The 57,671-nt window shown below is 30.5% G+C and carries 65 protein-coding genes, 1 pseudogene and 3 riboswitches (1 of these 69 running past the window's edge); of the genes and pseudogenes, 12 read left to right on the top strand and 54 right to left on the bottom strand.

The window, feature by feature from the left end; translation table 11 throughout:
- Positions 1–201 precede the first annotated feature (201 nt).
- The 14 genes from BQ9840_RS03805 to BQ9840_RS03870 form a co-directional block, all read right to left on the bottom strand.
- Complete coding sequence (locus tag BQ9840_RS03805; RefSeq protein WP_077368249.1) at positions 202–1,347, bottom strand: adenosylcobinamide amidohydrolase; 1,146 nt, start codon at positions 1,345–1,347, stop codon at positions 202–204.
- Positions 1,348–1,421: 74 nt separating this feature from the next.
- Complete coding sequence (locus BQ9840_RS03810) at positions 1,422–2,366, bottom strand: SPFH domain-containing protein (RefSeq protein ID WP_077368251.1); 945 nt, start codon at positions 2,364–2,366, stop codon at positions 1,422–1,424.
- Between the two features lie 19 nt (positions 2,367–2,385).
- A complete protein-coding gene (locus BQ9840_RS03815) occupies positions 2,386–3,189 on the bottom strand; it encodes a TPM domain-containing protein (RefSeq protein WP_077368254.1) in 804 nt (267 codons plus the stop codon).
- Positions 3,186–4,214: a hypothetical protein gene (locus tag BQ9840_RS03820; protein WP_097677461.1), complete on the bottom strand. Its 1,029-nt coding sequence runs from the start codon at positions 4,212–4,214 to the stop codon at positions 3,186–3,188. Before BQ9840_RS03820 ends, BQ9840_RS03815 begins: the two co-directional genes overlap by 4 nt.
- A 67-nt stretch (positions 4,215–4,281) precedes the next feature.
- On the bottom strand, positions 4,282–4,956 hold the full coding sequence (locus tag BQ9840_RS03825) for a PspA/IM30 family protein (protein ID WP_077368256.1): 675 nt from the start codon (positions 4,954–4,956) through the stop codon (positions 4,282–4,284).
- A gap of 122 nt (positions 4,957–5,078) precedes the next feature.
- The gene (locus BQ9840_RS03830) at positions 5,079–5,891 is read right to left on the bottom strand and encodes a MetQ/NlpA family ABC transporter substrate-binding protein (protein WP_077368259.1); all 813 of its coding nucleotides are present in this window, start codon (positions 5,889–5,891) and stop codon (positions 5,079–5,081) included.
- A gap of 13 nt (positions 5,892–5,904) precedes the next feature.
- Positions 5,905–6,546 carry a methionine ABC transporter permease gene (locus BQ9840_RS03835; protein WP_077368262.1) on the bottom strand — a complete coding sequence of 214 codons (642 nt, stop codon included), beginning with the start codon at positions 6,544–6,546 and terminating at the stop codon, positions 5,905–5,907.
- The gene (locus BQ9840_RS03840; RefSeq protein WP_077368265.1) at positions 6,547–7,290 is read right to left on the bottom strand and encodes a methionine ABC transporter ATP-binding protein; all 744 of its coding nucleotides are present in this window, start codon (positions 7,288–7,290) and stop codon (positions 6,547–6,549) included.
- A 118-nt stretch (positions 7,291–7,408) separates the two neighbouring features.
- A riboswitch (SAM riboswitch) is annotated at positions 7,409–7,507 on the bottom strand.
- 47 nt (positions 7,508–7,554) lie between these two features.
- Positions 7,555–8,343: a hydroxyethylthiazole kinase gene (gene thiM, locus BQ9840_RS03845; protein WP_077368267.1), complete on the bottom strand. Its 789-nt coding sequence runs from the start codon at positions 8,341–8,343 to the stop codon at positions 7,555–7,557.
- Positions 8,333–8,848 carry an energy coupling factor transporter S component ThiW gene (gene thiW / locus BQ9840_RS03850; protein WP_077368269.1) on the bottom strand — a complete coding sequence of 172 codons (516 nt, stop codon included), beginning with the start codon at positions 8,846–8,848 and terminating at the stop codon, positions 8,333–8,335. The genes thiM and thiW overlap by 11 nt, the downstream gene beginning before the upstream one ends.
- Positions 8,849–8,874: 26 nt before the next feature.
- Positions 8,875–10,188, bottom strand: coding sequence for a phosphomethylpyrimidine synthase ThiC (gene thiC, locus BQ9840_RS03855; protein WP_077368271.1), 1,314 nt, complete (start codon positions 10,186–10,188; stop codon positions 8,875–8,877).
- Complete coding sequence (thiE, locus tag BQ9840_RS03860) at positions 10,185–11,207, bottom strand: thiamine phosphate synthase (RefSeq protein ID WP_077368273.1); 1,023 nt, start codon at positions 11,205–11,207, stop codon at positions 10,185–10,187. Before thiE ends, thiC begins: the two co-directional genes overlap by 4 nt.
- A 65-nt stretch (positions 11,208–11,272) precedes the next feature.
- Positions 11,273–11,382: riboswitch (TPP riboswitch) on the bottom strand.
- A gap of 86 nt (positions 11,383–11,468) precedes the next feature.
- Positions 11,469–12,161 carry an LrgB family protein gene (locus BQ9840_RS03865; protein ID WP_077368275.1) on the bottom strand — a complete coding sequence of 231 codons (693 nt, stop codon included), beginning with the start codon at positions 12,159–12,161 and terminating at the stop codon, positions 11,469–11,471.
- Positions 12,158–12,514: a CidA/LrgA family protein gene (locus tag BQ9840_RS03870; protein WP_077368277.1), complete on the bottom strand. Its 357-nt coding sequence runs from the start codon at positions 12,512–12,514 to the stop codon at positions 12,158–12,160. The genes BQ9840_RS03865 and BQ9840_RS03870 overlap by 4 nt, the downstream gene beginning before the upstream one ends.
- A 143-nt stretch (positions 12,515–12,657) precedes the next feature.
- On the opposite strand from BQ9840_RS03870, the gene BQ9840_RS03875 reads away from it, so the two are divergent.
- A complete protein-coding gene (locus BQ9840_RS03875) occupies positions 12,658–13,245 on the top strand; it encodes a metallophosphoesterase (protein WP_077368279.1) in 588 nt (195 codons plus the stop codon).
- Positions 13,246–13,276: 31 nt separating this feature from the next.
- Here BQ9840_RS03875 and BQ9840_RS03880 read toward each other — a convergent pair whose 3' ends face one another.
- The gene (locus BQ9840_RS03880; protein WP_077368281.1) at positions 13,277–13,597 is read right to left on the bottom strand and encodes a putative heavy metal-binding protein; all 321 of its coding nucleotides are present in this window, start codon (positions 13,595–13,597) and stop codon (positions 13,277–13,279) included.
- A gap of 166 nt (positions 13,598–13,763) precedes the next feature.
- Between BQ9840_RS03880 and BQ9840_RS03885 the strand changes: the two are divergent.
- A pseudogene (locus BQ9840_RS03885) lies at positions 13,764–15,126 on the top strand (transposase).
- A gap of 317 nt (positions 15,127–15,443) precedes the next feature.
- Here BQ9840_RS03885 and BQ9840_RS03890 read toward each other — a convergent pair.
- A complete protein-coding gene (locus BQ9840_RS03890; RefSeq protein WP_077368285.1) occupies positions 15,444–15,680 on the bottom strand; it encodes a hypothetical protein in 237 nt (78 codons plus the stop codon).
- Between the two features lie 135 nt (positions 15,681–15,815).
- On the opposite strand from BQ9840_RS03890, the gene BQ9840_RS03895 reads away from it, so the two are divergent.
- Positions 15,816–16,679 carry a DUF4438 domain-containing protein gene (locus BQ9840_RS03895; RefSeq protein ID WP_077368287.1) on the top strand — a complete coding sequence of 288 codons (864 nt, stop codon included), beginning with the start codon at positions 15,816–15,818 and terminating at the stop codon, positions 16,677–16,679.
- 23 nt (positions 16,680–16,702) lie between these two features.
- Here the strand turns inward: BQ9840_RS03895 and BQ9840_RS03900 are convergent, their stop codons facing one another.
- The 3 genes from BQ9840_RS03900 to BQ9840_RS03910 all read right to left on the bottom strand — a co-directional run bounded on the left by BQ9840_RS03900 (position 16,703) and on the right by BQ9840_RS03910 (position 21,083).
- Positions 16,703–18,541, bottom strand: coding sequence for a M28 family peptidase (locus tag BQ9840_RS03900; protein ID WP_077368289.1), 1,839 nt, complete (start codon positions 18,539–18,541; stop codon positions 16,703–16,705).
- Positions 18,542–18,718: 177 nt separating this feature from the next.
- A complete protein-coding gene (locus tag BQ9840_RS03905) occupies positions 18,719–19,618 on the bottom strand; it encodes a polysaccharide deacetylase family protein (RefSeq protein WP_159436071.1) in 900 nt (299 codons plus the stop codon).
- Between the two features lie 91 nt (positions 19,619–19,709).
- Entirely contained in the window at positions 19,710–21,083 is a 1,374-nt protein-coding gene (locus tag BQ9840_RS03910; protein WP_077368292.1) for an MATE family efflux transporter, read from the bottom strand.
- Between the two features lie 157 nt (positions 21,084–21,240).
- Between BQ9840_RS03910 and BQ9840_RS03915 the strand changes: the two genes are divergently transcribed.
- Positions 21,241–21,690, top strand: coding sequence for a DUF441 family protein (locus BQ9840_RS03915; protein WP_077368294.1), 450 nt, complete (start codon positions 21,241–21,243; stop codon positions 21,688–21,690).
- A gap of 20 nt (positions 21,691–21,710) precedes the next feature.
- Here BQ9840_RS03915 and BQ9840_RS03920 read toward each other — a convergent pair whose 3' ends face one another.
- Entirely contained in the window at positions 21,711–21,926 is a 216-nt protein-coding gene (locus BQ9840_RS03920; protein WP_077368296.1) for a hypothetical protein, read from the bottom strand.
- 80 nt (positions 21,927–22,006) lie between these two features.
- Positions 22,007–23,443 carry a sigma-54 interaction domain-containing protein gene (locus BQ9840_RS03925; RefSeq protein ID WP_077368298.1) on the bottom strand — a complete coding sequence of 479 codons (1,437 nt, stop codon included), beginning with the start codon at positions 23,441–23,443 and terminating at the stop codon, positions 22,007–22,009.
- A gap of 282 nt (positions 23,444–23,725) precedes the next feature.
- Between BQ9840_RS03925 and rbr the strand changes: the two genes are divergently transcribed.
- Positions 23,726–24,316: a rubrerythrin gene (rbr, locus tag BQ9840_RS03930; RefSeq protein WP_077368300.1), complete on the top strand. Its 591-nt coding sequence runs from the start codon at positions 23,726–23,728 to the stop codon at positions 24,314–24,316.
- A gap of 39 nt (positions 24,317–24,355) precedes the next feature.
- Here the strand turns inward: rbr and BQ9840_RS03935 are convergent, their stop codons facing one another.
- The 9 genes from BQ9840_RS03935 to BQ9840_RS03975 all read right to left on the bottom strand — a co-directional run bounded on the left by BQ9840_RS03935 (position 24,356) and on the right by BQ9840_RS03975 (position 33,647).
- The gene (locus tag BQ9840_RS03935) at positions 24,356–24,988 is read right to left on the bottom strand and encodes a HutD/Ves family protein (RefSeq protein WP_077368302.1); all 633 of its coding nucleotides are present in this window, start codon (positions 24,986–24,988) and stop codon (positions 24,356–24,358) included.
- A 10-nt stretch (positions 24,989–24,998) separates the two neighbouring features.
- On the bottom strand, positions 24,999–25,808 hold the full coding sequence (locus tag BQ9840_RS03940) for a L,D-transpeptidase family protein (RefSeq protein WP_077368304.1): 810 nt from the start codon (positions 25,806–25,808) through the stop codon (positions 24,999–25,001).
- 110 nt (positions 25,809–25,918) lie between these two features.
- Positions 25,919–26,677 (bottom strand): acyl-CoA dehydratase activase, encoded by a 759-nt coding sequence (locus BQ9840_RS03945; RefSeq protein WP_077368306.1) that lies wholly within the window; start codon positions 26,675–26,677, stop codon positions 25,919–25,921.
- A gap of 27 nt (positions 26,678–26,704) precedes the next feature.
- Positions 26,705–27,853, bottom strand: a complete 1,149-nt coding sequence (locus tag BQ9840_RS03950) for a double-cubane-cluster-containing anaerobic reductase (RefSeq protein WP_077368308.1) — start codon at positions 27,851–27,853, stop codon at positions 26,705–26,707.
- Between the two features lie 150 nt (positions 27,854–28,003).
- Positions 28,004–29,011 (bottom strand): calcium/sodium antiporter, encoded by a 1,008-nt coding sequence (locus BQ9840_RS03955; RefSeq protein WP_077368310.1) that lies wholly within the window; start codon positions 29,009–29,011, stop codon positions 28,004–28,006.
- 199 nt (positions 29,012–29,210) lie between these two features.
- Complete coding sequence (locus BQ9840_RS03960; RefSeq protein ID WP_077368312.1) at positions 29,211–30,092, bottom strand: uroporphyrinogen decarboxylase family protein; 882 nt, start codon at positions 30,090–30,092, stop codon at positions 29,211–29,213.
- A gap of 27 nt (positions 30,093–30,119) precedes the next feature.
- Positions 30,120–31,931 carry an ASKHA domain-containing protein gene (locus BQ9840_RS03965; protein ID WP_077368314.1) on the bottom strand — a complete coding sequence of 604 codons (1,812 nt, stop codon included), beginning with the start codon at positions 31,929–31,931 and terminating at the stop codon, positions 30,120–30,122.
- A 25-nt stretch (positions 31,932–31,956) separates the two neighbouring features.
- Positions 31,957–32,991 carry a methylcobamide:CoM methyltransferase MtbA gene (locus tag BQ9840_RS03970; RefSeq protein WP_077368316.1) on the bottom strand — a complete coding sequence of 345 codons (1,035 nt, stop codon included), beginning with the start codon at positions 32,989–32,991 and terminating at the stop codon, positions 31,957–31,959.
- A complete protein-coding gene (locus BQ9840_RS03975; protein WP_077368318.1) occupies positions 32,982–33,647 on the bottom strand; it encodes a corrinoid protein in 666 nt (221 codons plus the stop codon). Before BQ9840_RS03975 ends, BQ9840_RS03970 begins: the two co-directional genes overlap by 10 nt.
- 264 nt (positions 33,648–33,911) lie before the next feature.
- Here BQ9840_RS03975 and BQ9840_RS03980 point away from each other — a divergent pair, with 264 nt between their 5' ends.
- The gene (locus BQ9840_RS03980) at positions 33,912–35,222 is read left to right on the top strand and encodes an alpha-L-fucosidase (RefSeq protein ID WP_077368320.1); all 1,311 of its coding nucleotides are present in this window, start codon (positions 33,912–33,914) and stop codon (positions 35,220–35,222) included.
- A gap of 33 nt (positions 35,223–35,255) precedes the next feature.
- Here BQ9840_RS03980 and BQ9840_RS03985 read toward each other — a convergent pair whose 3' ends face one another.
- From BQ9840_RS03985 to pepT, 6 genes are all read right to left on the bottom strand, one after another.
- Positions 35,256–35,717 (bottom strand): spore coat protein, encoded by a 462-nt coding sequence (locus tag BQ9840_RS03985; RefSeq protein ID WP_077368322.1) that lies wholly within the window; start codon positions 35,715–35,717, stop codon positions 35,256–35,258.
- A 63-nt stretch (positions 35,718–35,780) separates the two neighbouring features.
- Positions 35,781–36,518: an elongation factor P 5-aminopentanone reductase gene (ymfI, locus tag BQ9840_RS03990; RefSeq protein ID WP_077370090.1), complete on the bottom strand. Its 738-nt coding sequence runs from the start codon at positions 36,516–36,518 to the stop codon at positions 35,781–35,783.
- 38 nt (positions 36,519–36,556) lie between these two features.
- On the bottom strand, positions 36,557–36,868 hold the full coding sequence (locus tag BQ9840_RS03995; RefSeq protein ID WP_077368324.1) for an AzlD domain-containing protein: 312 nt from the start codon (positions 36,866–36,868) through the stop codon (positions 36,557–36,559).
- Positions 36,861–37,610 carry an AzlC family ABC transporter permease gene (locus BQ9840_RS04000; RefSeq protein WP_234978612.1) on the bottom strand — a complete coding sequence of 250 codons (750 nt, stop codon included), beginning with the start codon at positions 37,608–37,610 and terminating at the stop codon, positions 36,861–36,863. Before BQ9840_RS04000 ends, BQ9840_RS03995 begins: the two co-directional genes overlap by 8 nt.
- A 173-nt stretch (positions 37,611–37,783) precedes the next feature.
- On the bottom strand, positions 37,784–38,293 hold the full coding sequence (locus BQ9840_RS04005) for an FUSC family protein (protein WP_200804865.1): 510 nt from the start codon (positions 38,291–38,293) through the stop codon (positions 37,784–37,786).
- Positions 38,294–38,317: 24 nt separating this feature from the next.
- Positions 38,318–38,506: riboswitch (cobalamin riboswitch) on the bottom strand.
- 6 nt (positions 38,507–38,512) lie between these two features.
- A complete protein-coding gene (gene pepT, locus BQ9840_RS04010) occupies positions 38,513–39,724 on the bottom strand; it encodes a peptidase T (RefSeq protein WP_077368326.1) in 1,212 nt (403 codons plus the stop codon).
- A gap of 231 nt (positions 39,725–39,955) precedes the next feature.
- On the opposite strand from pepT, the gene BQ9840_RS04015 reads away from it, so the two are divergent.
- Complete coding sequence (locus BQ9840_RS04015; RefSeq protein WP_077368328.1) at positions 39,956–40,720, top strand: SDR family NAD(P)-dependent oxidoreductase; 765 nt, start codon at positions 39,956–39,958, stop codon at positions 40,718–40,720.
- 75 nt (positions 40,721–40,795) lie between these two features.
- On the opposite strand, the gene BQ9840_RS04020 is transcribed toward BQ9840_RS04015, so the two are convergent.
- The 5 genes from BQ9840_RS04020 to BQ9840_RS04040 all read right to left on the bottom strand — a co-directional run bounded on the left by BQ9840_RS04020 (position 40,796) and on the right by BQ9840_RS04040 (position 43,729).
- Complete coding sequence (locus BQ9840_RS04020) at positions 40,796–41,467, bottom strand: hypothetical protein (protein ID WP_077368330.1); 672 nt, start codon at positions 41,465–41,467, stop codon at positions 40,796–40,798.
- Positions 41,468–41,501: 34 nt separating this feature from the next.
- Entirely contained in the window at positions 41,502–42,071 is a 570-nt protein-coding gene (locus BQ9840_RS04025) for a TetR/AcrR family transcriptional regulator (protein WP_077368332.1), read from the bottom strand.
- 87 nt (positions 42,072–42,158) lie between these two features.
- Positions 42,159–42,899, bottom strand: a complete 741-nt coding sequence (locus BQ9840_RS04030) for an ABC transporter permease (RefSeq protein WP_077368334.1) — start codon at positions 42,897–42,899, stop codon at positions 42,159–42,161.
- A gap of 4 nt (positions 42,900–42,903) precedes the next feature.
- Positions 42,904–43,188, bottom strand: a complete 285-nt coding sequence (locus BQ9840_RS04035) for an LPXTG cell wall anchor domain-containing protein (protein ID WP_159436072.1) — start codon at positions 43,186–43,188, stop codon at positions 42,904–42,906.
- Complete coding sequence (locus tag BQ9840_RS04040) at positions 43,178–43,729, bottom strand: ABC transporter ATP-binding protein (RefSeq protein ID WP_077370093.1); 552 nt, start codon at positions 43,727–43,729, stop codon at positions 43,178–43,180. Before BQ9840_RS04040 ends, BQ9840_RS04035 begins: the two co-directional genes overlap by 11 nt.
- Positions 43,730–43,948: 219 nt before the next feature.
- Here BQ9840_RS04040 and BQ9840_RS04045 point away from each other — a divergent pair, with 219 nt between their 5' ends.
- The 3 genes from BQ9840_RS04045 to BQ9840_RS04055 are packed head-to-tail and all read left to right on the top strand — an operon-like array spanning position 43,949 to position 45,967.
- A complete protein-coding gene (locus tag BQ9840_RS04045; RefSeq protein WP_143254311.1) occupies positions 43,949–44,590 on the top strand; it encodes a response regulator transcription factor in 642 nt (213 codons plus the stop codon).
- A 1-nt stretch (position 44,591) separates the two neighbouring features.
- On the top strand, positions 44,592–45,080 hold the full coding sequence (locus BQ9840_RS04050; protein WP_077368338.1) for a hypothetical protein: 489 nt from the start codon (positions 44,592–44,594) through the stop codon (positions 45,078–45,080).
- A gap of 29 nt (positions 45,081–45,109) precedes the next feature.
- The gene (locus BQ9840_RS04055) at positions 45,110–45,967 is read left to right on the top strand and encodes a sensor histidine kinase (RefSeq protein WP_077368340.1); all 858 of its coding nucleotides are present in this window, start codon (positions 45,110–45,112) and stop codon (positions 45,965–45,967) included.
- 46 nt (positions 45,968–46,013) lie between these two features.
- Here BQ9840_RS04055 and BQ9840_RS04060 read toward each other — a convergent pair whose 3' ends face one another.
- Positions 46,014–46,166 (bottom strand): ABC transporter permease, encoded by a 153-nt coding sequence (locus BQ9840_RS04060; protein WP_077368342.1) that lies wholly within the window; start codon positions 46,164–46,166, stop codon positions 46,014–46,016.
- Positions 46,167–46,323: 157 nt separating this feature from the next.
- On the opposite strand from BQ9840_RS04060, the gene BQ9840_RS04065 reads away from it, so the two are divergent.
- Together BQ9840_RS04065 and BQ9840_RS04070 are read left to right on the top strand one after the other, a co-directional pair.
- Entirely contained in the window at positions 46,324–47,196 is an 873-nt protein-coding gene (locus BQ9840_RS04065) for an alpha/beta fold hydrolase (protein WP_077368344.1), read from the top strand.
- A 15-nt stretch (positions 47,197–47,211) separates the two neighbouring features.
- Entirely contained in the window at positions 47,212–47,967 is a 756-nt protein-coding gene (locus tag BQ9840_RS04070; RefSeq protein WP_077368346.1) for a creatininase, read from the top strand.
- 119 nt (positions 47,968–48,086) lie between these two features.
- Here BQ9840_RS04070 and BQ9840_RS04075 read toward each other — a convergent pair whose 3' ends face one another.
- The 12 genes from BQ9840_RS04075 to BQ9840_RS04120 form a co-directional block, all read right to left on the bottom strand.
- Positions 48,087–48,479, bottom strand: a complete 393-nt coding sequence (locus tag BQ9840_RS04075) for a hypothetical protein (protein ID WP_077368348.1) — start codon at positions 48,477–48,479, stop codon at positions 48,087–48,089.
- 16 nt (positions 48,480–48,495) lie between these two features.
- Positions 48,496–49,296: a J domain-containing protein gene (locus BQ9840_RS04080; RefSeq protein WP_077368350.1), complete on the bottom strand. Its 801-nt coding sequence runs from the start codon at positions 49,294–49,296 to the stop codon at positions 48,496–48,498.
- A 145-nt stretch (positions 49,297–49,441) separates the two neighbouring features.
- Positions 49,442–50,347: a DMT family transporter gene (locus BQ9840_RS04085; protein WP_077368352.1), complete on the bottom strand. Its 906-nt coding sequence runs from the start codon at positions 50,345–50,347 to the stop codon at positions 49,442–49,444.
- A gap of 354 nt (positions 50,348–50,701) precedes the next feature.
- Complete coding sequence (locus BQ9840_RS04090; RefSeq protein WP_077368354.1) at positions 50,702–51,532, bottom strand: TIGR03943 family putative permease subunit; 831 nt, start codon at positions 51,530–51,532, stop codon at positions 50,702–50,704.
- A gap of 239 nt (positions 51,533–51,771) precedes the next feature.
- Positions 51,772–52,146, bottom strand: coding sequence for a zinc ribbon domain-containing protein (locus BQ9840_RS12680; protein WP_200804866.1), 375 nt, complete (start codon positions 52,144–52,146; stop codon positions 51,772–51,774).
- Positions 52,147–52,171: 25 nt separating this feature from the next.
- Positions 52,172–53,089: an RNA-guided endonuclease InsQ/TnpB family protein gene (locus BQ9840_RS04095; RefSeq protein WP_200804867.1), complete on the bottom strand. Its 918-nt coding sequence runs from the start codon at positions 53,087–53,089 to the stop codon at positions 52,172–52,174.
- Positions 53,090–53,102: 13 nt separating this feature from the next.
- Entirely contained in the window at positions 53,103–53,198 is a 96-nt protein-coding gene (locus tag BQ9840_RS04100; protein ID WP_077368356.1) for a MerR family DNA-binding transcriptional regulator, read from the bottom strand.
- Between the two features lie 46 nt (positions 53,199–53,244).
- The gene (locus tag BQ9840_RS04105; RefSeq protein WP_077368358.1) at positions 53,245–54,492 is read right to left on the bottom strand and encodes a permease; all 1,248 of its coding nucleotides are present in this window, start codon (positions 54,490–54,492) and stop codon (positions 53,245–53,247) included.
- 17 nt (positions 54,493–54,509) lie between these two features.
- Positions 54,510–54,641 (bottom strand): hypothetical protein, encoded by a 132-nt coding sequence (locus tag BQ9840_RS12930; RefSeq protein WP_255371022.1) that lies wholly within the window; start codon positions 54,639–54,641, stop codon positions 54,510–54,512.
- A 358-nt stretch (positions 54,642–54,999) separates the two neighbouring features.
- Complete coding sequence (locus BQ9840_RS04110) at positions 55,000–55,428, bottom strand: CPBP family intramembrane glutamic endopeptidase (protein ID WP_077368360.1); 429 nt, start codon at positions 55,426–55,428, stop codon at positions 55,000–55,002.
- A gap of 268 nt (positions 55,429–55,696) precedes the next feature.
- A complete protein-coding gene (locus BQ9840_RS04115; protein WP_077368362.1) occupies positions 55,697–56,353 on the bottom strand; it encodes a hypothetical protein in 657 nt (218 codons plus the stop codon).
- Between the two features lie 208 nt (positions 56,354–56,561).
- A protein-coding gene (locus BQ9840_RS04120) for a sensor histidine kinase (RefSeq protein ID WP_077368364.1) crosses the window boundary here: on the bottom strand, positions 56,562–57,671 show its 3' portion. The gene runs 342 nt beyond the window's last position; 1,110 of the gene's 1,452 nt are visible here — the last part of the coding sequence; the start codon falls outside the window, past its right edge; the stop codon is at positions 56,562–56,564.

Raw genomic sequence — 57,671 nt, forward strand, 5'->3', positions numbered from 1 at the left:
GCCTTTCTAAGAGAACAATCTTGTGATGAAAAACCACTATCGCTATTATTCATGAGCACTCTAGCAGGACAACCCTTAGGACAATATTTTTCATACTTACATCCTTTCCAGTATTCATCTTTGCTATTTTTTCTGCTTTCTCCAAGAAAATTACCTCCAAAAGTAAATCATTCATTAAATAGTTCATCAATTTCTTTGAGTTTATCCTTCCAAGTACTTGTCTTTAATACAAAATTTCCCTGAAATTACTGCTAAAACTTCTATAAGCTTGTCTATCATCACCTCAACTACATCATCAATTGACTTTTTTTTAATATTATCTAATAATGGTTCTTTCATATCTATATTAAAAATATCTATTATTCTTTTTAAGATTATTTCTCCTTCTTTTGTTACTTCTCTTGTAGATAAGAGTTCCCAGTCTAATTGATCTAATAGATGAACATAAAGAGAAGTCAAAGTAACCAACTCATCTATTGTATCTATTGTATGAAGATTATGTATGAATTGAGGTTTCATTAAGATTTCTTCATACTCTGTTACAATATCAATATACTTATCCCAAATAATATCTTCATTTACTCTAAATCGCTTTGTTCTTCTTAACACACTGTGTTGAAGTTTAGGAGATAATCCAGTTTGAAAAAAGAGAGCTTCTTTTACAGCTGCTTTCACTGCAAGACCTATTAGTTCACCTAGTTTTGTATGTTTTCCTGCCTCTGTTAATTTCACTTTAGATTTACTATTAGAAACAATAATAGTACCATCTGTTCCAGAACCAGTGGCAATTCCTCTTGAATATTTGCTTCCTTCTAACAATTCTTGAATAGCTGCAGTTTTTGCTTCAGTACATGTAACAACTGCTCTTGTTATAGCACCAGGTGTTAAATCAGCATCTATTACTAATATAATATTTATAGTTCCTGCTTTTATTGTTTCAAACTTTCCTTGGTTCTCATATAAAGTTGTTGGATCTCCTACTCTACCAGCATTTACTTCAATTCCTCCAGTAACTATTGCTGTTACTGTAATATCCCTATAACGTTCTGTTTTTATAGATACATTGTCCATTGAGGCAGCAGTTGAAATACCAGCGGTTTTTTTAGGATTTAGTCCCAATTCCTCTGCTACTAAATACATATGCTCTTCGTATGTTGGTGCTTTTAGTTTGCATTCCATTCCTGCTCCAGGATTAATATCGTGATTGAAAACGGAATTCAAATCTTCTCTATATCCACCATTGAATGGTGATGTACTTATGACTTTCCTTTTACCTTCAAATGTCACAACAATACTTTTTTTATATCTATGGACCTCATCACCTGTCGACAATCTATATAACATCATTGTTTTTTCCCCCATCTGCAAATAGAAAAACCCTCGTTTTCACGAAGGGTCTTCCTCTTCCATTATTTCTAGAGTTATACTAACTTTTGCCCACAATTAGGGCAGAAATTCGCTTCCCCTGTTTTTTGCCCACAGTTTGGGCAGAAATTAGGCTTTGCATTATTCTCTTTATTAGGTTTATTCATATTTTCCATCATCTCTTTAGCTATATTCATTCCCATCATCATTCCAGCCATATCAGAGGCAGCTCCTCCACCTTTTACTTTGCCAGATGATATTCCATCTACCATTGATACCTGTTGATATCTATTGAGATCTCCAATCATACTGTGGGAAGCATTTTTGTTGATCATTTCTTGGATTTCTTCTGGATAATTAAAGCTCATAACATTAAATCCTGTTATTGTCATTCCACTGTCTATAATCTGCATATCTAGATCTTCCTTTATGCCTTTTGAGATTTCAAAAGCATTTGCTTGAAGATTAAACATATCCTTTCCTTCTTTAGAAATCCACTTCATAAGAAGTTGATCTAGAATAGAAGTGATCCTTAGTTTGACATCTTCAACAAGATAAATATTTTTTACTCCTGCAATTTTGTCTATTAAGGCAATATAGTCATTAACTTTAAAATTGAAAGTACCATTTGCACGGATTGGCATTCCACCAGGAAGTTGTGGAGTTGGGATATTAATAGCATTCTTAGTACCCCATTTAACTGTGAATTCCTTTGTATTTACAAATAATACTTCTGCTCTCATGCCTGTATTGAAACCAAATTTAAATCCCTTTAGTGTTGATAAGAAAGGTATTATCTGAGATTCTATGTCGTATTCACCTTCGTCTTTGAATATACCTTCAATCTTACCTCCATTTAAAAATATTGCATCTTGACCAGGACGTATTATTAATTTACTTCCTTTTTTTATCTCCTTATTTGACCATTTCCAAAAAATCATATCATCTCTAAACTCTTCCCATTCAACTACATTTGCAAATTGTTTATTAAATAGACCCATATTTTATCATTCCTTTCTATTAGAAACTACCTCTACTACCACTATGTGAGTGGCCACCACTTGTAACTCCACCTCCACCACCGCTACTACCTCCACTATTGTGGTTGTCATCTGATGGTTTTCTGTGTTTTGTGACTGAAGTTCTTATGTAGTTATCTCTTCTATCAATTACTCTGGAATTACTAAAATCTCTATAAGTTCCTTCATTAACTGTTATTCTGCCACCTGAGTTAAAAGCCATTATACCAACAGATATTCCCGCTACTATTAGGGAAACTATTATTTGAAACCATGAATTAAATATTATATTATTTGGATTCACTCCTGGCCTTATGCCCATATATTTATAGGAAGTCTTAATAAATGTATAAAATGCATCATGATAATTACCACTTGATAAATCCGGGGTTATCTTTTCACGTACAAGTGAACATCTATCATTATCTAAATATTCTTCGCCACGATAGAATCCCGCAACATACACTTCTCTATGTTGCATATCTATTGTTAAAATAGCACAATTCCCATGGGGTTTGTCATATCCTAAAGCTTTTTCATCATAAAAGTCTTCCATATATTTTACTACATCTTTTCCACCTGTATCATCTGTAGTCAGTATTATAATGTCTGTATTTCTTTTTGAGCTGTATTTTTCAGACATTTCTTCAAGATTAACTATTTCTTCATCTGTTAATAATCCTGCAAAATCGTAAATTCTCTGCTTTGTTTTAGAAGCAGCTATAGCTACATTGATTACAAGAGGAAATAATAAAAATACTATTATAAATAATGGAATTAATTTTATTTTTATTTTGTTTTTCAATAAAATCCACCCCCCATAATCAAAGCAATCAACTTAAGTGTTATAAATGTTATACCAGCAATTCCACTAAACCAAGTAGCAACTTTAGCATAACTTATAGGAGGCTTACCAACAACCTTACCAGTTTGGCCATTCATTGCAAAGGTATGTTCTTGTTTGTCATAGTCATAATATACCATCCAAACAGGAAGCAAAGTATAATAAGCATGTTTTTTACTAGTGTCTATATGTTTGCTATTATATCTAACTGAAGAATAGCCAACAATAGTTGAATTTATATAGGACTCAATATAATTCTGTATTTTGTTTTTAGCTCTAGGTAAAAGTTCTCCTTCATCATAATTATATTTCTCTGCAATGTATCCTGCAAGATATGGAGTTTTGAACTCTTTTAGACCGTTGTACTGATATGGTTCTAATTTATCCATGAGAATATCATTCATTTTTTCAGAGGCATCAACTGGTACCTTTATGTAGTTTAAATTGATATCACGATATATATCATAGTATCTAGTTTCTGTATATATATAGTCGCCTCTAGTATATGTTCTAACTTTGGTTCCAACTGCACTTACTTGAACATTACTATTTAAATCATATAGCCAAAATGGAACATATATCCCAGTTATATTCTTTATTCTATCTGCGGTCATAAATCCCTTTGGTGTAAGACGGCCATTTTTACACCATGACTTAAAGGCTTGCATAGCCTGATCTTTGCTTATGGTGAAAGGAATAATTTTTGCTGGAGCCATCTTGACAGATAATCTATCTCCAAGCACAACTCCTGCTCCACAAAAGCTACAAGTCGTAGCAGTTGTATCACTATCTGTCATGATTACTGCTCCACAATTTTTACAATGGTATTCCTTTGCTTCATCTTCTGAAAATGTAGTTGTTATGTATTCGTCAGGAAAATCTTCTATATTATCGTATCGTCCACAACTATGGCAATGTAATTTCCCCGTTTCACTATCAAAAGCCATATCACCACCACAGTTTGGGCATTTATAATGTATTACCACTATTTCACCCCTTTCACAAACTAGTATAAGGGCTGTAGAAAATACTACAACCCTTATTAAAATCAACTTATTTGTTTAACTTTTCCTTAAGTTTAGCTAGTTCATCATCTACATCTGTATTATTACTATCATATTTTTTAGTCAAATCTTTTATGTCATCTTTTGGACCTTGATTTAGCTCTGCCATTGCATTGGCTTCATCTAAAACTCTATTTGCCTTTTCTTCCATTCTATCAAAAGCTAGTATAGAATTATTAGCACTATTTACAGATGAACCAATTTTATTTATTCTCTCTTGGGTCTTTGCTACGGACATTTTGCCTTTAATCATAGCCTTACGTGCATCCAATTCACCGATGTCTGCTACAAGTTTATCATGCATTTCTCTCATTCTTGCTGAATTGGAAGAAGCTAAATTATATGCTTCTTGTAGTTCAGTTTCTTTTGTTGTTAAATTTACCTTTCTCTCTAAAAATTTTCTAGCATCATCTTCATTGCCAGCTTCTAATGCTTTAACAGCATAGTTCTCCATCTTTTGAATTTCTGCCGTACATTCATCTAATGCCCTTTTTGATCTTTGTTCTTCTGCCATAATAGATGCAGTTTCAGCTTTTACATTACCTAAATCACTATTTAGATTTCTTAAACATTGATCAATCATCTTCTCTGGATCCTCAGCCTTATCTAACAATGCATTAATATTACTTGACATTATATCCTTAAATCTTGTCAAAATGCCCATATATATACCCCCTCTTGTATTTAAACTCACTCTTGTTTTAATAATATCATCAACTATCTATTATATACCACTTTTATATATATAATATCTAATTTTTTTATGAGTTTCAATTAAATTATTTTCTAGAAAGCAGGTATTACTCCTCCATTATATTTTTGATCAATAAAATCTTTAACCTTATCACTTTGAAGGGCTTTTAATAATTTTTGTAATTTTTCTTCTTTTTCTTCTCCTTTTCTAACTGCTATAATATTTGCATAAGGAGAATCTTTGTCTTCAAGAATCAATGCATCTTTTGTAGGAACAAGTCCTGCTTCAATGGCAAAGTTTCCGTTTATTACCGCAGCATCTACATCTTTTAATATTCTAGGTAGTTGAGCTGCCTCAAGAGGTTTGAAAACTAAGTTCTTAGGATTTTCCACTATATCTTTTTCTGTTGCTGATAATCCAACCCCTTCTTTTAACTTTACAAGATTATGCTTTTCAAGTAATATTAAAGCTCTTCCTCCATTAGTGGGATCATTAGGTATCGCTACAACACTACCTTCACCTAATTCCTCAATTGATTTGTATTTAAAAGAATATAATCCCAATGGCTCTATGTGAATCTTCCCAAGTGATACAATATCTATTTTGTGCTCAGTTGAAAATTCATTCATATATGGTTCATGCTGAAAAAAGTTTGCATCAATTTCTCCTTCAGCTAAAGATAAATTTGGTTTTACATAATCAGTAAATTCTACTATTTCAATATCTATTCCTTCCTCTTTCAAATCCTTTTCTATACATTCAATTATTTCTTTATGTGGAACTGGAGAAACACCTATTGTTAATATATTTAAATCCTCTGTAGTACTTTCTTTTTTTTCACAAGCTGTAAATACTGAGATGCTTAAAACTATTATTAATATTGATAATATAATATTCTTTTTCACTTTTATTTCCCCCTTATTTTTTGTTTATAGTTGCTGATATCTTGTTGCCAATTAGTTGTATTCCCTGTACTAAAATGATTATTATTACTACAGAGACAATCATAATATCAGTTTGAAATCTATATAGTCCAAATCTAATAGCTAAATCCCCTAGGCCACCGCCTCCTATTGCTCCTGCCATTGCTGAATAGCCAATCAAATTTATTATTGTCAGTGTAATTCCCATGACTAATGAAGGCATAGCTTCAGGAATGAGTACTTTAAAAATTATCTGAGGTACTGTTGCCCCCATAGACACGCTAGCTTCAATCACTCCATTATCTACTTCCTTTAGTGAGCTTTCAATGATCCTTGCTACAAATGGAGCAGCTGCAATTGATAATGGTACAATTGTAGCTTTAGTTCCAATGGTAGTTCCCACTATTAACCTAGATATTGGAAATACTAGTATCATTAGAATAATAAAAGGAAATGATCTAAGTATATTGGTTATACCATTAAGTATTTGGTTTAACAGTGGCTTGTCCCATATACTATCTTTTTCAGTTATTGTTAAAAGAATACCTATAGGAAATCCTAGCAATAAGGAAAATATGGTAGAGAAAAAAACCATATATAGAGTTTCAAATAGTGATGGAATGATTAAATCTAACATTTATATCACCTCCAATCGGATAAATTCTTGTAAAGTCTTTGTTTTTGGATTTGCGAATATCTCTTTAACTGTGTTTTCTTCTATGATCTTCCCATCTTCAATGATTGCAACCCTATCACAAATATCTTTTATTACCTCCATTTGATGTGTTATAAGTACAATAGTTAGTCCAAATTCATCACGTATTTTACATAGAAGTTCTAGAATTGATTTCGTAGTCTTTGGATCTAATGCTGATGTCCCCTCATCACTTAAAAGTATCTTAGGATTGTTAGCAAGGGCCCTTGCAATAGCTACTCTTTGTTTTTGGCCTCCACTAAGCTGAGAAGGATAAGCATGTTTTTTATCTTCTAGTTCCACATATTTTAAAAGAGTATTAACTCTTTTATCTATTTCATCTTTGCTTAGCTTTTCTAATTCTAGGGGAAAAGCTATGTTTTCATATACGGTTTTAGAAGAAAGTAGATTGAAATGTTGAAAAATCATCCCTATTTCTTTTCTCTTTTTTCTTAAATCATTTTTATTTAATTTAGTTACCTCTATATTGTCCATTATTACTTTTCCAGTAGTAGGTTCCTCAAGTCTATTTAAACAGCGAATCAAAGTGGATTTCCCGGCTCCACTTAGACCAATTATGCCAAATATCTCTCCTTTATTAATTTCAAGGTTGATGCTATTTAAGGCATATATTTTTTCATTGTTATTGTTTTTGTATACTTTTGATAGATTTTCTACATGTATCAATGTACTTCACTCCTTTAATTAAATATCTAGTTAAATTGTCATATATACAAAAAACCTCTTTCGTGAGGTTTTTAAACAATAAAAAAACCTCTTCAAGAAGAAAGAGGCTATATATCCTCTCTCATCTCTCGGTAAACACCGCAGGAATTAGCACCTTGTACAAAGTACAGGCTGCTGGGTTTCATCGGGCCAGTCCCTCCACCACTCTAGATAAGAGTTTTCGTATTCATTTTTTAACTTATTTGATATTGTATAACGCAAATCTTATTTTGTCAAGTAGGAGCTTGCACCTATAGCATCAAATAGATTTACTTTAAAGCTACCACATCCTCCACCAATATCTGTAGTTTTTTTATAAGCTATGTCTCCAGCTGTGTTTAATGATGAAATACCTGCTACTGCTGCTTCTAACATGTTATTGGTAATTGTTGAAAACACTCCTACTAAAGCTGTTCCCATACATCCAGTTCCCGTAATTTTCTTTAACATTTTATTGCCATTTGATAGATATACGGTTTTGTCAAATTGACTTATTACATCTATTTTTCCTGTTACTGCTACTACTGAATTTGTTTTCTTTGAAAGAATCTGTGATATTCTTGTTATTTCATCTACGCTATCATTATCTCCTGAGTCTACTCCTTTGGAATTTGCCTCAAGTCCGCATATGGTTTTAATCTCTGATTGATTTCCCTTTATAATGGATACATGAATATTTTCAAATATTTTTCCTACTATGTTTTTTCTGAACTCTGACACTCCAACTCCTACTGGATCTAATATTACTGGAATATTTAAGCTGTTTGCTTTCTTTCCAGCTAATATCATTGATTCAACTATATTTTCTTCTATTGTACCAATATTTAATACAAGTGCTTTAGAAACAGAAACCACTTCTTCCACTTCTCTAGAATCTATAGCCATAATAGGAGAAGCACCAATGGCAATAACCACATTGGCGCAATCATTTCTTGTAACACTATTGGTGACAAGGTGAACTAAGGGCTTTTCTTCCCTTATCCTATTTGATAGCTTGTAAATATCAGCATTCATTACTTTTCTCCTTATTTATTTGAGGTCTACCATATTTTTCTATAACCTTTGATAATACAACAGCTATTATACTTCCACCAATACTACTTAAAATAAATGGATATACAAAAAATAACGCTACTACATCTTTTCCCATTACAAACTTTGCTATAGGAAAGGCAAGCAATCCTCCAAGTATTCCTGTTCCAAACACTTCTCCTATAGCCGTTAGATAACAATTCTTAGTTTGTCTAAAAATAAGTCCTGCTAATAGCGCTCCTATCATGCTCCCTGGAAAAGCTAAAAGACTTCCTGTACCTAATATATTTCTAATTAGAGATATGCAAAAAGCTACAGCTACACCATAAAAAGGCCCTAGTATTGTTGCAGATAGAACATTTATAGTATGTTGAATTGGGAAACACTTTGAAACTCCCACTGGAATAAATATAACATTTCCAAGAACCACTCCAATAGCAACAAACATAGCTGCTATTGCTAATTTTTTGGTTTTATTATTATCCATTATAATCCCTACCTTTTTACAAAATTTTAGTCATCATTTCTCAAGATATTTATATCTTTACCGTCCAAAATTCTATTCATGTTTCTAACAGAACACATTTTTCCACACATAGTACAACTGTCTTCATGTTCAGGTGTTGATTCCTTTCTATATCTTCTAGCTTTTTCATCATCTATAGCTAGCTCAAACATTTCTTCCCAACACAATCTTTGCCTTGCCTTACTCATTTTTAAATCCCATTCTTTGGCTGAAGGAATTCCCTTAGCTATATCTCCTGCATGAGCTGCAATCTTAGTTGCTATGATACCTTCTTTCATATCATCTAAATCTGGAAGTCTTAAATGTTCTGCTGGAGTTACATAGCATAGAAAATCTGCCCCACTGCTTGCTGCAATTGCGCCGCCTATGGCACTTGTAATGTGGTCATACCCTGGAGCAATATCAGTAACTATCGGTCCTAATACATAGAATGGTGCTCCATAACATAGTTTCTTTTCAAGTAACATATTTGCCTCTATTTCATTTATGGCTAAATGACCAGGGCCTTCAATTATAATTTGAACATTTCTTTCCCACGCTCTTTTGGTAAGCTCTCCTAATACTATAAGCTCTTGTATTTGAGGTCCATCAGTTCCATCTTCTATACTTCCTGGTCTTAGTGCATCACCTAGACTAATAGTTACATCATACTCTTCACAGATATCAAGAAGTTCATCAAAATATTCATAAAATGGATTTTCCCTATTATTTAATTCCATCCAAGCATAAAGTAAGGATCCACCCCTTGATACAATATTTGTCACTCTTTTAGTATTTTTAAAAGCTTGAGCTGTTCTTCTATTCATACCTGCATGTATTGTTAAAAAATCTACTCCATCTTCAGCATGTTTTCTTGCTACATCTAAAAATTCCTTTGCTGTTATTTCCTTTAATTCTTTGTCATAAAAACCAACTGCATCATATATAGGTACAGTTCCAATCATAGCTGGAGAAATCTCAACTAATCTTCTTCTAAATTCTTCAGTCTTTCCAAAATTACTTAAATCCATAATGGCTTCTGCTTTCATATCAATTGCTACTTTTACCTTATCTAATTCTTTTTCTATATCATTACAATCTTTTGATATTCCTAGGTTTACATTGATCTTAGTTTTAAGACCTTCTCCCACACCTTCTGGATCTAGAGATTTATGGTTTTTGTTTGCTGGTATTACTATTTTCCCTTCAGCAATACCATTTCTCAAAACTTCTACATCCATATGTTCTTTTTTTGCTACTATTTCCATTTCTCTTGTAACAATGCCTTTCTTTGCTGCATCCATTTGCGTTGTATAATTCATTCTTCTTCCTCCTTTAATATTTCTCTTATTGATTTAACCTTTTCACTCATACTGTCTGCACTTGTCAATTCACTGATCATGGCATAATATTGTCCACCATGTTCTTTAACACTTGCTATGTTTTCTTCTTTAATTCCACCTATTGCTACATAAGGAATACCTATATTTTCTGAAACCCATTTTAAATAATTAAGACCTTGGCTGTGTTCTGTATCTTCTTTTGTAGTTGTTTTAAATATTGGCCCTACACCTATATAATTAGCACCTGCTTTTACAGCATGAATAGCTTGTTCACTGTTGTGAGTTGAAAGTCCAATGATCATATTTGGAGCAATCTGTTTTACTTCTTCAATTGGTATATCATCTTGTCCAATATGTATACCATCAGCCCCTACTAATATGGCAATATCAATATCATCATTTACTATAAAAGTTATTTCTTCTTTTTTTGTCAATTCTCGAATAGCTACACAATCTTCATATTTTTCTCTTTTGGATTTATCTTTTTCTCTATATTGGATGATCTTAATCCCTGCATTAATCATATCTTTAACTACTTCAATATTTGTTCTTCCCTTTGAAAATCTTTCACCTGTAATTCCATAGATATCTGTTCTTGGTAATGCCTTTATAAAAACTTTCTTTTCTAAGCTATATACACTAAATCTTAACTTTTCATAAATCTTTGACTCTTGATAATACTCTAAAATTTTTAAACATTCTTCAATACTTCTTAATCCCTCTTCTACCCTCTTGAAATTTGATATGAGTAATGAGTCTATATCTTCTTTTTTATCTAATGTAGTATTTTGTGATATTTTAAGTCCTATATCTGTGTTTGAATTTCTATTTTGTAATAATTGAGGACTTTTAAAACACTTCCTTACTAAATGCCTTATTTCTCTTATTTCCTTGGCAATTTTTTCTTTTTCAAATATAAATCTTTCTATATCTTCTATGACTCTTAAACCTTCTGAGACTCTGTTAATATTTGCATCTATTATCCTATAAGTGTTCATTTTAACCTCCCTTCAAAAAAATAAGCTGTATACTTCAACGGAAGCATACAGCTTTTATTCAAAAATAAACATAAAAAAATAAATCCCTCCGTTGGAATTACCCAAATCAGGTTCATAGGGTCAGGAATAACATTCCTATCTCAGCCTATTAATATAAGCACCCCTTGATTTGCTATTTAATTTTTTCTTACGTCTACATCATAACACTTTTATTACAAAGTGTAAACCATTTTAGCTATGGGATGGTTTGGGGGCAAATATTTAAAATAGCATCCTAACTAATAATGGTGCTAGAAGTACGGTTATAAGGCCTGCAACACCAATTGCTAGTGAACTCATGCCCCCTTCTACTTCTCCAAGTTCCATTGCTTTAGCTGTTCCTACTGCATGGGCTCCTGTACCTAAACTAATACCAGTAGCTACATCATCTTTTATATGAAATATTTTGCTTATATAAGGCCATAGAACATTTCCTGTTATGCCAGTTACTACAGTAGCAGCAACAGTCAAAGCTGGAATTCCATTTATTTGTTTTGAAACCTCCATTGATATAGCTGCAGTTACAGACTTTGGCATTAGTGAAAGTGTCAATATCTCATCTAGACCAAATAACTTACTTAAAAAATACACACTAAGTAGCCCTGTTAATGAACCAACAGTAATACCTATTAATATAGGAGTTTTTTCTTTTTTTAGCTTTTCAATTTGTTTATATAGTGGTACTGCTAAAACTACTGTTGCTGGTCCTAAAAGAAAAGATATCATACTTCCGCCTTTGTTGTATACTTCATAGTCAATATGGGAAATGGATAAAAATGCTATTATCAAACCTACTGCAATAATAAGGGGGTTTAGTATAGATAGCTTTGTTTTCCTATTAATTATAATCCCTATTTCAAAAGCAACAATTGATATTACAATTCCAAATATAGGTGTATCAAAAATTTCAATCATCTATTACTCTCCTTTACTCTTTTTAAAGCTTGTACTGTTAAACCTGTTACAACTAAAACTATTACTGTAGTTAATATCGTTACTATCAACAGTGGTAGCCATTTATCTTTTATAATATCTATTGATGTCATAATTCCAACACCTGCAGGCAGAAAAAAGAAAACTAAATGATCTAATAAAAATTGGCTTACCTCAGATATCATTTCAATTTTTATTAAACCAGTTATAAGACCAATCAACAATATTATCATTCCTAAAACAGTCCCTGGTATAGGCAACCCTGTAACCTTTTGCAATAGGTGGCTTCCAAATAAAATACCAAGTATAATTCCTAATTGTCTTAATAATTTCAAATAAGTCACCTCTTTCATGTGTTTTGTATAATTTATTATACACGAAAAATTATATAAAAAATAATATATTTTATTGTTTGAAAATATAGTTAAAATAGTTTATAATTATAACGAAATGAAAAACAAGGAGGAAATTATTTTAAATGAAAAATATATATTTAATTTCTGACACTCATTTTGGGCAAAAATTTGCTGTGAAATTTTCTAATAGACCATTTAAAAATATCATAGAAATGCATAGAGCACTGATAACAAATTGGAATGACAATGTTGATAAAGATGATATAGTTATAATATTAGGAGACTTCTTTGCTGGAAGCAAACTTTTCTCTAATTTTCTTTTGAGAAAATTAAATGGTGAGAAAATACTGATAAAAGGTAATCACGACTTTAAATTTAGATACAAAAAACTATTAGAAACTAGAAGAATTAAGATATATAACAAGATGGAATTCTCATTATTAGGTCATAATTTTTTATTAACTCATAAGCCAATGAAAAACATATCAAATGAAACTTTTAATATTCACGGTCATCATCATAGAAAGTTATTGCCTAAAAAATTAGAACAGAATAAGTATTTCAATGTAGCCGTGGATCATATTGATTATAAGCCAATTTCTATTAAAGAGATAATCGAAGATAAGTTAGGTGAAATAAATATTGATTTAATGGAAATTGTTGAACAAATTAAATATTCAAATATAAATAGACAATATATTCTAGGTTAAAAATAAGGAGTCAAAGAATGACCCCTTATTTTTATTCAACAATTACTGCTGTTCCTGAAGCAGTAACCATGAGCATATCTCCACCTTGTCCTAATACTTCATAGTCTATATCAACTCCAACTACTGCATTAGCTCCTAGTTTTGCTGCTCTACTTTCCATTTCTCTTATAGCTGCTTCTCTAGCCTCAATTAGTTCTCCTTCATAAGAACTAGAACGACCTCCAAAGAAATTACTAAGCCCTGCTGCAAAGTCCTTTAGAAAATTAACACCAGATACTACTTCTCCAAAAACAATACCCTTATATTCTACTATCTTTTTACCTTCAACACTTGGTGTGGTTGTTGTTATCATAAAATCACCTCATATATTTTTAATTTAATAGGCGTTTGCGAAACGCCATAACCCGCATGAATACGGGACATTTTTTCTTTAAAAAGATATAACTCCTCACTGATTTATGGTAAAATTGAAGTGTCAAGCAACAAATCCACCAAAACCTGAAAGGAGTTATAAAAATATGATACCACAAAAACAGCTTTCTTTGGCAGATATTTATTCAGATTGTAAAACTTTTTTTGAAGACGATAAACCTAAGTTTCTTTCATTACTTGAAAATACCATTAATCTTAATGAGTTTATCCCTATTTCTTTTTATCACCACTTTTATGCTTCTACTGGAAGACCCCGTGAATACAAGCTTCATTCCATGTTATGGGCTTTGATTATTCAAAGAATCTTCTCTATTCCTACAGATACTCTCTTAATTACTTTTCTTAAGTATTCAAGTGAATTAAGAGATTTTTGTGGGTTTAATAAAGTTCCTGATGGTTCTAAATTTACTCGTTTCAAACAAGATTTCTTAGAAGATTTACAAACTGTATTTGATAATCTTGTTGATGTTACTGAGCCCATATGCCAAGATATTGATGGAGCTAAAGCTTCTATGACGATTTTTGATACTTCAGGAATTGAAGCTTTTGTCGCTGAAAATAATCCTAAATATGCTAATAAAATAATTAAACAATTAAAAGCTTTTAAAAAATCTCAAGGTCTTGATGATTCTTATGATCCATACAAAGTTGCATATGGCTCCATGCCTTCGAATGCTGCGTCTAACCCTGAAATAAAGCAACTTTACATCAATGGGCACTTTTGCTATGTCTATAAATTTGGTATGGTCACAAATGGTTTAGGAATCGTAAGGGATATTTCTTTTTACAATAAAGATTTTTTAAATTCTCATCCTGAAATCATTGTTGATAAAAAATCAGATTCACCAAATGAAGATAAATCACTTCATGATGCCAAAGCTGTCATCCCTGTTCTAAAAGACTACTTTGAAAAACATCCTAGTATTAAACCAAATATTTTCATTGGTGATGCCGCTTTTGATGCTACTAATATTTACAGAGATTTACTTACTGATTTAAAATTTAGTAAAGCGTATATTCCTTTAAATCAACGTTCTTCTCTAAAGCATCCAGACTATACAGTAAATGAAGCTGGGATACCCTACTGCCCACATGACTCAACTCTTTTAATGAAGTCAGAGGGATCTTCATGTTTGAAATCTGGTATTAAAAGGTTTAAGTTTGTATGCCCAAAAATGAAATGGATTAAAGACGATAATGGTAAACGCAAAAGGAGACACTTTTGCGAAGACCCTTGTACTTCATCACCTTGTGGAAGAATGCTCTACATATATCCTGAAAAAGATCTTCGTGCTTATCCAGGTACTCTTCGAGACACAGAAGAATGGGATAAAGTTTACAAAATTCGTTCAGTAGTAGAACAGTCCATAAATCACTTTAAAGAAAGCTTTTGCATTGCTGGACGCAAAACTCAAAACGAGAAAACTATTCATGCTGATTTACTTCTAGCAGGTATCACTCAGTTAATTACTGTTGTTCTTGCTGATAAAATACATAAACATGAATACATCAGAAGCTTAAAACCATTAATTGCTTAGATATTTGTTTAGATATTAATTTTCTCATAAATTCAATAGCTTTATTTTGTGTACCCATTTTTGAGAATAACTTATTGATTTCATTAAATTTCCACTTTCAACTCCCAAACTTTATTTTTAAAAGATTTATATTTCTATTATTCATTTTTCAAAAATAGTTTCGCAATTACTTATTTTAATTTAATTATACATTATTGTATTAATTATTTCACTATATTTATGAATGTTTTATTCATTAAACCAACTCAATATAGTAAAAATTAGAATTAATGTAATAATAATTGTAGTTATTATAGATGATATTTTTATGTATTTTATATAGTCCTCTGTTGGATAAATATTTTCTCTATACTTCCATCTTTCTCCAAATGTTGCCATGTCTTCTGGATCTTTAATACCATATATAAGTAATGCATACACTGGTATCATAAATATTATTAATAAAAACATTTTAATCCCAATCACTATTTTCTCCTCCAATAATTTTCTTATTAATGATAAATATTCTTCATAATTTATTAAATACCTTTAAAATTTTAAAGGATTTTATAATTTTAAGTAGAAGTTTAATATATACTAAATTTATTGGAGGTAATAATCATGGTAAAGACAAATAGTGATAGACTTGTTATTCAATCAGTACAAGGTAAAGTCCATAGCCCTATAGTAGGTGGAAAACCCTATAGAGTCAATAGAGAAGGTATTGGAGAAATACTCCCATCTACTGGAGGTATTTGTTACAATGTAAAAATTGGAGACTCTTGTATGAAATGGGTAGGGGATCATATTGAGCCAGGGGTTAGTATTAAAAATAGTGACAATATGGAAAACAACGCACTTATGCTATTGGCTTGTATTGGTAATGAAGCAAAGGTAATAACTGGAGATGCTAAAGGTGCAAAAGGCTATGTAACTGGTATGCATGGTGGTATAGAACATGTTCTTATATACTTTAAGGAAGAAGATTTGGAAAAAATGGCTATTGATGATACTATTTTGATTAAGGCTCATGGTCAAGGTTTGGCTATTGAAGACTTTGAAGATGTAAAATGTATGAATATTGACCCAAATCTCTTTGATAAACTGTCAATAATAGATAAAAATGGAGTTCTTGAAGTGCCTGTTGTTACTGAAATACCAGCATATTTAATGGGTTCAGGAGTTGGTAGTAGTACAGCTTTTTCTGGAGATTATGACATAATGACTGGCGATAAAGGTGCAAACAAGGAATTTGGAATAGATAAGCTTAAGTTTGGAGATTTAGTTTTGTTAAGAGATTGTGACAATACAAATGGAAGACAATATTTAGGTGAGTCAGTATCCATTGGAGTTATTGTGCACAGTGATTGTATATTATCAGGTCATGGCCCTGGAGTTACAGTTATTATGAGTTGTAAAACTCCTAAGATTGTAGGTAAGATTGATGAAAACGCAAATATTGCTAATTATTTGGAAGTTAAATAGGTAGGGAAATCCCTACCTATTTTTTAATTATTAGCTTTTAGTCCTCTATCATGCCAATTGCTTATCCATGCATAATCTACAGCAAAATCTAATACTAATTGTGATTGTTCTTTTAATTTTTCTTTGTTAATATTGCTTAAATCATTTTGACTTTTACCATCATATTGTTTAACAATATTTTGTGTATCTACACTTGAAATTACAACTCCTGATACATCTTTTTCCATAAAATTTTGAATATCACAAAATGCAGGATATAGATATTCTTGCTTAATTGGGATGCCCAATTCTTTACCTCTTAGTTTTATGCCTTTGATGTTTTTATAAAAAATATCAAAGGCACTATTTACTGTAGAAGTATCCATGTAGAGCTTATTACTTTGACCTAATCCCAAGTAGTTCATATACACATAAAAACTGTATACATCTACATTTTTATTTCCTATAGCTTCAACTACTCCTTGTCCATTTTCTTCACTACCATCAGTAAATAAAAATACTATGGTTCTTGAGTTCATATTTTCTTTGCTCTTAGCTATTAGATTTCTAGCAAGTTCTAATGTTGCTGCAACACTCGTTCCATTTTTATATAAACCCTTGTTATCCTTTCCTAAACAATCATAGCTAGTAACTAATACTAATGGATTGTTACTGTTTTTCCCCCATATATATCCTCCGATGTTTTTCCCTTTAACTTTGCCATCTACATCAAATTCTTGAATGTATTCATCTTCAAAAAGAGGACTTATATCGTATTTTTTTAATTCTTCGGCTATATAGTTAGCAACCTTATCTCTCTCTAAAGTTCCTGTTTTTCTTCCTTCATATTTAGATAGTTCTTCTATATGTTTGTATGCAATATCTAAATCAAACTGATATCTATTCTTATATTTGTTTATATGGAATTGTCCTACTATTATAAAGATAATTAAGGCAACTACAAATGATTTAAAAACTACATTTCCCCAATATCTGTATAAGTTATTACATTGATTAATAAATTCCTTTGGTGAAAAGAATAATGCTATTTTCTTGAGTTTTTTATAATTATCTACTTCAACATCATATAAAATTCCTTTGCCTAATAGTAAAAAACTAATAATAGCTATAATAAAACATATACTTGGTCCTATAATCAGCCAGAAACTTCTTGTACTTAAAGCTTTTCCAGCTGTAGCTAACATACCTGCCCATTCAGGATTATAGTTAGGCATATATCCCCATTTAGTTTCTATATTTGCAAACTTATTAACACCTACTGTTATTCCCCCGATACCCAAAACAAATTGAATAAATAGCACTCTACTTAATTCAATAAAACCGTTTCCTATCATACTTGCTATGCTATCGTTAGATTCATCTATTTTTCTTGCTAATCTTCCCCATCCTATTATTCCTAAAACTAACCCATAGACCATAATAGCGTATTTTAGGTCTAATTCTTTATACCAAGGTAATCTTAAAATTAAAAATGCAATTATAATTTCCACTACTATATTGAAAACAATTGAATAAGTCTTAATAATTTTCTTCCTTACCCTCTCATTAATAGTAAACACTACTAAAATAGCGATGATAAATTTTATTGTTGTAGCTAAAAACCCAATCCCTAAAGTTGTTTTAGTTCCTGATACTAACATACTTATTACATTTCTACCTAATGGATCTGTCCCCAATTTATCATAATCATTTGGGGGAAGAGGATGTTCTAATTTGAAATATTCATCATAAATATATCCCTCTGAACCTTCATCAATAGAATATGAATCTACTGGAATAATAATTTCTTCATATATTACTACTGATAGTAATAATATAGTTAAGATAATACCTAGAATTAATTTTGCATTTCTTTTCTTCATATAAGCACCTCATCTCTATGTCTTTTAGATATTATATTACATAATATAATTGCTGACTAAAGATTTTTTTGGAACAATGTTATTAATTAATGTTAACAATATTCTCTTTTTTTAGTTTATTGAGAAAAAAGAAACCTAACAATAGGTTTCTTTCAATTTTATTTTTTTATTAACATCTTATTCTATAACTTTAAATTCATATCCTTGACTTATTAAATATTCAATGATTTCGGGTAATGCTTCTACAGTGGTTTTCTTTGCCCCTGCATCGTGCATTAGTATTATCAATTTGTCTTTTCCCTTTGAGGTTTCTTTTAGTCTTTTAACAAGTTTTGCCTTTGGTATATTGTGACCTTCTGCATCTCCATTTAATGCATTCCAATCGACATAAGTAATATCTTTATCTTTCAACGCATTTCTATAAGGTTTTCTCTTATCTCCAAAGGAACCACCAGGAAATCTTACAGTACTTGTATGGAAATCATTTCCTAAAATATTTTTTAAAGCTTTTTCGTTTTTATCTAATTCAGCTAAAAAACTTTTTACATTTTTATATACATATTTATAATTATGAGAATATGTGTGATTTCCAATACTATGACCGCTTTCATATTCTCTTATAATTAATTCTGGGTTTCTTTCTGCTAAATATCCTATTACATAAAAAGTTGCTTTAATATCATATTCATCTAATATATCAAGTATTTTTGGTGTAACAGTAGTAGATGGACCATCATCAAAAGTCAAATAAGCAATCTTATTGTTTTCAATTGTCTCTGCAACTTTTGGTTTTTCTGTTTCCTTTGCAACTTTGATTTCTTTTTCTATTAGCGCTTTGTGTATTTCATTTTTATTTCCATCTAGTTCTATTTCTTTAAATGGTTCTGATATATTATCATCATTTTGATGCTTTCTTTCTATAATACCTACATTTCCAGCTATTACTCCTTTTGAACTCAGTTTATCTAAAATAAAAACTCCCGTTCCAATAATAACAAATAGTAAAAAAATACTTAATGTAAATACAAGTCTTCTTCTTCGTCTAATTTTTCTTCTCTTCGTTCTAGTTTTTTCCACTTCTGTCACCTCATAAAAAATAAATTATCTCTTACTTATAGCTTAATACATTTGTTTATTTTATAGGTTACAAAAGTATTACATTTCTAAACTAAGCTGTTTTTTCTACGCCTATTACTTTCTTTTGCCAATTTTTGTTTTTATATACTAGGAATCCATATACACATATTAGAAAATTACTAAAACTCATAGAAAACCATATTCCAGTTGGCCCTAAATTTGTGAAATGCTTAAATATTAATATCAAAGGTATCCTTATTACCCAAAGCCTTCCTATAGCCATTGCCATAGAATATTTAGTATGGCCTGAACCCTGAAATACACCTTGCAATATGCTAAATATACTCATAAAAGGCATTGAAAATGAAATGTATCTTAAGTAAGTAATTCCTTGAGATATAACTTCTGCATCATCTTTTGAACGCATAAATAAGTTTATTATTTCTTCATCCTTCCAAAATAACAGAACAAATCCAACTACAGAAATACACAAACTTATTAACAATGACTTTTTAAAAGCATCTGTTACTCTTTCCATTTGGTCAGCACCAATATTTTGGCCAATTATAGAAGTTAACGCAGCACCAATACCCATAGGTGGTTGCATAATCAAAGAAGTAATCCTATTTACCATTCCAAAAGCTGCTAAAGTCGCATTTCCATAAGAGGCAATAAAACTATTTAATACTACGAAACCTAATGCAGCACCAGATTGACCTACAGAAGCTGGAAAACCTACTTGCAATATTTTTTTTATAATATTTTTGTCAAATTTAAATCCTTTAAAACTAGGTTTTATAATAGTAGAAGAATGTTTTAATATATATACCCCTATGACTACTAATAGTCCTTGAGACAATACAGTAGCAATAGCTGCTCCAGCTATCCCTAGATTTAAATTAAATATAAAAATAGGATCTAATACTACATTAACTACAGCACTGATACCACTAAGAATTGTTGGAGTTAATGTATTTCCTTGAGCATTCATTATTGCATTGAATACAAAAAAGGAAAACACAAAAGGAAAACCCAAAAATGAAATTCTTAAATATATATTACTATACTCAGCTAAACTATTTGTTCCACCCATTAATTTTATTATATATGGACTCAATATAAATCCTAAAATTGCAAAACTTATTGAAAATACCATTGACATAACAATCAACTGATTTGCATATTTGTTTGCTTCCTCATACTCTGAGGCTCCCATGAACTGAGACAATATAGAAGTTCCCGCAACTGATATACCTATTCCTATAGATATAAACAAGAATAGTACTGGCCATACAAAAGATGTTGCTGCAAAATGAACTGAACCTAATTTACTCACCCAAATTCCATCTACTAGATTATAAAGTGTCTGTATTAAGTTGTTTAGCATAATTGGTAGTGATAATGTTAATATGACTTTATACATATTTCCACTTAGTATTAATTCTTTTCTTTCTTGCTCTTTCAATTCTCATCACCCTATCATATAAATTTTGCGAATTATCTATATTATAACATTATTTTTAAATTTTCTAAAGTCCTTAGAGACTCTAATTATTTTTTTATCATTTTTTTGTTTGTTTTGAATAGTTTAGTATAAAGTATATAAGATTGGAGATGTAAAATTGGCTAGTAAAATAATGCTTTTAGGTATTATATTCATTTCTTTTATTGCAAAAAACAAGCCTATGGTATTAGGAGGAATAATAGTATTTATCCTCTCCTTTATTAACAATCAAGGTTTAAATAGGTACATAAAAAACAATTCATTGAATATAGGACTTGTATTCTTGATAATATGGCTTCTACTACCTATACTAGAAATTCCCAGGGAAATATCTATATCAAGTACTAAGTCTTATCTAAATTTAAATGGACTAATTTCTTTCATAAGTGGATTATTTGTAGTAATTATTGCTGGAAAAGGCCTTAATTACTTAAATGGAAACACCTCAGCCATAGGAGGAATCATACTAGGTTCAATAGTTGGAGTTACCTTCTTTGAAGGTATCCCTGTTGGAATGCTTACTGCTTCAGGTATTGCTTATTTAATAATTAAATGTATAAAAAGATAAACCTACAATATATTGTAGGTTTATCTTTTTTGTAAATCATTAAACACTAAATATTCATTAATCCATACCTTATCATCTAAAATATCATTTTCATTATCATTAATTTTGTTGTATATAGTCTTTATCTTTTTATTCATATCTTGATGGTAATTATTCATCTCAGCTTCTATAAGTAGAACTTCATCTTTTAATTCGGCCACTGTTGAAGCTATGTCAACAAGTAGAGTTTCTTTCATTTTATGGCCTCCTTTCATAAGTCCTACTTATAGTATATCACTAATTTCTTAAAATGTTAAATTTTATTAATATTTTTCTTTTAAACCCTTAATCTTAATTTGTTAATTTTATATTGTAATCCTTGCCTTGTTAGTTTTAATACCTTTGCAGCTTGAGATATGTTTTCATCTTCGTCTTGAAGAGCTCTTTTAATAATATCCTTTTCTATTCTTTCTAAGTACTGACTTAAGGATATAGCCTCTTCTTTTATGAACTTATAGTGGTCTATAGAATCTATATTAGTATTGCTATACTCAGAAAAATCTAGTGTCTGTTTGATTTGATTATTTTTTCTAAGATAGTAGGGAAACAAATCAAGGGTTATTTCTTGTTCATTACCTAAAAGGTTAATAGCACCTTCTATTACATTAGCTAATTCTCTTACATTTCCAGGCCAATGGTATTCATATATAAATTCTTTGGCTTTTTCCGACAATCTAATTCCTGTTTTGCCCATTTCCTTAGATATTTTTTCTATAAAATAATCTGTTAATAATTTTATTTCATCTTTTCCTCTATCCCTTAATGGAGGAACAAATAGATTAACTACACTCAACCTAAAAAATAAGTCTTCTCTTAGTTTTTCTTCTTCTATAAGTTTCAGAGGATCTTCATTAGTTATTGCAATAAGTCTTACATCTACTTTTGTTTCTTTTTCACCACCTACAGGTCTAAACCTTTTTTCTTGAATAGCTCTTAGAAATTTTGCCTGAAGACTTAAAGGCATAGAGTTTATCTCATCCAGTACAAGAGTACCTCCATCTGCCTGTTGAAAAAGACCAGGTCTGTCTATTGCACCTGTAAAAGCTCCTTTAGTAGTTCCAAAGAGCAAGCTTTCCAATAAAGTAGCAGGAAGTGCTGCACAGTTTTCTACAATGTATGGTTTATTCTCTCTATCACTATATTTGTGAATGCTCTGTGCAAACATCTCCTTTCCTGTACCTGATTCACCTATAATAAATACATTTGAATCAGTTTGACTTACCATTTTAGCTAATTCTTTTGCATTTAATATCTGAGGTGACTTACCAATGATGTCATCAAAAACAAACATTTCAAACTCACGATTTTCTTCATATTTACCATTTGTATTAGCTCCATAACTAAGTATTTCTTCTATCATCTTTTTTATCTTAGTTATATCTCTTGCTACTTCAACTGCTCCAATTATTTCTCCATTACTTTTTATTGGCCATGTAGAATTAATAGTATTTATTCCTTTTCCGTATTCATTAAAATATATTTGAGGATTCCTGAGAATTGGTGCATCTGTTTCAATTACTTTCATAAGGGTACTCTCACCCTCTAGTGAAGGTAATACTTCAAATAGATTTTTGTCCATGACCTCTTCAACTTCTAAACCTTCCAAATTTGCCATAGTTTCATTGTAAAGAAGAGTTTTTCCCTCCTTATCTACAACATGAATCCCCTCATCAATAGATTTGTTAATAAGTTCAAGTAACTCCTTTTTCTTCATCAAATACCTCCGCCTAATCTGTTTTTACAAAATTCATGAGTTTATTACCTTTTAGTATGCCTATTTTTGTTTAATATTTATTAATCTATTTATTTAAAAGTTAAAAACTTTATATCTATGCACTACTTTCATAATAATACATTTCTATTTTATCATTATAACTAATAAAAGTGAAATTAAAATTTGTTATTTCCTAAAATACTAGTTTCAAACTTGAAACTTCCCTTGGAAATATGATATAATTTTTTAAACATTTAACAAATTAAAAATGGAGGTATTAATATGAATTTAAAAGGTACTAAAACTGCTGAGAATTTATTGAAAGCTTTTGCTGGTGAGTCTCAAGCTAGAAACAGATACACTTATTATGCTTCTGTAGCAGATAAAGAAGGTTATAAACAAATAAGAAATATTTTTATTGAAACTGCTGACAATGAAAAAGAACATGCTAAAAGATTCTATAAATTTTTACTTGAAGGTTTTAAAGATGAACTACCTGCAACTATAGAAATAAATGCAACATATCCAGTTGCTCAAGGAACAACATTAGAAAATCTAAAAGCTGCAGCAAGTGGTGAAAATGAAGAATGGTCTGATTTATATCCAGAATTTGCTAAAGTTGCTGAAGAAGAAGGTTTTAAAGAAATTGCAGTAGCTTTTAAAATGATAGCTTCTGCTGAAAAAAGACATGAAACTAGATTTAATAAATTAGCTGCAAATGTTGAAAATAACAGCGTGTTTAAAAAAGAAGAAAAAATATTATGGAAATGCGGAAACTGCGGATATGTTCACGAGGGAACTACTGCACCTGAAGTATGTCCAGCCTGTATCCACCCACAATCACATTTTGAAGTATTTGTAGAAAACTACTAGATAAAAAACTGGCTATTATAGCCAGTTTTTTATTATTCTTTAACACATAATATTTGCTTTTATTATACTTGCCTTTTCATCTTTATCATTAACTATATTGTAATTAATACATGATGACTTATCCAAAGTTATAATTAAAATATCTCCTTGATTTACAGTAAAAATTTCATCTTTAGAAATCTCTACTTGTATTTCTCCCCTTGTACAATATAATGCTTGTGTATAATTATTAAAATCTTTACCTGACTTAAATATCAAATTAATTTTATCGTCTTTTTCTAAAAATAATGGTTCTAAATTTCCATTACATTTTTCATTCATCATCAGATTAAAATCAGTGACCTTTCCATAACTTTTAGTGTGCCAGTTGCCACTAAAACTATCTTGATCGTAGGGATTTAATGTACAACTATATTGCCCTTCATGTTCAAGTAGAAGTTCTCCTTCAATTATCATAATGATTCTTTTAATGTTAGGAAGAGAGGTAAAAGTTGACTCCTCTAATTCTACTTTCGCAGAACTTAAACGCCAAGTAAAATTTCTATCCTCATATTTTGCATCACTTGGAAATATCGCCAATTGGGTTGTAGTGCCACCAGACCATTGACTAGTTTGCAAATCTTCTCTTCTAATTAACTTAATATCATATGTCATATCAATCAAGCCTTTCATTTGAAATTTGCTACTCTATTATCACTATTGAACCATCAGGCACATTGTCGAATATAAACTTAGACACTTCAACTGGTAATCTAATACATCCATGACTTGAAGGTTTGCCTAGTTTTTTAGCTTCTTCTTCTATAATCTCTCCATCTATTGTACATGGTATAGAATGAAATAAATATGTCCCTTTAAATCCTACCCAATATTTCATTCCTTGTTCAAACCTAGGTACATATGACCATTCTCCCCTTCTACCTTCCTCTATCTGAAACACTCCCTTTGGAGTAAAACTATCCCTTATGCCACTAGAACCTATGCTTTTTAATACTAATTCCCCTTTGTTAAAAATTCTTATAGTTTGATTGTTTTCGCTAAATTTGATTACCCATTCTGAAGAATTTTCATCGTATTTATGCGGTGGAATTCTATCAGTTCTTATGTATCTAGCATCTACATATCCTACCTGTCCACTTTTTAGTTTCACTTTAAACCACCCATTTGGAATAGTTTCTAGTAATTCTATTTTTTCATAATCTTTAAGTGTTACAATTACATCACTTTGTTCATCTTTATCAATATATATTATTGTATTACCATTTTTCTCAATAGTGTTTAATGCTTCGCCTTCATAAATATGATTTGATACTTTATCACTTCTTTCTTCCAATAAATTTAGTGATCTACTAACTAATGGAATTCTTTCTTTTGATTCTGTTTTTTCTATATAATTAGCCTGTACAACTTTTTTAGAATAATAATTCATCAGACCAATACTAAAAATAAAAACTACTAAGATTATAAGAAGTATATTTTTATCTTTTTTCATAATTAATCACCCAATTTATATATTTAACCTAATTATACCATATATCTTAAAAAAAACTCAATAAAAAATAAATTAAGGGTTAAAAAGTCCCCTTTTCAACCCTTAATTTTTTACTTAATATTTTTAGCTAAAATACCAGCGCCTATGGCACCAGCAAAACGAGCCATTGGACTAGTCTTAACAGGATTCTCAAGTTTATCTGATAAACTTCTAACTATATAATCACATTCACATAGTCCACCGGTTAAGAAATAATTTGTCCCATCAGAATGCTTTTTGCACAGAGATGCAACCTTGTTTACTATTGAATCTACTATAGCAAAGGCTATATCCTCTTTTTTTTCTCCTCTCCCAATAAGACTTATTACCTCAGATTCAGCAAATACAGTACACATCGAACTTATAGTGACACCACTGCCCCTCTCGGCCAAATCACATAATGTGTTTATATCTACTCCTAATGTATTTGCCATAATCTCTAAAAATCTTCCTGTACCTGCAGAACATTTATCATTCATAATAAAATCTACTATCATGCCATTTTCTACAGTTATAATCTTTGTATCTTGTCCTCCTATATCTACTACAGTACAATCTTCTCCTGTAAGATAGGCTGCTCCTTTTCCGTGACAAGTGATTTCAGTAACTGTCTTATGTGCATAAGGAACGGATACTCTTCCATATCCTGTAGCTACTACTTTCATGTCGTCTTCACATATTCCATCTGATATGATTCTATCCTTTATGACATTAGCAGTTTCTATACTACTCCATCCCGTAGGTACAACAAATGTATTAATCAATTTGTCATTTTCAAATATCGCAGTCTTAGCTGCTGTAGACCCTATATCGACTCCAATAAAATACATTTACCACCCTCCTTACAGTTTTTTAAATTATATCATCTCGATAAATGCTGCTATTCTAGTCTTTAATTGTCCCTCATCTGATGCTGAATAATCAGTTTCTATACTCATATATGGTATATCCTTTTCTTCATTAACAAAATCTTTAATTCTACGAGTTTCTACATTGTAAGTGTGGCAAGCTTGTAAAATTACATCTATTACACCGTCAACTTTATATTCATCTATCAGCTCAGATATTAAATCAATTCTATTATCATTTGGTGCCATAACTGAACATCCAACATTTAAATACTTTTCAGTTAATGCATCTATTGGATCTTTTGTTTCATCAACTAAACGTATTTTCTCTTTTATACCACTACAATTTTCATAACATACAACTACTGCTCCACTTTCTTCAATTAACTTAATTACCTTATTAGCAACTCCGCCAATAGGACATCCTGTAATTAATATTCTAGGAGCATCTTCACTAACTTTTCTTACTCCCTTTTCATATTCTTCTTTGAGCTCTTTAACCATGTTTCTTATATTTTTGTTTTGTTCATCTTTATCAAATGTAAAAGAAGCACCATGTAAAACAGTATGAGTCTCCATACCTGTTATAGGTGGAGGACACATTTTACCTAATGAGTATAGTTCTTTTAAAACTCTTCTCTCCTCATTACATTTCTCTATAGCGTTTTTCAAGTCTTCATCTGTTATTTCGACATTGAATTCCTTCTCTAATCTTTCCTTCAATATTATCAATTCATTTTTCCAAACTCTAGCTGCATGTTTTCTATCTAAGGCTTGAGGAAGTTGCATAACATGCATTGGTTTTATTTGTCCTAGATATTCATACATCTTTTTCTTTCCATCACAAGTAGTTTCACCTACTATAATGTCAGAAAAATATGTGAAAGGACACTTGTTTGTAATTGCAAAGCCATAGCTAGATTTTATAAGTGGACATAAATTCTTAGGCAAATCTCTTTCTGCATCTTGTATGGTCTCTTCGCTCATTCCACATAGTGAAATAGGATGTGCGCCTGCTGCATAAATAATCTCCATTGGAGTAAATGTGCAAAAGGTTCCAACAATATTTTCTCCTGCATCTTTGTATTCTTTTACCTTAATAAAAGAATTTCTTCTTGCTTCACTAAATTCATCGAAAATTTTTGGTAGATCGTTCATAATTTATCTCCTTTCATTTAAGCTACTCATCACTTTGAATTGTTTAATTATCACTTATATTCTATATTTAAATAATAATTGTTTCCAATAGTATTCGAATTTTTGATAGTTAAGCTTAAATGTATTGATTATTTATATAGATAAATTAGTTTAAATCCATACATAATTTAATATTAAATAAATAAAGTACATTCCTACTAAAAAACCACCTTCAGGTTTTGATATTGAATCATCCTGATTCTTTGCAAAATAACGAAATGCAAATAATATAATTAACATAGTAGGTATTTGCAATTTGTAAAATTCAGTTGGCACAAGTAGACCACCTTTTGTTACTGCTGCAGAACTACCAATAACAAATAGTACATTTAGTATATCTGCCCCTATAATATTGCCAACTGCTAATTCTCCATGACCTTTTTTTACAGCAGTAATAGCTGTTATAAGCTCCGGCAAACTAGTACCAAATGCAACCAATGTTGCTGCAATAACGCTTTGAGGTATACCTACTCGTAATGCTGTTATTTCAACACTTGGAATAAGTATTTTAGATGAAACGATTACTAAAGCTATACCTAATACTAATTTAATTAACTGTAAAATCAATGGACTATCTTCTTCAACAGCTGGAGCTGACTCTTCGCCATTTGATTCTTTTCCCCAACGAATAGTAGCAATAATATAAAGTATTAATAATCCAATAAATATAAATCCCATCCATTGAGTAATTCTTCCTTCTGGTCCCTTAGAAAAAAACGGTAAGCTAACAACTGCTAATAATACTCCAGCCATTACTTGTAAACGTCCTTGATGTTCAATGATACCTTTATCTACTGGCAATTTACCTACTAATGCTGCAAGACCAAGAATTAAACCTGTATCTGCAATAATTGAACCAATTGCATTTCCTAAAGCTAAATCCGGATTACCATTGATTGCAGCAATCACAGAAACAGTTACTTCAGGCAATGTAGTTCCTAAACTTACAATAGTTGCACCAATAATCATTTTAGGAACACCCCAACGATGGGATAATCCAACGGCCTGATCAACTAAAATATCAGCACCCTTACTCAATGTAAATAAACTAAAAGCAATAATTCCAAGCAAAATTAATGTAGAAAGTTGATTAAGTGTAGAAAAAATTAATTCGTCCATTTTTATCTTCCTCTCTTTTGTATTTTTTGTTTAAGTACAAAAAAAACCCTACGGTTTATTGTACTTAAATAAACCATAGAGTCTCACTAAGCTATTTAGCCACCAAAGCCGGGATTCATCATCCGTCATGACGACTTTGATTCCATAAAGGAAAGCTACTCCCTCCAAATAGTGATTATATGAGATTACAATGTTGTTGTCAAGATTTATTAAGCTTAATATCCCAAATAGTAGAATTTTTTAACTTAAAAGGTGTTCTTTTAATACAATTGTGCCCTATAACCTTTACATCCATTCTGTTACTTAAAATATATTCAATAGCTTGTCCATATGTTATATCCTCTTTAAGCTTAATGGGATGAGATTCAATTAAACCCATATTTTGAAAAGTTGTAGAGGTTTTGCCACAAATATGAAGTATACTATTACCAAGCACAGACTCTACTCTTTTTAGTATGTTGAATGTGGATTTTCCACTGTATTCTCTATATACCTTTGGTCCAACTATATCTAGTGCTCCTGCTGGATCACCAAAAGATATTATCTGTGCACCTCTATTTATACCTTCCTTTATATACTTCAGTATATTGTCCTCTATAATTTTAAGAAATTGATTTACTCTCTCTGAATCCTTTCTAATACCCTTATAAAAAACTCTAGAATCTATTAGTGATGTTATTATAGTAAAAGGTCCTTCCACATTTAAAACCACTGTTTCTCCTTGTTCTCTTAATATTTCTACAGCCTTTAAAACCTCAGCTATTCTTCTATTATTCAAGTCTATTTCTTCAATGTCTAACAATTCATCTAAAGAACTATAAGCATAGCTTTCAACCCTAGGCCCGGTTTTAGCATCACCTAATTTTATATTTCCTCCTAAGGCTTCAGCTTCTACAGTATTGCAGAATGGAAGTCTACATAATATATCATTTTTATGTTTCATTAATTTTTTTGATAGTGTCACTATATATTCAGCTTTAGTATGAACCTCTGGAAATTTTAGTCCAGAATTTTTAACAATACTCTCAGGTATTTCTTCTAATTGATCACTTACACATACAAAGTCTATAACTTTACTCATTATTTATCACCCTATTTTTTTAATCATTTATCTAAAAGTCAAGCATTTTGTAAACAACTTCTCATAGCCTTCTTTTGTGGACAACTCAAAATATTCTATATCCTTAGCTACATCCTCCATTTCTTTTCTTGCATCCTTAGACATAAGACACATCATAGCCCCAGTTTTAGATGAGTTTCCTATATAATTTATCTTATCTTTTAGATTTTCTGGTATAATTCCTACTCCTGTTAAACTGCTTATCTTTAAATGTCTTCCAAACTGCCCTGCAATTACTACACTATCAAGATCTTCCATATCCATTCCCATAAAATCCACCAGAGCATAGAACCCCGAGGAAATAGCTCCTTTTGCTAATTGAACTTGCCTAATATCTTCTTGAGATAAGCTTAATACTTCATCATTTGTTTTACATATAATAACTTTTCTTTTCTTATCTTCTTCTACTAAATGCTGAGCTAATACATCTCGTCCTTCACTTTCTAAATCCTCTTTCTTCTTGAGTCTTCCAGATTTCTTAATAAGGCCTTTTTTGTTTAACTCTGCCATCGCTTCTAATATTCCACTGCCACATATTCCTACAGGTTCTCCATCCCCTATGATCTGAAGAGAAACCCCATCTTCATTAAACTGTATGCCTTCAATAGCTCCTTCTGCCGCTCTCATTCCACAACTTATATTAGCACCTTCTAATGCTGGTCCTGCTGCACAAGAACAAGATGCTAGTTTTCCGCCTTTTGATAATATCATTTCACCATTTGTTCCAATATCTATAAAAAACACATTGTCTTTAGTATGTTTTAGTCCTGATACTACAGCTCCAGCTACAATATCGGCCCCTATAAAACTAGACACTCCAGGTAAGCAATATAGTCTCCCAAAATGAGCAATTCTTAAACCAATGCTATTTGCCCATATGTTTTTCTCTTTTGAAAAAATTGTAGCATAAGGTGATTTACCTATTGTGATGGTATCAATACCTAACAATAGATGCATCATGGTAGCATTAGCCCCTACAGCTATTTCATAGATGTTTTTGGTGTCTATATTGTTTTTATTGCACAATTTTTCTAATAAAGAATTTATACAGTCTACTATTGCCTTTTGCAATAAATAAAGACCATTTTCTTTTCTCTTTACAAAATCTATACGTGATAATACATCTAGACCATATTCCTTTTGAGGGTTTATGGATGTTTCTGACTCAATCTCAGTACCTGTGTTTAAATCTATAAGGGATACAACTACTGTAGTAGTTCCAATATCTACTGCAGCACCATATAGTTTATCTTTAGTATCTCCTGATTCTATGCCTATAGGTTTATCATCCCAATATACTAAGGTAGCTTCTTCACTTGTATGAACATCTGCTAAGGCTTTTAAAAACCCTATATTATCATGAATTATCTCACTACCAATTGCTCTTTCTAAGACTTCTTCATAAGAAATATTGTTTTCCAAAGTTGGCTTTTCTAATTTAATAACCTGTTTATGTATCAAAGGATTTAAGATTATTTCAGGTGTATATCCATCTGATAAACCTTTGTAATTTTTTTCTTCTTTATTCAAAAGTTTTACTTGTATAGGCCCTTTTGGATAGACTAAACAACTAAGTCTTATACCATCATCGATTTCTTTTTTAGATAAATGCTTTAACTCTTCTTCAGTAAGACCATTTATATCTCCATCTAATATCTGTACCTTGCACTTTCCACAATAACCTTTTCCTCCACATGGACTCTCTATAATAGCCCCATTACCCTGCAATATATCAAGAAGACTTTCTCCTTCTCTATAATTGCAAGATATACCACTTTCTTTTATTGTTAATATGTTCATAGTACTCACTCCATTTATATTGCTATTATTTTGTTGACTCTTTAGCCACCTCTACTAGTGCCTGTATATTCTTTAGTTTAGTCCTTGGACCAATTCCACAAGCTGGAGACAATATATCTACTCCATTTTCTATACAAACCCTAGCTAGATTTTTAATAATATCTGAAGAACTTTTTTCAAGAGCTAAAGTACTTACATTTCCCATGATAGCTTTATCATTTACATTATTTACAACTTCTTTTACGCTAGTTATAGAGTCAAAACTTATAACATCACTTTCTAATGAATCAAGAATACCATAGACACTTTTTAATTTTCCACAAATATGAATTATAGTTCCTCCTGGAACCTCTCCTTTAACAGCCTTTATTATTTTATTTAAATACGGTACAGCAAATTCTTGAAATAACTTTGGCCCTAATATCTCTCCTGTACCGCTTGGATCAGAAATAGCTATTATATCTGTGCCAGCTTCTATCTGAGCTTTAGCAAATCTAATAAGACTTTCTGTAACAAATTCCATCAATTCATGGGCTTCTTTAGGTTTCTTCCTTAATTCCTTATAATAATCTACAGGTTCCATCACTGATGATGCCGTACTTACAGGTCCGACTAAATTTGCAATAATAGGAACTTCTGTATTCTTAGTTTTAAGAATCTTAATAGCATCTAATACCACTTTTACTCTCTTTTCATTTATATTAAGTTCTTTTAGATTTCTCCATTCTGTGACAGAAGCTATTGGATATTTTATCACTCTAGGTTCATTTATCTTTGTCCCTAAACCTACAGTTGCTCCCATGGCCTCTGCTTCTACTGTCATGCAAAAGGGTACTCCAAAGTTTTCAAATCCTCCATTTTCATATACTCCCATAGTTAGCTTTGCCATCATTTCAGCATTTTCGTGAGCTTCTGGCCATTTCACTCCTGTAATATCCATTACATCTTCTATGATCATATTCATCATTCCACCAGGACAAATACAAGGAGGACGATCTACGCTGTCCCCCTTAATTACACGATATAACCTCTCCTTAGCTGATAGCGATTCTATTGGCATTGAGTTTTCCCCCTTACTAATTCCTTAGCAAGTCTTGCTGCTCTTGAAGCTTCTGGTGCATATCCATCTGCTCCAATTTTGTCTGCAAAGTTCTGTGAAATTGGTCCTCCTCCAACCATAACTACTACATTATCTCTCATATTTTCTTCTTTTAACATATTTATTACTGTCTCCATATTATCCATTGTAGTTGTCATCAGTGTTGAAAGACCTATCAAGTTTGCTCCTAGTTCTTTTGCCTTTTTTACAAATTCAGCTGGAGGTACATCTCTTCCTAGGTCATAAACTTCAAAACCTGTAGTCTCTAACATAATCTTAAATAAATTCTTACCTATATCATGAGTATCTCCCTCGACTACTCCAACAATGGCTCTATATTTTTCATTAGATTCATCATGATTCAAATGAGGCTTCAAAACATCTAACCCTGCATACATAGCATCTGAACACATAAGTAATTCTGGAATATAGTATTCTTCTTCTTCATAAAGCTTACCAGCCTCATCCATGCCTTTAGCTAATCCATTAGCAATTCCTTCATAAGCTTCAAAGTTTTTTTCTATAAATGAATTTGCGGTAACCACTACTTCATCTTCTTCCATTTCTACTACATTTCTTGCTAATTCATTTAAAAGACTTTGTTTTTCATCTAGCATCTATATCACTCCTAACCTAGATTATTTTGTGAATATTCAATATGTATCATTTCTATTTTATACATATTTCTTGTGTGCTTCCAACGTTATTGAATTTTTCAATATGTAAGCATGTACCTATTTATACTATTTATAAGACAAGTAACAAATAATAAAGTTGCACCTCAAGAATATATCATCTTAATATCATTAAATATATATTTTTCCATAAAAGCCATCCGTGGTATAATACAATTAACAATAACAAATTTAGGAGTGAGCAAAATGAATCTAGTAGAGGAAAGAACTAAAAGAACGCAGTGGTTTTTAAAAGACAGGTTTGGTATGTTCATTCATTGGGGACTTTATTCAATACCTGCTAGAGGTGAATGGATAAGAAGTAACGAAAAAATATCTAAAGAAGACTATCGAGTATATTTCGATGAATTCAATCCAATTAACTATGACCCAAAATCTTGGGCACGTGCTGCAAAAGATGCAGGAATGAAATATGTAGTTATGACAGCTAAGCATCATGATGGTTTCTGTCTATTTGACAGTAAGCTTACTGATTACAAAGCAACTAATACCAAAGCAGGTAGGGATTTAATAAAGGAATATGTTGATGCTTTTCGTGAAGAAGGACTTAAGATTGGTCTTTACTACTCTACCATTGACTGGTATCATGATGATTTTCCTCACTATGGAGACAGACATCATCCTATGAGAGAAAATATAGCGTATAAAGATTTTGAACATGATTTTGAAAATTACCTTGAATATATGCATGGACAAGTCCGTGAACTATGTACAAACTATGGAAAGATAGATATACTTTGGTTTGATTTTTCTTATGATGATATGTGTGGTGAAAAATGGAAAGCAACAGAGCTTATTAATATGGTAAGGTCATTGCAACCTGATGTAATCATAGATAACAGATTAGAAGCTAGTGGAGAAAATGCTGGAAGTATTCGAACTAAGAATCCTAGCTTTTTTGCTGGAGACTTTGCTTCACCTGAACAAATAATTCCACCTGAAGGATTAGTTGATGAAGACGGACATTCAATACCATGGGAAGCCTGCATCACCATGAATAATCATTGGGGATATTGTTCAAATGACAAGAATTTCAAGTCTTCTAAAATGATTATCAGAAAGCTGGTAGAATGTGTTAGCAAAAATGGAAATCTGTTATTAAATGTTGGCCCAAATGCAAAGGGAGAAATACCTATAGAATCATTAAATATTTTGAAGGAAATTGGTAAATGGATAAAAGACAATGGTAACAGTATTTATAACTGTGGTAAATCTAGTCTTCCAAAACCAGAATGGGGTTACTATACTCAAAATGGTAATAAATTATATGCACATATATTTGAACCTAGCATAGGTCCACTTGGGCTTTCTGGTTTAACAAATAGAGTTAAAAAGGTTCGCCTACTGTCTGACGGATCTGAAATCAAAATAATCAATCCTTGGAATACTTTTGATTTTGAAGATCATATGTTTATTAATTTTGGTAGTCCTGGACAACTTACATACCCACTACCAAATAATATTGATACTGTTGTAGAACTTGAACTTTTAGAATAAAAAATGGATTAGGCTTAAAAGCCTGATCCATTTTTATTTTACATTGTACATTCCATGACTATTCATATAGTTAAATAGCTTTTCACCATGATTTTGTTCCTCTGTTTGTATATGTTGAACAGCTTGGCGAACTTTAGGATTTGCTGCCTCAAATACTGTTGTATCGTAAAACCCGGATACATATTTTTCAGTAGACAACAAATCTTCTAGTAATATTTGATCATTTACATTTCCACTAACTTGTTGTAATGTATTATCAGTTGGCAGAGTTGTTGTTCCACCACTATGAGCCATATTGGGTTCCATTCCTTGTAACATTTGGTTGATCATATCATAGTGATGTTGTTCATCTTGGGCAATTTCTGTTAATAAATTTTTAAGTTGTACATCTTGAACTTTGGCTGCATATCCTTGATATTTTTTTACACATAAATCTTCTTGTTTCTTGCCATCTTCTAATAACATTCTTTCCTTTTGAGATAATTTTATCTGCAAAGTATCACCTCCAATTATTTTCTATGATTATCCTTTGCAGATAAGGATTTTTTATACATCCAACTAACAAATTACAAAACCAGCACTTGCATTTATTATTTGGCCTGTTATTAAGTAAGCTTCATCTGTTGCCAAGAAATATACTACATTTGCAATTTGCTCTGGTTTGCAAATTATTTCAAGTGGTGTTTCATCCTTGATTATTTCCCGAATTTCTTCACTAACTCCTGCAATCATATCAGTATCCACTGCTCCTGGAGCTACAGCGTTAACCAATATATTAGAAGGACCTAGTTCCTTAGCCAATGCCTTAGTAAAACTTATAATTGCACCTTTCGTTGCAGAATAGTGTGCTTCACAAGAAGCTCCCACCAATCCCCAAATAGATGAGATATTAATAATTCTTCCTGCCTTTTCACTAATCATTTTAGGAAGAACGCATTGACAACAATTAAACATTCCGTTGACATTTACATCAAAAATTCTTTTCCATTGTTCTTGAGTAATATCAGTGAACAAAGTCATATCAGCAATGCCTGCATTGTTTACAAGTACATCAATATTTCCGAATTTTTTATATCCTTCTTCAAACATTGCTTCAACTTGTTTTCTATCAGAAACATCAGCTTGTACAGCAATAGCATTTGCACCTGATGAAAGTAACTCTTCTAATAAAGAAAGAGCTTTGTCTTTGCTTTTATGGTAATTAATAATTACATTATAACCTTCTAAAGCAAACTTTTTCGCCGTAGCTCTTCCTATTCCCCTAGAAGAACCGGTAATCAATACTGTTTTTTTCATATGATCATATCTCCTTATATCTATTATATTCCCTAATTCTAGAAAATTAATCCACATAAATATACTGCCAATACTGAACTCAAGGCAACTGTCAATAATCCTTTTTCAAAATAAGCTAAAATTAAAGCTGTAGCTGTACCTATTATTGAATAATATATGTTTGAAGTAGAGAATAATATACTTGGGAAAGTCATAGCTCCCAAAACAGCAAAGGGTATGTAGTATAAAAAAGATTTTATAAATCTTGATTTTATTTTAGTCCTACAAATTGCTATTGGAATAACTCGTATTAAATATGTAACTGCAGCCATCATGATTACTGCTATTAGTTTTTTACTCAAATTAATCATCCTTTCTTGGGAAAAGTATTGCTCCTATAGTTGCTGCTATAACAGTAGTAATGATTATACTCCATCCTCCTGAAATTATTTTCATACTTGGTAACAATTCAAAAGTACAACTCATTAATACTGCAACTATTACAACAATTAATGCGGATTTAGATTTTTTGGCTGATGGAACAATAAGTGCAATAAACATTGCATATAATGCTATTCCCATTGAACTTTGCAATGATTCTGGCAATAATGAAGTTATCATTGCTCCTAATGTAGTACCTAAAGCCCATCCAAAATAAGGACAAACAGTTAATCCCATCATATAGGAAAAAGTAATCTCTTTTTCTTCTAAGGATGCAACTGTAAAAATCTCATCTGTAATTCCAAAAGCCATTATACATCTCTTTGCCAAAGATGTTTCAGGTGAAATTTTCTGAGAAAGAGATAATGACATTAGCATATAACGTACATTTATTACAAATGTAGTTAATGTAATTTCGAAAATGGAAGCATTAGCTATAATTAAATTGGCTCCTGCAAATTGTCCTGCAGATGTAAGATTTGTTAATGATATCAAAATTGCCATCCAAATAGGTATACCCCCATTAACTGCCATCATGCCAAATGTAAAAGCAACAGGAATATACCCTAGTGTGATAGGTAGTCCATCTTTTGCACCTTTTAAAAAATCAGATTTGCTTTTTTCTTTCTTAGAAATAACTCGATTGTCTCTTAAACTATAGAAATTATTCAAAACTACACCTTCCTTTCATATATTGTATTTTAATTCACAAACTCCATTGTAACAAAAATTATAGAAAAATAACAGTATTTTTGACAAAAATCCTTATTATTCTCTTTATAATAAAAAAACATTCCCTTAAACTTGCAGTTTAAGGGAATGTTTGGATTGCCTTATAAAATAATTTAAAGTGTTTTATTTATTAAAAGAGAAATTAATATTCCTATTAATGTATCAATTATCCTATTTAATGCAAAAATAGTTGGTGATGCATCTCCTATATGAGATACTGTAATACTTAAAAAGACTACACAACTAATATAAGTTGAACTAGCAGTTTTGCAATAAACATTTGTATATATAATTGGAATCAAAAACAAACTTAAAATTAAATAATAAATAGGACTAAATAACTCAACATTAATATAGTCAATACCTACTATAACTAGCAGCCCATATAGTCCACCAATTATTGTTCCAATCATTCTATTTTTTCCTACTTTAAAACTATTATCATGACTATTTTGCATGCATAATATTGAAGCTATTGCAGAATAAAAAGGCGATGTCTTTCTAATGAAACTTATTAAAAAACACAAGTATACTGCAATAACTGTTTTTATTACTCTCATACCTAGAAATTTGATTTTTTTGTTTTTCTTTTCCATAGTTTTTTCCATAATTATAACAAACAACACCTCCCCATCCTCGTGAGTAATAAACAGCGTTTTTCTATTGGCAGGTCTCCTGACTTAAGAATTGCAAACCTTACACCTTCCCATACTAATGTACAGTGGTATAAGTAAGGTTCTATCTATTACAGTGGCGGGACCGTATCGGAATTTCACCAAATTTCCCTTTTAAACAATTTAATAGTATTAGATTGTACCAATAGTCAACATATTAAATTTTATCTATTTAGCATTATTTTCAATAATCTTTACAATCAACTGAGTTGCCAACTTCATAGATTCTGTTGGTATCAATTCAAATCTTCCATGGAAGTTATACCCTCCTGTAAAGAGATTAGGACATGGTAAACCCATATAGGAAAGTCTTGCTCCATCTGTACCGCCTCTAATAGGCTGAATTTGAGGTTTGATTCCAAGTTCTAGCATGGAGTCTCTAGCAAGGTCTATAATTTCCATATGTGGCTCTATTTTTTCTTTCATATTATAATAACTGTCTTTTATTTCCACGGTAATAATGTTTCCATATTTTTCATTTAGGAAATTAACTACTTTTTTAAAATGTTCTTTCTTCTCTTCAAATTTATCCATGAAATGATCTCTAATAATATAATCTGAAACAGTATGTTCTACACTACCATTCATATCACACAATAGATAAAAGCCTTCATATTCTTCTGTATACTCTGGTTTTTGATTTACTGGCAACATACTATCAAGTTCCATTGCAATTCTTAGAGAATTTATCATTACATTTTTTGCTGAACCAGGATGAACATTTTGTCCTTCAATTTCTACCTTTGCACTTGCTGCATTAAAGTTTTCATATTCTAGTTCACCTAATGGTCCTCCATCAACAGTATAAGCAAAATCTGCTCCAAATCCTTCTACATCAAATAAATCTGCTCCTCTTCCTATTTCCTCATCAGGTGTAAAGCCAACTTTGATATCTCCATGTTTAATTTCAGGATTTAGTATCAAGTATTCCATGGCACTAATGATTTCAGCCACTCCAGCTTTATCATCTGCACCTAATAAAGTTGTCCCATCTGTAGTAATAAGTTCTTTACCTTCAAGATCCTTTAAAAATGGAAACTCCTTTTGTGTCATAGTATACTTATCATTTAATTTAATATCTCCGCCTTCATACGTGAAAATATTTGGATTTGTACATTTACCATCCAAATCAGGACTAGTATCTAAATGTGATATAAATCCTATTGTTGGTACCTTTTTGTCAATGTTTGATTTAAGTGTAGCATATATATATCCATTTTTATCTTGTTTTACATCTTTAAGACCTATTTCCTTTAATTCTTCTACTAATAAAGCCCCCAGTTCTAATTGTCCTTTTGTACTTGGACAAGTACTACTATTTTCATCAGATTTTGTATCTACTGCAATATATCTTTTGAATCTATCAATAACCTTATCCATACTATCCCTCCTTGAATTTTGTAATTCTTTTTATTTCGTCACTGTTGCTTCCTTATATACTAGTATATATTTAACCTTGTTTTATGTCCATACAAAAACACAAAGAACATTTTTAAAATTACATAATATTGAAAATATCTTTTTTAATGTTTATAATCTACATTTATTGGTATATTAATATAATAACAAGCATAACTCTTATTAAGAATTTAACCAAAAGGAGTGTTTTATATGAAATTACATGGTAAAGTAGCTGTAGTAACTGGAGCAAGTGCAGGGATGGGTAAAGATATTGCCTATTTATTTGCAAAAGAAGGTGCTATAGTCTATGCAGTTGCTAGAAGAGTTGAAAGACTTGAGGAACTGGCAAACAGTGTAAAAAACTTTGAAGGAAAAATAATTCCATATGGTGCGGATTTGATAAACAAAGAAGAAGCTGAAAAAGTTATTGATTTTGCTTACAATAATTCTGGGAAATTAGATATATTAGTAAATAATGCAGGTATAATGGATAATTTTAGCCCTGTAGGCGATGTAGATGATAATATGTTGGAAAAAGTTTTTAGTCTAAATGTATATGCACCATTCTATACCAGTAGAAAAGCAGTAAAGATTTTTTTAGAACAAGGTAGCGGTAATATTGTTAATGTTGCTTCTATTGGTGGCTTATACGGTGCAAGAGCTGGAGCTGCTTATACTGCATCTAAACATGCTTTAGTAGGTTTAACTAAAAATACAGGATATATGTATGCTAAAAAGAATATTAGATGTAATGCTATATGCCCTGGTGGCGTTGAAACTGAAATAGCTACTGGAGACTTTATGAAAAATGTAAATCAAGAAGGACTTAATATTATAATGGCAAATGTAGGTGGAAATCCAAGAAGCGGAACCGGTATGGAAATTGCTAATTTAGCACTGTTTTTAGCTTCTGAGGATTCAAGTTTTATTAATGGCCAATGTATAACTGCCGATAGTGGATGGACGGCTTACTAAAAAGAAATTCCAACTGTTAAAATACAGTTGGAATTTCTTTTAGTGCAATACTATTTTCTTAATAAAAACTTCTAACTAATGGTTGCAAACAACAGATTTAAATTCTCTATACCCCATAATTACTACCCAAACATAAGCAAGAGTTTTTGGTATCATTAATATACCAATCCATGGGATTTTATTAGACCACAATACAACTGGTATATATAATGCAAAGGACAATACAATAGCAAGCCACATATATTTAAAATTATTATCCCCATGTTTTTTGACTTCTGAATAGAAAATACCTATAATGATAATCCCCATAATTAAAAATGGAATATTTCTATATATTCCCCACAAAACAGGTGGATTAAATATTAACCATTCATTTTGAGGGAAAAAGCATAATCCTATTCGTATAATACTTAAGGCATAAATTGAAAACGTAAGCTCCTTACGCCCTACAATACTATAACGTATTCTCCATATATGATATAGTATGACATAAAATATTGTCATAGTAATTGAAGTTATAAATTTTCCAATTCCTAATATATGAGCATTAGATTCAAGCCCAGTTGTAAACAATGCATACATTCTAGGTACTAAATGAAATGCATCCCCTGCACCTAACAAAACAGCCATCAAACCAAATAACTTATATTGTTTGTTATTCCCACTTTTTGATATCATTATTGTCCCCAATATAATAACACTAAACAAATAGATAATATCAAATAAAGATTCCATAATAGCCTGCATATTATCACTCCTTTTTAATATTTGTGAACAAAGTTCATTGTTGATTAAATATTATTTTTAAAATTTCAATAAAAAAACTTATATCTTGTTCTTCACTTTTAAGCATAATCAACATATTCTCAAATATAAATTTTGCTGTTTTTTCTTTTGTAATGATATCAGACCATTGATACTCTTTGATACAATTATCCATATCCATTAATTCTATTATTATATTATAAATTTTTTCAAAGTATTTGTTTTCTCTTTGTTTTCCAAGCAACTTTTCATCCTTTTTTAATAGATACAACTGTTCTAACCAGTTTTCCTTAAATTTGCTAAGATATGAATATAAAATATTATAAATTTGTTCTAAATTTTGATAAAAATCATTACCTTCAAGGTCCTTCCAATCAATCTCTGAAAAAGCACCTTTCCAAAAATCTTCAATAATAACTACTAATAAATCTGCCTTTGATGGAAAATAGTTATACACTGTACCAATGGCAATTCCGCTGTTCTTTGCTACTGAACGAATATTTACTTTTGAAATGCCTTGTTTAATAGCGATGTCTTTTGCTTGTGATAAAATGATTTTCTTGTAATTTTTATTATTGTTATCCATATTTATTTCACCTCATGAACATTGTTCACTCTAATATTATATTATAATTATATTGTTGTCAATATTTTTCTTGGGAATTAAAAACAGTTAATAACTCCTTCTTTTTAGTGTACGTACTGAGAAAAGATGCCCTACTAAAAACATTACCAAATTAATAATGATAAATAATATTAAATCTATTCCTTGCATAGGCATTAATACCCTAGATCTCATAGCTACTGTACCTTGTGAGTAAGGATAAATTCTTAATAAATCTTGACTGATAAAGATAATAAAGAATCCTACAAATGCACCTGCTGTTGCAATTCCTATAGGTTTGGTAAAGCTCTCTGTTCTAATATTAAAAAATACTTGAATAGATATAATGGATGTTCCTCCTAGCCATCCTAAAATCGTCCATAATAGGAACTTAACTTCATCTCCTTTTTCAAAAGGAATATCAACAAATTTTCCTATACACATAAACAAAGTATAAAAAATAAATTGAATTAATAAAACATATATAGATAATATGATTATTTTACTAAGTACGATCCTCCCTATACTAGCTCCATTAGCTTTCATTCTTTGCCAATTCTTATTTCTATTTTCTACTCCAACAACTACAGAGCAGAGAATTGCTATCATAATTGGAAAGAAAATCTGACTATAATAAAAAGCAGATTGTCCCCACAATACAAGGGGTAAGGTTCCCTCATTTAAAACATCTCGGTTCATAACAAAAATACCTGTTCCTATAAATAAACTAAATGCCACAAAGAATAGCCCAATAAGCAATAGATAATTCTTCTTTGTTTTTTTAAATTCCACTGTAATATAATTAAACATTTGATCACCTTCTATTCTTTTTCTTCAAGATACTTGAAAATAATAACATAAGCCCTACTGCTACTAGAAAATAAATTATTTCTCTTATTGCAAACCCTGTTTTCGGTATGAAACTAGCTACAGCTCCATCTCCAACCTTTAGAGAAATCATTTTTACTGGTGATAAAACTCCAATGTATCCCCAGGGAAGAATTCGTCTTAAAACTTTTGGTGCTCTACTCATCATAATTCCTAAAAATCCACCAAACAAACCAATGCTTATGGAAATAGCCTGTTTCTCAATTTTCAATGATAAGAAAACTTTTGATAAGTTCTCGTATTTCATGTATTCCCGCTGGATCAAGTCCATTGGTAGGCTCGTCTAAAATGAGAATCTTAGGAAATCTCACAATAGCTAAGGCAATACCAAGCCTCTGCTTCATTCCCAAAGAATAATTTTTCACCAATTTGTCCTTAGCTTCTACTAACCCTACAATAGACAATGCTTCCATGATATTCTTTTTAGGAAATTTTAATAATTTTTGCATAACCATTAAGTTTTCATATCCTGTTAAATTGGCATAGTATGATGGTTCTTCAATAAGAGAACCAATTTGTTTTAACTCATGATTTCTATTACCTTTTACCTTTTTCCCAAAAAGAGAAATTTCCCCTTGTGTTGGTTCCATCAAACCTAATATAAGTTTCATTGTAGTAGACTTACCTGCACCATTTGGACCTAAAAATCCATAAATCTCACCTTCCTTTACAGTAAGACCTTTAATATCAACAATTTTAGTTCCATCTATTTCTTTTTGTAAGTTATTAAGCTTAATTACTTCATTTGTCATAGATACACATCCTTTCTTCATCCTTATATGGGTAGTATAACAAGCCAACCTTATATCATCCTTATACTTACCTTAAATCTACCTTAAATCAGAATTTCTATAAACTTGTTGCTATTTTCCATGCTATACTAATGTATGGAGGTGTTCATTATTGAATAACTTTGATTATTTAAAGGATAAAAAAATCCTCATTGTAGATGATGAATTTGAACTTTTGAAATGATTCAAATGATTTTGCGAGAGGAAAATTATATAAATATTACGACAGCAACTTCCGTTGAAGAAGCTCTGTCTGTTTTTAAAAATAGTGAGGTAGATTTAGCAATATTAGATATCATGCTTCCAGATGGAAATGGGTATGATATCCTAAAGGAAATTCGTAAGTCTTCAAATATACCTGTATTATTTTTATCGGCAAAAGATGATATGGAAGACCAATACCATGGATTTTCATTGGGAGCAGATGATTATTTAACTAAACCCTTTTACCCAAAAGATCTACTATTTCGCATCCATGCAATTTTAAAAAGAGCATATCCTGAGGATTCGAAAACTACAAATTTAAAACATGCAATTATTCATTGGGATCGTGCCGAAATAGAAAAAGACAATACTTTTATCCCTTTAAAAGCAAATGAGTTTGCAATTCTTGAAGTTCTTAATAGAAATAATAACCGTATTGTAACTATCGATAATATATGTCAAGCAGTATGGGGAGATGCCTATTATGGATATGAAAATTCACTGATGGCTCATATAAGAAAGATTCGTGAAAAAATTGAAGTTAATCCATCTCACCCAAATTCATTAATTACTATAAAGGGATTGGGATATAAGCTAATTGTGGAAGGAGGAAAATAATTTGCAATCTACAAGTACATTTATCAAACGCAAACTTCTTCAATTTATTGTTGCATTGGTACTCCTTCTTCTTATTAACCTTTTAGCATTTACTATCATCGGATATCAATCTGTAAAGAGAAACGCTGGATTAGTAAAACCAAATGATGTCGCTAATCAACTCATAAATGAGATAAATAATGGCAAAGAAGAAATTAATATAAATAATACCATTTTACATACCTTAAAAGATAACCATATATGGACAATGCTAATAGATGAACAATCAGGGAATATAGCATGGAATATAGACCTCCCATCAGAAATTCCTCATTCTTTTTCTAGAAGTGATATTGCACTTTTTACTCGGTACTATTTAAAAGACTATCCAATATTTACTTATGTTACAGAAAAAGGAGTTTTGGTCTTGGGATTTCCAAAGAATAGCTATGCTAAATATCCTGCTAACTATTATGACATCAAGGGAATGAGGGCTCTACAAAATATATAGCTTTATATATTTTACTTAATATAGGAATATTGTTCGCTTTTTACTGGTTTTCTAAGGGTAAATTACTTAGAGATATTCTTCCTATTACAAAAGCAATTTGCGACTTGCCAAAAGGAAAAGAAATAAAACTAGAAGGTAATGGTGAATTGTCTTATATTCAGATGGCACTAAATGATACTTCAGAAAAGCTTAAAGCTCAAGATTCTATGCGTGCTAATTGGATTGCTGAGGTAAGTCATGATATTAGAACACCGCTATCTTTGGTATTAGGATATGCAGATCAATTATCCAAAAGTGCTACACTAAACGAAGAAGAAAAAAAACATCTTCAAAAGATCATCTCAGGTAGTGAAACCATTCGAAGTTTGATTGAGGATTTAAATTTGACATCAAGATTAGAATATAACCTTACTAAAATTGATAATGAACCTATTGATATGGTTAAACTACTTCGAAATATTATTGTAGATTTTATAAATCAAGGTGATTACGAAAAATATTCTTTCGATTTTCATATTGAACCAAATAATAAATTTATACTAAAAGGTAATGCAGGTCTTCTTGAAAGAGCTTTTCGAAATTTAATCTTGAATTCTATAAAACATAATCCCAATGGATGTGATATATATATTCATGTTGTATCTTATGCTAAAAGAATGGTAATCACAGTAAAAGATAATGGGAAAGGCTGCTCAGAAGAAAAAATAAATGCTCTAAACAAACCAACGCAAATACAAATTGAAAAAAGAAAGAATCAAGATAGTTACCATGGATTGGGACTATTAATTGTAAAACAAGTGGTAGAATTGCATAATGGAGAGGTTATGTTTTATAGTGGAGATACAATGGGTTTTCAAACTGAGATACACTTTCCTATACAAAAATAAAATTAACCAGCCCGCTAATAATGTGAGCTGGTTTCCTCTTTATATCCTATATTAAATTTTGCTCTGCATTCCACATATCAAAATATTTTCCTTTGTTGTTTAAAAGTTCTTCATGGGTTCCTTGTTCTGATACTTTTCCGTTTGAAATAACAATTATATTGTCTGATTTCTGAACTATAGATAGTGTATGAGCAACCATAACAACAGCCTAAGGCTAAGGTCAAGGGAAATAATTTAATAGTGTCTTTTCATATTTGACACTAAATTGATTTGATTATACTATTATGATAGTTGTTAAACATTTCTATATTTAACTATGCCTTTAGAGATTTTAATTAAAGAAAGGGTAGATTAATATGTATAGTATTTCTAGGGAAAATGTAGTTTTTGAAAGGAAAAATGAAAACATCTTATATTTTAATAGTCCATATCCTTCTGGTGATAAATATGTTGATAAGGGAAAAGCCCTATTATTTGAAGGGCATGGAAAGGAAGGTATAGTATTTGTACATGGTTTAGGTAGTAGAAATTTTGACTATTTAAAATACTATCCTGAAAATTTAGCCCACTACAACTATACGACAATAATGCCTGTCCTACCATATCATTTTGAAAGGATGCCTAAAGATAAAAAAATAGACTTTCTTTCTGGAACTTCAAGTGATATTGAAAAAAGATTTTATCAATCAGTTACTGATATACTATCTTGTGTTGATTATTTAGAAAATATCGGTATGGAGAAAATACATATTATGGGCTTTAGCTTTGGAGGTATGATAGGAACCATATCTAAAGCTTTAGATAATAGATTAGATAAAGCCATATTTATAGTTTCTGGAGGTAACTTTTTATACATTACATGGAAAAGCGTTGCAACTAAGGTACTTAGAGTTCGCTATGAAGATAAGGGTAGTTGCAATATAGAAAGATGCCATAAAATACATGAAAATTTTGATGAACAAGCTAAAAAATTTAGTAGCATAGATGATTTAAATAGTCTACCTAACTGTTTTAGATATGACCCATCATTGTTTGCGAAAATGATAAATCAAGATAAAGTTTTAATGATAAATGCAGCCTTTGATCCATTTATACCTAGAAAATCTTCTAAGGATTTGTGGACCAAAATGGGAAAGCCTAAAAGATATATACTTCCTTCAGGCCATTTGACATCACATTTATGGTTTAAAAAGTTTATTTTGAAGAAATCAGTAAAATTTTTGAAATGAAAAGGAGAGGTTATTATGTATGAAAATCTAAAAATGGAAAACATGACATGGCAAGAATTTGCAAAGAAAAAAGATGATGTAATCATATTACCTATAGGTGCTACAGAACAACACGGTCCTCATCTACCTACCTGTGTAGATGCAGTACTTGCAAGAGAATTCGCTTATCGTGTAGCTGAAAAAATAAATGGCGTAGTTGCTCCAACTCTTTCCTATGGATATAAATCTAAACCATTAAGTGGTGGTGGACCATTATTCCCAGGAACTATTGATTTAAATGGAGCTACATTACAAGCTTTAGTAATGGATATAATCGATGAATTTGTTCGTGATGGTTTTACAAAAATATTTATTTTAAGTGCTCATTTTGAAAATGAACCATTTATTATAGAAGCTATGGATTTATGTTCTACAAAATATGGTGATAAAGTAAAGATTCTTCTTACAAACTGGTGGGATCCCATGTCACCTGATGTAATTGATAAGGTATTTGATGAAGTTCCTTTCCCAGGTTGGGCTCTAGAACACGCTGCTGTTACAGAAACTTCATTAATGATGTATTTTGCTCCAGAACTTGTTAGAGAAGACAAAATATTAGATACTGAAAATGCTAGTCCAGCAACTTATTATAGATATCCTATAGAAAAAAATATAGTTCCTGAAACAGGAATACTTGCATCAGCTAAATCATCTTCAGCTGCAAGAGGAAAAATAATTGTTGATGACGTTGTACCAAACATAGTCAAAATAGTTGAAGAAGCTTTTAAGTAAAACTATCATATACCAAATACATCCAAATTATTATGGATGTATTTGGTATATCTATGGACTTGACTAATATATATCTTTATAAAATGAGTGTATAATTAAATACACCATCCCATTAGTTCTTAAGACTTCTTTATCATTACAGTTTTACATTTAGGGCAAGTAATAGAAATTTTACCTTTGCCTCTTGGTACACGAAGGACTTGTTTACAATTAGAACATTTATAATACTTATAATATTTCAAATCCTTTATTCGCTGAATTCTATTGTTTACTTTCCTCTTTATAGGATTCCATGTATTTAGAAATTTCATGTTTTCCTGATACCTAGCTGATATATTTTTAGAAAACATTCTGTATATAAGTATTCCTAAAGCTACTATACCAAATACGTACAATATTCTATTATTTAAAATTCTTGCCACAATAGATATAATAAAATAAATTCCTAGAATAACCCATGATAATTGATCCGCTCCATAACGACCCGTCATAAATCTTTTTAACCAATTCACAAATAAACCCCTCTTTCTAAATCATATTCTTATACCTCTCTATATTACCATCACTTAAAAACTCATAAGCATTATTTATCTGTTGGAACATCTCTGTTGCATTTGGTGATTTATTTAAATCTGGATGATACTCTTTTGCTTTTTTTCTATATGCCAATTTTATTTGGTACTTATCTGCATCATATCCAACGCCTAATAAATCACAACTTTTTTCATATTTACTTTTAAACTCAGCTGTTGGGTTTACATAAGTCTGATTACCATACCCAGTATTTTGACCATACCATTCATAGTTGCTATGTCCACTATTTCCCCTTTGATAATTTTGATATTCGTTCCATTGTCTAAATCTTTCTTCCCATTCTTTTTGTTGCTCTTCTTGTCTTCGTTGTTGTTCTTTTCTTTTTCTCTCATATTCCATTTTTTTGTATTTATCTTTGTATCCATCAAATGATCTAAATTGATAACTTATTCCGTCTATAAGAAAATAAGCACGATCAAAAAGATACTCAGTTATGATATACTTTATATATTTTAAATAAGATACAAATTTAGTTCCCAGTATTGGAAATATAACAAAAAATAGTATAGTCAAAAGTACAGCTGGATGTAACAGCAATGCAAATCCTAAAGGTCCAGCTAACATAAAGACTATTAAACAACCTCCCATGCCTATCAAGGCAACAAATCCTTTTGCTATACCTCCTACAACAGTTACTATGGTCTCAATTGTTTTAATTAAAACATCCAATATTATTGATATCAATTTAGCTATAGCATACAAAGCCTTTCCAGCTATCTTTTTAAATATATTCATGTATTTTATACTCCTCTTATTTTTCTAAAACTATTTTTGTATATATTTATAGATTATATCACAATTTTAAATTAATATATAGAAAAATAAACCTGTATATAACAGGTCATGTTTTTCATTTCCTTATATATAAAGGTTTTCATAGCTATTCATAAAATCCCAATATAAACACACCTATACTTATCATTATAATAGTAAAATATTGCCCTTTTGTTAGCTTTTCTTTTAAATAAATCCTTCCAAATATAACTGCTACTATACTGTCAACTGACATAAGTGGTGCTGCAACTACCGAATTGGAATTTAGAGCATAAACATAAAAAAATTGACCTGCTGTTTCAAATAGTCCACCATAAATATTGTATTTCTCATCTATTAACTTATATCCTTGTTTTTTAATTACTATTATATAAAATAATGATATTATGGCCAAAATTAAAAACGTCAATTCAAAAGAAATCAATGCTTCCTCTGGTGTGAAATGTTTACTTAAGTATACATCGTCTAAAAATGTACCTACTCCATCTAAAAGGGCATAAGTAATAGGAAATAATAGCGCTACTGCTCCCATTTTATTTTTTTTATTTATTTGTTCAGAGTTATTTAAGTTTTCTCTTTCTGATTCTTTTTTTTCTAAAATAGCTAATAAAATTAAACCTAATGTAATTAAACTTACCGCAAAAAATTGTAAATTAGACATAGTTTTCCCTAATACCTTAAAGGATAATATACCTGCTATTGCACCTGAAGTACTAGCAACGGGTGATCCTACGGATATTAATAAATATCTATAGCCATAAAAATCTATAGCCATGGACAATATGTATAAAAATGATACTGGAAAATAGCTGATTATATTTTTAATATCATACTGCCAACCTAATTTTATTAGTTCTATTACTGCATGAAGTCCCATCATTAGACCAATCATTATCAATATTCTTAAATGACTGTATCTATCATTAGGGTCTGTCCCCTTTTTAAAAAACACATCAGATAATCCCCAACAAAATGTTGCAAAGATCGCTAATGTAAACCATGTAAATTCCATTATATTCCTCCTATGCTCTTTTTTAAATTGCAAATTATATTATATAACAAGTACTTTAAGTATCAAGCTTAATTTTCAAGTCAAGTTATTTACATAATTTCAAATATTCCCAGCTTTTAATTACTATTTAACTTAAAAAGAATCCTTTTAGGCAATTTTTTTGTATTGGAGATAATTCCCTGGAAATTAAACTTACAAACAGTGAAGCAGAAAACCTTAATTATCCAACCATATTAGTGGGAAACTAAACGTCTGTGCCACTTACATTTTCACAAGCTAACAATCTTCATACTCTTAAACATTATCTATGCAATAAAAAGTTTCTGTATTAATGTATTTCAATTCATAACCAGATTAAAAAGGATATACATAATCAAACTCTGGTTTTTCTGTATTTTCAACTTTATCTGCTTCAATAACGGGTATAACATTCCCATTGAATTCGCCCTTTGCAATAGTACCATGCACTCTTATCCAAGTATCTACCTTTAGCTCCGCTGCCTTATCATATCTACACAGAAATCCTATTGGCTGCATATCAGCAGCACAACAAACCATCATCATTCTTGCAGATACAAATTCATTGCCTTCAAATTGCTCATCTTTGAATACAAAACCACTAACCTGAATCTTCTTTCCAATGTATTTTTCTATATTATCATATATTTCCTGTATCCATCTTACATAATTGTCATTATCCATTATTATGGTTTCATCAATTAATTGAAGTTCATTTCTATTTGACTCAATAATATTCTTATTTTCCGCATCTGAATATTCATCTATATAAATATCCTCCTTATATTCATCCTCTTCTGAATACTCAGTTTTTATCTCAGGGTTATCTACGTTTCCTGAATTTCCTTGTAACTTTAAGTCTCCATAAGATATATAATCTGACTTAAAGCTCTGAGTTGGCAGCAGAAATGCCATTATAAGTGGCAAAACAAAAAATAGAAGTGGTATTGAACTTACTTTAATTCTTTGTGGTTTAAACACCTTAGGGATAAAAAAAAGAGATATCAATACCATAGCAATTACTGCAAATTTTATAAATGGCACATTTCTCGGATGTACATATTTTAAGACCTGTCCAGATTGTATTGTTAAAAAGAAGAACAATGAAAAACCCAACAATATGATAACTTTAAAAGCAGCATCAATATTATAGTTTCTTGTTTTCATAATACCTCCACCTTACATTAATAAAAATGTTAGGAAATAAAGCGACACAAACGATAAGATAGTAATAACTAGTACCAATTTAATAACAAACGTCTTTCTAAAGCTTGAAAATAACATAATAAGATTCTTAATATCCATCATAGGTCCAAATATAAGGAACCGTTCTACAAAACCTACTCAAATATATCAAAATATATTTATACAAATAGATTTTGCTCAAGAAGTATCACCTTCTCGATTTAATTCATCCATATATTAGATTTCTCTAACGTATGGCCAGTAAATAGAATTTTACTTTTTTTAAAATTCCATTTAGCTGTATATGTTGAGTTGTATAAATCCCAATCAACATAGTCCGAACCAGACAATAATTTATCTTTTTTAGCTATATTAACACTACTGTTTATATCTCTTGATAATTTAGTTTTACATTTTTGACATGTAAATTCTCTTATCTGTGGATCTTTCTTTTCTTTATTTCCACATATACAACAATTTTTAGTTGTATCTTTTTCGTCTACTTTTGAATAGTGTTTACCGCTTCTTTCCATTACCCATTTTAGTATGTTTCTAAATTCTCCTATTATTTCTTGATTTAACATGCTTCTATGCATATTATCATAAGTTGCAGTATTAAGACTAGGTATAGTCTCCTATTGCTACATAGTCATAGTTTTTTGCTATCCAATTAGCAATGCTATAACAACTTGACTTTATTTGTTCTCGTCTCTTGTGGTAAGCATTGTCTAATGCATTGTTTAGCTTTGTCCATCTTTTGCTTGGTAGGTAATAGATTCTCCCTGTTTCTGTTTCTATTAGTTTTGATTTTCTGCTGCATAAATCTCTCTTTGATTTTATTTCATCTATTACCTTGTCCCAATATTTTGTTTGTGGCAGTTTTTCAAATTCATAACTTACTCCAGTATTGTCTATGGCTACAAAGAAGTTTTTATGATTTTGGTCTATTGCTATCCATTTGTTTGTTTCTTTTTTGTCTATGTCTTTTCTTTCTATACAAAATATTGCATAGAATTTGTTGCCTTGTTGTTTGCATAATCTGAAGTTTTTTATTTTGTCTGTGTTTCTTAAATTTAAATTTTCTTTTAGTTTTCCTATTACTTTTATTCTTTTATTTTCTTTATTTATTCCTAAGGTTATTTGTAAATTTTTGTTTTCTATTAGTTTAAAGCCTTTGTTTGGTTCATCATAATATAGTGAAAACCAATGTTTTTTCCATGATTTGAATTTAGGATATCCTGTTTCATTGTTGAAAAATTTTTTGTATGTTTCTTTCAGTCTTATTGCTGTGTTTTTGAGTGGTGATGAATGTACTGAGTTCAAAAAAATAAACTCTTGTTTTAGTATTGGAACTTGATTTCTTAAGTTCCTTCCTGTCAAGAGTTTTTTGTCATTATTATTTTCTTTATAATCTTTTATTGTCATTTCCAAAAGATAATTGTATAGCCAATTACATATTTTAGATTGTCCATCTAGAATTAACTCATCTTGTTTTGTAAAGATAACTTCTATTTTTCTATTGAATATCATTACATTCATTCACCGCCTTCGGCTATTTGAATAGTTCATCTTCCCATCTTCTTAGAGTTGATTTTGCAACTCCTAAATATTCACTTGCTTCTTTTATAGTAAGTTTTATGATAATCACCCCTTACTATAAAGTATAATATAAATTTATTTAATATGCAATGTTTTTAAGTAATTTTAATTAGTTTTAAGTATACTGTTTTAATCCCCATAATTGGCCCAGTTGAAACCCTATCCCAGAAACTTCGTGCAATAAAAGCATCTGAAGTAGAACATACAGAAAACAAAAAAGCTGTTGCCATCATCACAACAAGAGCCAATCCATCTCTTGCCAATAACTCAGAAAAAATATCTTTTGGAACTATAGTTTGTATAAAGCTTGTTAAAAATATTCCTAAAACTAGATACTTACCTGCACTAAAGAACTCCTCGCCAGCATGCAAAAACATAATTCGTATCTTTTCACCAATCCCTTGCTTACGTTTCGCTTCCATATTGCAATATATGCAATCACATGTAAATTTACCTGTTTCATCAAGTAGAGCAGTTTTTGTCTCTGGAAAAAACATTAATGTAAGACCTACCGCAAGAGCAATAATAAGACCAAAATATATCCTGTAGAATGCTATTTCTGGTCGTCCTGGAAAAGCATATAATGTTGATGCTATAACAATAGGATTTATAATAGGTGCAGATAACATAAATGTCACTGCAACAGGTAATGCCACTCCTTTTTTAATCAGACGCACCGTTACTGGTACAATTGCACATTCACATATAGGAAATAAAATACCTCCAAACATTGCAGTTAAAAACCCCAGTCCAAATTTTTTAGGAAAAATCTTTACAATAGTTTCATTGGAAATAAAAACCTGTATAAAAGATGATACAAACATTCCAACTAACATAAAAGGAAGGGCCTGTATTAACATACCTATAAATATCATATTAAATGCTTCAAATCTCGAAAAATCTATATCAATTGCATTAACTTTAACAGCTCTAATCACGGAAAAAATTAAATATGCAATTACAAACATAAAAAACATACTAAGAAAAACATCTGATAGCTTTACACTAAAATTAGAGCTATAAATAGAAGCAGCCGAAACATCAGGTTTAGGACTTTTCAAGAATTTATCATCATATAAAGCTACCTCAAATATATCTGCTTTCCTATTAATTTCTCTTATACTTTTTTCCAGCTTTTTCAACTTTTCCTCTTGATTATCAGTTATCTTGTTTAAAACAATTCGGTCCGCTAAAGTAATTTGATTTCTCAATATTCTTCCAAGATTATTCATATAAACTTCAAAGGTTAAAGCATCCACTAAACATACGATATTTCCAATGAAACACTTTTTTCTCACTGAATGCTTTTCAAATAAAGTTAAAACTTTTTCAATTTCAATCATTCCATTATACTCAATAATTATTTTATCTGGAAAATATTTTTCAATAATTCCTTCAAAATAATTGGCATCAAAACATTTACAATCGGTTTTTCTTTAGTACCTTTGTTAGTATCTGTAGTAGTTTCTTTATTTGCACAACCTACCATCATAGACAACATTAAAACAACTATTATCAATACTACAATACTTGAGAACTTGTTTTTTCATTCTGCACTCCCCTTATCATTGTTTATTGCAAATGCTAATCATTCGCATTTACAATATTGATTGTGTTAAATTAGAAATGAAATGTCAAGTATTGTATAAATTGGATTCTACCTCAATTTATTTTTCTATATCATTGTATTCATACAATTCAACTATTAAATTCACCTATAAATTTAATAATCTTTTAAAATCCTATGTAATTAGTGTCAAACAAAACGTCCCTATGCAGCTTTCTGCTCGACTTAACATATATTAAAGTAATCAAAAAAATAGCAAATCATTTTATGACTTGCTATTTATTCAAACTGTTTTTATTACTTTATGCATTACAAAGAGCATTGGAAATATCATAACCACACAGAACAAATTAAGATTATCTGCAAAAGATGAATTGCTTATGGCTGGTGGTAATAATGTAGCGTAAACACCTTGTACTAAAACTTCATGCCACATGCCAAATGCAATACCCGAAATGATAATCGCTAGCAAAGCTTTTGAAAAACTTCTCTCTAAGCAATTAAATATTAAACCTCTAAACACTAGTTCCTCTATAATTGGACCAACTACACAAGCAGCTAGGAATAACCAGATATATGCTCCCTGTTCAATTGAAGAGCTTACACTGTTGTAAGCTTCCATACTCTGTCCAATGAAATTAATTTTTGATAGGACATCATCAACAAAAATTAACCATATCATCGCTAGACCTGCAACTCCAGTTCCTATCACAAAAGATAAAACTATACCTTTACCTTTATTGACTTTGATTTTAGGTGCATTTTTTTGTCTAACAAAGATGGATTGGTTGCTCTTGCACAGGAAAGTTTCAATCTTGATCCTTTTTCAAGTAATCTATTTGTTTATAAAAAGAGGATGTATGCTTCTACGAACCTAAAATCATATTAACACACATCCTCAATTTTTTAATATTTATATGATTTTAAAATTCTCTGCTAAATAACTAGTTTTTGTTATCAAAGTAATACTGTATTATATTCTATTTACCGTCCATATTTTTATGAATCTTTTGCCAAATGTCACTATTCTTTTGATAAATGGCTTCAAGCTTTGCATACTCTGCATCAATCTGTTTGCTCAAAGTAGCTGTTGCTTTTTCTACCTTATCGTAATATTTTTGGATTTCAGCATCAATTTCATCTAAGCGTTTAGCATCATTTTTCAAAATTTCTTTTTCACTCTTTGTAAGTACTTTTGATGTCTTGATACGCTCTGTATTGCTAGGAAGTTTATCATATGAGGTTTCTGGAACTTCAGAATCTAACTTCATCCACAAAGTCATATTTGCCCATACAATTGAATCATATTCTTTAAGTATTTCGCTTGCGTCTTTCATAATATTGTCACTTATTTTTCGAATTTCTTTTTCAAGACTGTCAATTTTATTGTAATACGGTTTAACAGCATTTTTCTCATCAATCAACCTTTGTTTTTCACTTTGACTCAAGAAATTCATTTCTCCGAAACGTTTTGTAATGTTAGGTTGATTAGAAGTATCTATGGCCTGAATAGATACTATTTCTTTGGAATTCATATCTTTTAACATACTTGCTTCACTTTTAATACTAGGTCCTCCAATTACTGTCGCCACAGTCAGCATACCTGTTATTAGAATTTTTGCTTTTTGATTTAACATTTTGTTTAACATCTCCTCTTAATTTTATTTTAGGTGGTTTTATATTGTTAAGAATTCTGTCTTAACTTACCATCTGTATTTATTATAAACAAAACATTTGGGAAAAATATCCTTAAAACTGTATCAAGTTTGTGGCAGATATGTGGCAAAATTGTATTAAGTAAATTTGTATAATTGTATGGTTTTCTCCTAAATCTATAATACATAGCTAAGCGAAGTTCTTCCGTTTATATTTTGGAATACTAACAACAAATTTTGTATTACCTTTTTGAGAAATTACATCAATATTTCCTCCGTGTTCATTTATTATCTCGTTAGTAATCGATAATCCTATTCCAAAGTTTCCGTCCTTGCCCTTATAAAATCGTTCAAAAATATGTGGCAAATCTTTATTAGATATTCCATTTCCATCATCAATAATTGATATAACAATATTCTTTTCTTTACCTTCACAAATAATTTTAATTGTTGTTTTTGCATAACGTGCAGCATTGGAAAGAATATTTAAAAAAGCTCTCTCCAAACGTTGTTCATCTCCAAATATATATGCATTATCTTCAAGAAAAACATGTTCAATATTCAGGTTTCTTTTATCAGCATTACCTTTAATTCTCCAAGAGCAGTCGTATATCAACTCTTTTAGTTCAATTATTTCTTGATTCATTTTTCTATGATCCATATCCATTCTGGATAAAAATAAGATTTCATCCACTAGAGATGACATTTTTTTACTTTCATTAATTATGATACTTGCTGATTTTTTATTATCCTTGATGACACCTGATTCAATGGCTTCTGCATATCCTTGTATTGACATCAGAGGAGTACGTAATTCATGTGATGCATTTTGAAAAAACTGTTTTTGACTTTCTTCAGCTTGGTCTATCATTTTTGACATTTTTTGTACTGTTTTTGCAACATCGTTAAATTCTCTGTAATCTAATACATCTAGTTCTTCTAAAACCTTACGCTCGCCTACGTCTATAATATATTTTTTTAACTTATTGAAAGAATTATCAATTTTTTTTGTCATTCGTAAGATAACAAAGATTGAAACAATTCCTGACAAGATCATTAGTAAACCCAATATTTTGTGTATTAAGTCAGCGAAATTTTGCATTGGTGTTATATTGGCATATACAATTACAGTAAAGTCCTTTGCTGCATGAGAAGTATCCTTTAAAACACAATATCCATCAGACTTTCCGTGATAAACTTTGGATTTGATGTAAAAAGTATTACAATCATGCTTTAACATAATTGCTTGATCCTTACTAATAATATTGCGATTCTCTCTGAAGTATTTTGCAATTACTTG

It is taken from the genome of Anaerosalibacter sp. Marseille-P3206, from assembly GCF_900155565.1.
Classification (GTDB): domain Bacteria; phylum Bacillota; class Clostridia; order Tissierellales; family Sporanaerobacteraceae; genus FUHM01.

Bases quoted from the DNA above. Each gene is read 5' to 3' on its own strand.
- BQ9840_RS04090 (WP_077368354.1), bottom strand. From the start codon at position 51,532: ATGAAAACAAGAAACTATAATATTGATGCTGCTTTTAAAGTTATCATA.
- BQ9840_RS12680 (WP_200804866.1), bottom strand. From the start codon at position 52,146: ATGCATAGAAGCATGTTAAATCAAGAAATAATAGGAGAATTTAGAAAC.
- BQ9840_RS03865 (WP_077368275.1), bottom strand. From the start codon at position 12,161: ATGATTGAAATTTTTGATACACCTATATTTGGAATTGTAATATCAATT.
- BQ9840_RS03950 (WP_077368308.1), bottom strand. From the start codon at position 27,853: ATGAACGATCTACCAAAAATTTTCGATGAATTTAGTGAAGCAAGAAGA.
- BQ9840_RS04040 (WP_077370093.1), bottom strand. From the start codon at position 43,729: ATGACAAATGAAGTAATTAAGCTTAATAACTTACAAAAAGAAATAGAT.
- BQ9840_RS03825 (WP_077368256.1), bottom strand. From the start codon at position 4,956: ATGGGCATTTTGACAAGATTTAAGGATATAATGTCAAGTAATATTAAT.
- BQ9840_RS03965 (WP_077368314.1), bottom strand. From the start codon at position 31,931: ATGAACATATTAACAATAAAAGAAAGTGGTATATCTTGCAATTATAGA.
- BQ9840_RS03945 (WP_077368306.1), bottom strand. From the start codon at position 26,677: ATGTATTTTATTGGAGTCGATATAGGGTCTACAGCAGCTAAGACTGCG.
- BQ9840_RS04115 (WP_077368362.1), bottom strand. From the start codon at position 56,353: ATGTTAAATCAAAAAGCAAAAATTCTAATAACAGGTATGCTGACTGTG.
- thiC (WP_077368271.1), bottom strand. From the start codon at position 10,188: ATGAATTATACAACGCAAATGGATGCAGCAAAGAAAGGCATTGTTACA.
- BQ9840_RS04105 (WP_077368358.1), bottom strand. From the start codon at position 54,492: ATGATTGAAATTGAAAAAGTTTTAACTTTATTTGAAAAGCATTCAGTG.
- BQ9840_RS04070 (WP_077368346.1), top strand. From the start codon at position 47,212: ATGTATGAAAATCTAAAAATGGAAAACATGACATGGCAAGAATTTGCA.
- BQ9840_RS04095 (WP_200804867.1), bottom strand. From the start codon at position 53,089: ATGAATGTAATGATATTCAATAGAAAAATAGAAGTTATCTTTACAAAA.
- ymfI (WP_077370090.1), bottom strand. From the start codon at position 36,518: ATGAAAAAAACAGTATTGATTACCGGTTCTTCTAGGGGAATAGGAAGA.
- BQ9840_RS04065 (WP_077368344.1), top strand. From the start codon at position 46,324: ATGTATAGTATTTCTAGGGAAAATGTAGTTTTTGAAAGGAAAAATGAA.
- BQ9840_RS03805 (WP_077368249.1), bottom strand. From the start codon at position 1,347: ATGATGTTATATAGATTGTCGACAGGTGATGAGGTCCATAGATATAAA.
- thiW (WP_077368269.1), bottom strand. From the start codon at position 8,848: ATGGATAATAATAAAACCAAAAAATTAGCAATAGCAGCTATGTTTGTT.
- BQ9840_RS03980 (WP_077368320.1), top strand. From the start codon at position 33,912: ATGAATCTAGTAGAGGAAAGAACTAAAAGAACGCAGTGGTTTTTAAAA.
- BQ9840_RS03900 (WP_077368289.1), bottom strand. From the start codon at position 18,541: ATGAAGAAAAGAAATGCAAAATTAATTCTAGGTATTATCTTAACTATA.
- BQ9840_RS03835 (WP_077368262.1), bottom strand. From the start codon at position 6,546: ATGTTAGATTTAATCATTCCATCACTATTTGAAACTCTATATATGGTT.
- BQ9840_RS03995 (WP_077368324.1), bottom strand. From the start codon at position 36,868: ATGATTAATTTGAGTAAAAAACTAATAGCAGTAATCATGATGGCTGCA.
- thiE (WP_077368273.1), bottom strand. From the start codon at position 11,207: ATGAACACTTATAGGATAATAGATGCAAATATTAACAGAGTCTCAGAA.
- BQ9840_RS04030 (WP_077368334.1), bottom strand. From the start codon at position 42,899: ATGTTTAATTATATTACAGTGGAATTTAAAAAAACAAAGAAGAATTAT.
- BQ9840_RS04020 (WP_077368330.1), bottom strand. From the start codon at position 41,467: ATGCAGGCTATTATGGAATCTTTATTTGATATTATCTATTTGTTTAGT.
- BQ9840_RS03880 (WP_077368281.1), bottom strand. From the start codon at position 13,597: ATGATAACAACAACCACACCAAGTGTTGAAGGTAAAAAGATAGTAGAA.
- BQ9840_RS03935 (WP_077368302.1), bottom strand. From the start codon at position 24,988: ATGAAAGGCTTGATTGATATGACATATGATATTAAGTTAATTAGAAGA.
- BQ9840_RS04045 (WP_143254311.1), top strand. From the start codon at position 43,949: ATGATTCAAATGATTTTGCGAGAGGAAAATTATATAAATATTACGACA.
- BQ9840_RS03895 (WP_077368287.1), top strand. From the start codon at position 15,816: ATGGTAAAGACAAATAGTGATAGACTTGTTATTCAATCAGTACAAGGT.
- pepT (WP_077368326.1), bottom strand. From the start codon at position 39,724: ATGGATAAGGTTATTGATAGATTCAAAAGATATATTGCAGTAGATACA.
- BQ9840_RS03975 (WP_077368318.1), bottom strand. From the start codon at position 33,647: ATGCTAGATGAAAAACAAAGTCTTTTAAATGAATTAGCAAGAAATGTA.
- BQ9840_RS03955 (WP_077368310.1), bottom strand. From the start codon at position 29,011: ATGGACGAATTAATTTTTTCTACACTTAATCAACTTTCTACATTAATT.
- BQ9840_RS03940 (WP_077368304.1), bottom strand. From the start codon at position 25,808: ATGAAAAAAGATAAAAATATACTTCTTATAATCTTAGTAGTTTTTATT.
- BQ9840_RS04085 (WP_077368352.1), bottom strand. From the start codon at position 50,347: ATGGAATTTACATGGTTTACATTAGCGATCTTTGCAACATTTTGTTGG.
- BQ9840_RS03970 (WP_077368316.1), bottom strand. From the start codon at position 32,991: ATGCCAATAGAATCGCTATCAGCTAAGGAGAGGTTATATCGTGTAATT.
- BQ9840_RS04080 (WP_077368350.1), bottom strand. From the start codon at position 49,296: ATGAATATATTTAAAAAGATAGCTGGAAAGGCTTTGTATGCTATAGCT.
- BQ9840_RS03810 (WP_077368251.1), bottom strand. From the start codon at position 2,366: ATGGGTCTATTTAATAAACAATTTGCAAATGTAGTTGAATGGGAAGAG.
- BQ9840_RS04060 (WP_077368342.1), bottom strand. From the start codon at position 46,166: ATGGTTGCTCATACACTATCTATAGTTCAGAAATCAGACAATATAATT.
- BQ9840_RS03920 (WP_077368296.1), bottom strand. From the start codon at position 21,926: ATGAAAGAAACTCTACTTGTTGACATAGCTTCAACAGTGGCCGAATTA.
- BQ9840_RS03960 (WP_077368312.1), bottom strand. From the start codon at position 30,092: ATGAGTAAAGTTATAGACTTTGTATGTGTAAGTGATCAATTAGAAGAA.
- BQ9840_RS04025 (WP_077368332.1), bottom strand. From the start codon at position 42,071: ATGGATAACAATAATAAAAATTACAAGAAAATCATTTTATCACAAGCA.
- BQ9840_RS03925 (WP_077368298.1), bottom strand. From the start codon at position 23,443: ATGAAGAAAAAGGAGTTACTTGAACTTATTAACAAATCTATTGATGAG.
- BQ9840_RS03875 (WP_077368279.1), top strand. From the start codon at position 12,658: ATGAAAAATATATATTTAATTTCTGACACTCATTTTGGGCAAAAATTT.
- rbr (WP_077368300.1), top strand. From the start codon at position 23,726: ATGAATTTAAAAGGTACTAAAACTGCTGAGAATTTATTGAAAGCTTTT.
- BQ9840_RS12930 (WP_255371022.1), bottom strand. From the start codon at position 54,641: ATGATGGTAGGTTGTGCAAATAAAGAAACTACTACAGATACTAACAAA.
- thiM (WP_077368267.1), bottom strand. From the start codon at position 8,343: ATGAATGCTGATATTTACAAGCTATCAAATAGGATAAGGGAAGAAAAG.
- BQ9840_RS04015 (WP_077368328.1), top strand. From the start codon at position 39,956: ATGAAATTACATGGTAAAGTAGCTGTAGTAACTGGAGCAAGTGCAGGG.